The organism is Pseudoxanthomonas sp. SGT-18, assembly GCF_003931645.1.
Taxonomy (GTDB): Bacteria; Pseudomonadota; Gammaproteobacteria; order Xanthomonadales; family Xanthomonadaceae; genus Pseudoxanthomonas.
This window is the reverse complement of sequence record NZ_RRYJ01000002.1, coordinates 219,666-274,666: the sequence shown is the minus strand read 5'-3', so window position 1 is coordinate 274,666 and position 55,001 is coordinate 219,666. Positions and strand designations below refer to the sequence as shown.

At 71.8% G+C, this 55,001-nt stretch carries 52 protein-coding genes (2 of these 52 cut by a window edge); 22 read left to right on the top strand and 30 right to left on the bottom strand.

The annotated features are described in order from the left end of the window. On the bottom strand, positions 1-1,104 hold the 5' portion of the coding sequence (locus EIM47_RS04305; protein ID WP_125076240.1) for an MBL fold metallo-hydrolase. The gene continues 270 nt to the left of window position 1, outside the view; only the first 1,104 of its 1,374 coding nucleotides appear in the window; the start codon lies at positions 1,102-1,104; the stop codon falls past the left edge of the window. A 141-nt stretch (positions 1,105-1,245) separates the two neighbouring features. Between EIM47_RS04305 and EIM47_RS04300 the strand changes: the two genes are divergently transcribed. Further along, a complete protein-coding gene (locus tag EIM47_RS04300; protein WP_125076239.1) occupies positions 1,246-3,324 on the top strand; it encodes a M13-type metalloendopeptidase in 2,079 nt (692 codons plus the stop codon). Between the two features lie 204 nt (positions 3,325-3,528). Here the strand turns inward: EIM47_RS04300 and EIM47_RS04295 are convergent, their stop codons facing one another. The 4 genes from EIM47_RS04295 to EIM47_RS04280 form a co-directional block, all read right to left on the bottom strand. Further along, positions 3,529-4,197 (bottom strand): rhomboid family intramembrane serine protease, encoded by a 669-nt coding sequence (locus tag EIM47_RS04295; protein WP_028914723.1) that lies wholly within the window; start codon positions 4,195-4,197, stop codon positions 3,529-3,531. A 63-nt stretch (positions 4,198-4,260) separates the two neighbouring features. After that, positions 4,261-4,614 carry an MGMT family protein gene (locus tag EIM47_RS04290; protein WP_019398085.1) on the bottom strand — a complete coding sequence of 118 codons (354 nt, stop codon included), beginning with the start codon at positions 4,612-4,614 and terminating at the stop codon, positions 4,261-4,263. Positions 4,615-4,706: 92 nt separating this feature from the next. Further along, on the bottom strand, positions 4,707-5,828 hold the full coding sequence (locus EIM47_RS04285) for an inorganic phosphate transporter (protein WP_125076238.1): 1,122 nt from the start codon (positions 5,826-5,828) through the stop codon (positions 4,707-4,709). Positions 5,829-5,840: 12 nt separating this feature from the next. Continuing rightward, positions 5,841-6,467: a DUF47 family protein gene (locus EIM47_RS04280; RefSeq protein WP_125076237.1), complete on the bottom strand. Its 627-nt coding sequence runs from the start codon at positions 6,465-6,467 to the stop codon at positions 5,841-5,843. 238 nt (positions 6,468-6,705) lie between these two features. Here EIM47_RS04280 and EIM47_RS04275 point away from each other — a divergent pair, with 238 nt between their 5' ends. After that, entirely contained in the window at positions 6,706-8,016 is a 1,311-nt protein-coding gene (locus EIM47_RS04275) for a hemolysin family protein (protein WP_019398088.1), read from the top strand. Beyond that, entirely contained in the window at positions 8,000-8,644 is a 645-nt protein-coding gene (locus tag EIM47_RS04270) for an exopolysaccharide biosynthesis protein (RefSeq protein WP_019398089.1), read from the top strand. Before EIM47_RS04275 ends, EIM47_RS04270 begins: the two co-directional genes overlap by 17 nt. A 6-nt stretch (positions 8,645-8,650) precedes the next feature. Here EIM47_RS04270 and EIM47_RS04265 read toward each other — a convergent pair whose 3' ends face one another. Continuing rightward, complete coding sequence (locus EIM47_RS04265; RefSeq protein ID WP_125076236.1) at positions 8,651-10,771, bottom strand: EAL domain-containing protein; 2,121 nt, start codon at positions 10,769-10,771, stop codon at positions 8,651-8,653. A gap of 205 nt (positions 10,772-10,976) precedes the next feature. Further along, entirely contained in the window at positions 10,977-11,777 is an 801-nt protein-coding gene (locus tag EIM47_RS04260; protein ID WP_019398091.1) for an RNA methyltransferase, read from the bottom strand. A gap of 92 nt (positions 11,778-11,869) precedes the next feature. On the opposite strand from EIM47_RS04260, the gene EIM47_RS04255 reads away from it, so the two are divergent. After that, a complete protein-coding gene (locus EIM47_RS04255) occupies positions 11,870-12,694 on the top strand; it encodes an inositol monophosphatase family protein (RefSeq protein WP_026010409.1) in 825 nt (274 codons plus the stop codon). A 238-nt stretch (positions 12,695-12,932) separates the two neighbouring features. On the opposite strand, the gene secF is transcribed toward EIM47_RS04255, so the two are convergent. From secF to rlmD, 5 genes are all read right to left on the bottom strand, one after another. Next, positions 12,933-13,895, bottom strand: coding sequence for a protein translocase subunit SecF (secF, locus tag EIM47_RS04250; RefSeq protein ID WP_125076235.1), 963 nt, complete (start codon positions 13,893-13,895; stop codon positions 12,933-12,935). 16 nt (positions 13,896-13,911) lie between these two features. After that, the gene (secD, locus tag EIM47_RS04245; RefSeq protein WP_125076234.1) at positions 13,912-15,756 is read right to left on the bottom strand and encodes a protein translocase subunit SecD; all 1,845 of its coding nucleotides are present in this window, start codon (positions 15,754-15,756) and stop codon (positions 13,912-13,914) included. 58 nt (positions 15,757-15,814) lie between these two features. After that, positions 15,815-16,150, bottom strand: a complete 336-nt coding sequence (gene yajC / locus EIM47_RS04240; RefSeq protein ID WP_019398095.1) for a preprotein translocase subunit YajC — start codon at positions 16,148-16,150, stop codon at positions 15,815-15,817. Between the two features lie 154 nt (positions 16,151-16,304). Continuing rightward, the gene (gene tgt, locus EIM47_RS04235; RefSeq protein WP_125076233.1) at positions 16,305-17,423 is read right to left on the bottom strand and encodes a tRNA guanosine(34) transglycosylase Tgt; all 1,119 of its coding nucleotides are present in this window, start codon (positions 17,421-17,423) and stop codon (positions 16,305-16,307) included. Positions 17,424-17,512: 89 nt separating this feature from the next. Then, positions 17,513-18,862: a 23S rRNA (uracil(1939)-C(5))-methyltransferase RlmD gene (gene rlmD / locus EIM47_RS04230; protein ID WP_125076232.1), complete on the bottom strand. Its 1,350-nt coding sequence runs from the start codon at positions 18,860-18,862 to the stop codon at positions 17,513-17,515. A gap of 123 nt (positions 18,863-18,985) precedes the next feature. On the opposite strand from rlmD, the gene EIM47_RS04225 reads away from it, so the two are divergent. Beyond that, complete coding sequence (locus tag EIM47_RS04225; protein WP_240626156.1) at positions 18,986-19,660, top strand: response regulator; 675 nt, start codon at positions 18,986-18,988, stop codon at positions 19,658-19,660. Between the two features lie 51 nt (positions 19,661-19,711). Here the strand turns inward: EIM47_RS04225 and creD are convergent, their stop codons facing one another. The 3 genes from creD to creB all read right to left on the bottom strand — a co-directional run bounded on the left by creD (position 19,712) and on the right by creB (position 23,291). After that, complete coding sequence (gene creD, locus EIM47_RS04220) at positions 19,712-21,070, bottom strand: cell envelope integrity protein CreD (RefSeq protein WP_125076230.1); 1,359 nt, start codon at positions 21,068-21,070, stop codon at positions 19,712-19,714. Positions 21,071-21,164: 94 nt separating this feature from the next. Then, positions 21,165-22,604 (bottom strand): two-component system sensor histidine kinase CreC, encoded by a 1,440-nt coding sequence (gene creC / locus EIM47_RS04215; protein WP_125076229.1) that lies wholly within the window; start codon positions 22,602-22,604, stop codon positions 21,165-21,167. Beyond that, positions 22,605-23,291, bottom strand: coding sequence for a two-component system response regulator CreB (gene creB / locus EIM47_RS04210; protein ID WP_028914899.1), 687 nt, complete (start codon positions 23,289-23,291; stop codon positions 22,605-22,607). 45 nt (positions 23,292-23,336) lie between these two features. Here creB and rlmJ point away from each other — a divergent pair, with 45 nt between their 5' ends. Further along, a complete protein-coding gene (gene rlmJ / locus EIM47_RS04205) occupies positions 23,337-24,197 on the top strand; it encodes a 23S rRNA (adenine(2030)-N(6))-methyltransferase RlmJ (protein WP_037034459.1) in 861 nt (286 codons plus the stop codon). Positions 24,198-24,203: 6 nt separating this feature from the next. Here the strand turns inward: rlmJ and EIM47_RS04200 are convergent, their stop codons facing one another. Next, positions 24,204-25,124, bottom strand: coding sequence for a cation diffusion facilitator family transporter (locus EIM47_RS04200; protein ID WP_028914735.1), 921 nt, complete (start codon positions 25,122-25,124; stop codon positions 24,204-24,206). An 85-nt stretch (positions 25,125-25,209) separates the two neighbouring features. Between EIM47_RS04200 and EIM47_RS04195 the strand changes: the two genes are divergently transcribed. The 3 genes from EIM47_RS04195 (at position 25,210) to EIM47_RS04185 (ending at position 29,967) form a co-directional block, all read left to right on the top strand. Next, entirely contained in the window at positions 25,210-25,755 is a 546-nt protein-coding gene (locus tag EIM47_RS04195) for a GNAT family N-acetyltransferase (RefSeq protein ID WP_026010494.1), read from the top strand. A 71-nt stretch (positions 25,756-25,826) separates the two neighbouring features. Then, positions 25,827-29,327 (top strand): transcription-repair coupling factor, encoded by a 3,501-nt coding sequence (gene mfd / locus EIM47_RS04190; protein ID WP_125076228.1) that lies wholly within the window; start codon positions 25,827-25,829, stop codon positions 29,325-29,327. A 31-nt stretch (positions 29,328-29,358) separates the two neighbouring features. Continuing rightward, complete coding sequence (locus EIM47_RS04185) at positions 29,359-29,967, top strand: HD domain-containing phosphohydrolase (protein WP_125076227.1); 609 nt, start codon at positions 29,359-29,361, stop codon at positions 29,965-29,967. A gap of 10 nt (positions 29,968-29,977) precedes the next feature. On the opposite strand, the gene EIM47_RS04180 is transcribed toward EIM47_RS04185, so the two are convergent. Further along, positions 29,978-31,543: a phospholipase D family protein gene (locus tag EIM47_RS04180; RefSeq protein WP_125076226.1), complete on the bottom strand. Its 1,566-nt coding sequence runs from the start codon at positions 31,541-31,543 to the stop codon at positions 29,978-29,980. Positions 31,544-31,625: 82 nt separating this feature from the next. Continuing rightward, on the bottom strand, positions 31,626-32,564 hold the full coding sequence (locus tag EIM47_RS04175; RefSeq protein ID WP_125076225.1) for a LysR substrate-binding domain-containing protein: 939 nt from the start codon (positions 32,562-32,564) through the stop codon (positions 31,626-31,628). A 95-nt stretch (positions 32,565-32,659) separates the two neighbouring features. Between EIM47_RS04175 and EIM47_RS04170 the strand changes: the two genes are divergently transcribed. The 6 genes from EIM47_RS04170 (at position 32,660) to EIM47_RS04150 (ending at position 36,359) form a co-directional block, all read left to right on the top strand. After that, entirely contained in the window at positions 32,660-33,916 is a 1,257-nt protein-coding gene (locus EIM47_RS04170) for an MFS transporter (RefSeq protein WP_233603080.1), read from the top strand. After that, entirely contained in the window at positions 33,913-34,044 is a 132-nt protein-coding gene (locus tag EIM47_RS16085; protein WP_019398467.1) for a hypothetical protein, read from the top strand. The genes EIM47_RS04170 and EIM47_RS16085 overlap by 4 nt, the downstream gene beginning before the upstream one ends. 26 nt (positions 34,045-34,070) lie before the next feature. Next, on the top strand, positions 34,071-34,580 hold the full coding sequence (locus EIM47_RS04165) for a GNAT family N-acetyltransferase (RefSeq protein ID WP_164514540.1): 510 nt from the start codon (positions 34,071-34,073) through the stop codon (positions 34,578-34,580). Next, the gene (locus tag EIM47_RS04160) at positions 34,577-35,329 is read left to right on the top strand and encodes an SDR family oxidoreductase (RefSeq protein ID WP_019398465.1); all 753 of its coding nucleotides are present in this window, start codon (positions 34,577-34,579) and stop codon (positions 35,327-35,329) included. Before EIM47_RS04165 ends, EIM47_RS04160 begins: the two co-directional genes overlap by 4 nt. 98 nt (positions 35,330-35,427) lie before the next feature. After that, on the top strand, positions 35,428-35,808 hold the full coding sequence (locus tag EIM47_RS04155) for a tautomerase family protein (RefSeq protein WP_028914741.1): 381 nt from the start codon (positions 35,428-35,430) through the stop codon (positions 35,806-35,808). Positions 35,809-35,861: 53 nt separating this feature from the next. Next, complete coding sequence (locus EIM47_RS04150) at positions 35,862-36,359, top strand: arsinothricin resistance N-acetyltransferase ArsN1 family B (RefSeq protein WP_028914742.1); 498 nt, start codon at positions 35,862-35,864, stop codon at positions 36,357-36,359. Here EIM47_RS04150 and EIM47_RS04145 read toward each other — a convergent pair. From EIM47_RS04145 to gpmA, 6 genes are all read right to left on the bottom strand, one after another. Next, positions 36,301-36,675, bottom strand: a complete 375-nt coding sequence (locus tag EIM47_RS04145) for a DUF3325 domain-containing protein (RefSeq protein ID WP_125076223.1) — start codon at positions 36,673-36,675, stop codon at positions 36,301-36,303. The two genes, EIM47_RS04150 and EIM47_RS04145, sit on opposite strands and share 59 nt — an antisense overlap. Continuing rightward, positions 36,668-38,356 carry a PepSY-associated TM helix domain-containing protein gene (locus tag EIM47_RS04140; RefSeq protein WP_125076222.1) on the bottom strand — a complete coding sequence of 563 codons (1,689 nt, stop codon included), beginning with the start codon at positions 38,354-38,356 and terminating at the stop codon, positions 36,668-36,670. Before EIM47_RS04140 ends, EIM47_RS04145 begins: the two co-directional genes overlap by 8 nt. A 12-nt stretch (positions 38,357-38,368) precedes the next feature. Further along, positions 38,369-38,680 (bottom strand): hypothetical protein, encoded by a 312-nt coding sequence (locus EIM47_RS04135; RefSeq protein ID WP_028914744.1) that lies wholly within the window; start codon positions 38,678-38,680, stop codon positions 38,369-38,371. 25 nt (positions 38,681-38,705) lie between these two features. Further along, a complete protein-coding gene (locus tag EIM47_RS04130) occupies positions 38,706-40,811 on the bottom strand; it encodes a TonB-dependent siderophore receptor (RefSeq protein WP_240626154.1) in 2,106 nt (701 codons plus the stop codon). A 365-nt stretch (positions 40,812-41,176) separates the two neighbouring features. Continuing rightward, positions 41,177-41,563 carry a Na+:solute symporter gene (locus tag EIM47_RS04125; protein WP_125076221.1) on the bottom strand — a complete coding sequence of 129 codons (387 nt, stop codon included), beginning with the start codon at positions 41,561-41,563 and terminating at the stop codon, positions 41,177-41,179. 55 nt (positions 41,564-41,618) lie between these two features. Beyond that, a complete protein-coding gene (gpmA, locus tag EIM47_RS04120) occupies positions 41,619-42,368 on the bottom strand; it encodes a 2,3-diphosphoglycerate-dependent phosphoglycerate mutase (protein WP_028914747.1) in 750 nt (249 codons plus the stop codon). A gap of 212 nt (positions 42,369-42,580) precedes the next feature. On the opposite strand from gpmA, the gene EIM47_RS04115 reads away from it, so the two are divergent. Together EIM47_RS04115 and phaZ are read left to right on the top strand one after the other, a co-directional pair. Further along, entirely contained in the window at positions 42,581-43,444 is an 864-nt protein-coding gene (locus EIM47_RS04115) for a pirin family protein (protein ID WP_019398457.1), read from the top strand. A 98-nt stretch (positions 43,445-43,542) separates the two neighbouring features. Beyond that, positions 43,543-44,790: a polyhydroxyalkanoate depolymerase gene (gene phaZ, locus EIM47_RS04110; protein WP_019398456.1), complete on the top strand. Its 1,248-nt coding sequence runs from the start codon at positions 43,543-43,545 to the stop codon at positions 44,788-44,790. Between the two features lie 80 nt (positions 44,791-44,870). On the opposite strand, the gene EIM47_RS04105 is transcribed toward phaZ, so the two are convergent. The 3 genes from EIM47_RS04105 to EIM47_RS04095 all read right to left on the bottom strand — a co-directional run bounded on the left by EIM47_RS04105 (position 44,871) and on the right by EIM47_RS04095 (position 47,250). After that, a complete protein-coding gene (locus EIM47_RS04105) occupies positions 44,871-45,599 on the bottom strand; it encodes a hypothetical protein (protein ID WP_125076220.1) in 729 nt (242 codons plus the stop codon). Between the two features lie 366 nt (positions 45,600-45,965). Beyond that, a complete protein-coding gene (locus EIM47_RS04100) occupies positions 45,966-46,889 on the bottom strand; it encodes a sensor domain-containing protein (RefSeq protein WP_125076219.1) in 924 nt (307 codons plus the stop codon). A 4-nt stretch (positions 46,890-46,893) separates the two neighbouring features. Further along, positions 46,894-47,250 (bottom strand): PadR family transcriptional regulator, encoded by a 357-nt coding sequence (locus EIM47_RS04095; RefSeq protein WP_019398453.1) that lies wholly within the window; start codon positions 47,248-47,250, stop codon positions 46,894-46,896. A gap of 150 nt (positions 47,251-47,400) precedes the next feature. On the opposite strand from EIM47_RS04095, the gene EIM47_RS04090 reads away from it, so the two are divergent. Next, a complete protein-coding gene (locus EIM47_RS04090) occupies positions 47,401-48,309 on the top strand; it encodes a peptidylprolyl isomerase (RefSeq protein WP_125076218.1) in 909 nt (302 codons plus the stop codon). 3 nt (positions 48,310-48,312) lie between these two features. Here EIM47_RS04090 and EIM47_RS04085 read toward each other — a convergent pair whose 3' ends face one another. Then, on the bottom strand, positions 48,313-49,215 hold the full coding sequence (locus EIM47_RS04085) for a DMT family transporter (protein ID WP_125076217.1): 903 nt from the start codon (positions 49,213-49,215) through the stop codon (positions 48,313-48,315). Between the two features lie 205 nt (positions 49,216-49,420). On the opposite strand from EIM47_RS04085, the gene EIM47_RS04080 reads away from it, so the two are divergent. Together EIM47_RS04080 and EIM47_RS04075 are read left to right on the top strand one after the other, a co-directional pair. Continuing rightward, a complete protein-coding gene (locus EIM47_RS04080) occupies positions 49,421-50,386 on the top strand; it encodes a LysR substrate-binding domain-containing protein (RefSeq protein WP_125076216.1) in 966 nt (321 codons plus the stop codon). A gap of 45 nt (positions 50,387-50,431) precedes the next feature. Continuing rightward, a complete protein-coding gene (locus tag EIM47_RS04075; RefSeq protein ID WP_019398449.1) occupies positions 50,432-50,725 on the top strand; it encodes a hypothetical protein in 294 nt (97 codons plus the stop codon). A gap of 12 nt (positions 50,726-50,737) precedes the next feature. On the opposite strand, the gene EIM47_RS04070 is transcribed toward EIM47_RS04075, so the two are convergent. Then, positions 50,738-51,085, bottom strand: coding sequence for a GFA family protein (locus EIM47_RS04070; RefSeq protein ID WP_019398448.1), 348 nt, complete (start codon positions 51,083-51,085; stop codon positions 50,738-50,740). Positions 51,086-51,196: 111 nt separating this feature from the next. Between EIM47_RS04070 and EIM47_RS04065 the strand changes: the two genes are divergently transcribed. Continuing rightward, entirely contained in the window at positions 51,197-52,990 is a 1,794-nt protein-coding gene (locus EIM47_RS04065) for a DUF885 domain-containing protein (RefSeq protein WP_164514546.1), read from the top strand. Between the two features lie 184 nt (positions 52,991-53,174). On the opposite strand, the gene EIM47_RS04060 is transcribed toward EIM47_RS04065, so the two are convergent. Further along, entirely contained in the window at positions 53,175-54,800 is a 1,626-nt protein-coding gene (locus tag EIM47_RS04060) for a serine hydrolase (protein WP_125076214.1), read from the bottom strand. A gap of 141 nt (positions 54,801-54,941) precedes the next feature. Between EIM47_RS04060 and EIM47_RS04055 the strand changes: the two genes are divergently transcribed. Further along, positions 54,942-55,001: the start of a DUF72 domain-containing protein gene (locus tag EIM47_RS04055; protein ID WP_125076213.1), read on the top strand. The gene runs 777 nt beyond the window's last position; 60 of the gene's 837 nt are visible here — the first part of the coding sequence; its start codon is at positions 54,942-54,944; its stop codon lies beyond the right edge, outside the window.

Here is a 55,001-nt window from a genome sequence, read left to right as displayed (position 1 = left end):
CGTGCCCTCGGCCTGGTAGCCGACGAACACCACGTGGGTGTCGCGCCGCTCCAGGCGGTGGCGCAGGTGGTGCTGGATGCGGCCGCCATTGGCCATGCCCGACCCGGCGATCACGATCGCGCCGGAGGCGATCGCGTTGATCCCCATCGAGGCCTGGGTGGTCTCGGTGTAGTACAGGTTGGGCAGCCGGAACGGCGAGGGCCGCTGCCGCCAGACCTGGCTGGCCTGCTCGTCGAACAGCGCCTGGTGGCGGTCGTACACGGCCACCACCTTCCCCGCCATCGGGCTGTCCAGGAAGATGCGCCAGCGCTCCAGCTTCCACTCCTGCCAGTAGCGCGCGAACCAGTACAGCAGCTCCTGGCTGCGGCCCACGGCGAAGGCCGGGATCAGCACCGTGCCGCGCTCGCGCCAGGCGTGCTCGAACACCTCGCCCAGCTCCTGCACGGTGGCGCTGCGCTCGCGGTGGTTGCGGTCGCCGTAGGTGGACTCCATCACCACCAGGTCGGCCTCGGCGATGGCCTCCGGGTCGCGCAGGATCGGCGTGCCCTTCGGCCCCAGGTCGCCGGAGAACACCAGCTTGCGGCCGTCGCCCCACAGCTCGACGATGCTCGAGCCGAGGATGTGCCCGGCGTCGCGCAGGGCCAGCTCCACCCCCGGCAGGATCGCGGTGCGCGCGCCATAGTCCAGCGGCCGCAGCAGGTCCAGGACCCGGGCCACGTCGGCCGCGGTGAACAGCGGCGCCTGGGCCGGCTCGCCCGGTGCACGCCGGCGGTTGGCGCGCTCGGCCTCGGAGGCGGCCAGCGAGGCGGCGTCCTCCAGCATCACCGGCAGCAGGTCGGCGGTGGCCCGTTGCAGCCAGACCGGCCCGTGGTAGCCGCGCGCCACCAGCAGCGGCAACCGGCCGATGTGGTCGATGTGGGCGTGGCTGAGGACCACCGCGTCCAGCCCGGCCGGGTCGAACGGGAACGGGGCGGCGTTGCCCGCCTCCAGCTCGCGTCCGCCCTGCAGCATCCCGCAGTCCAGCAGGATCCGCCGGCCGGCGGCCTCGACCAGGTGCATGGAGCCGGTCACTCCGCCGGCCGCGCCATGGAACTCGATTTCCATCCGCCCTCCTCCCGGGTCCCGGCCCATTGTGCATGACCTCCGGCAGTGCCACCGGCAGTAGACGCTGGCGTACAGTCCGTGCCACTGCCCCCCAGGGGGCCATTGCACGCCCATACGGGCCGGAGACCCCAAACCGTGAACATGCGCAAGACCCAAGCCCTGCTGCTGCCGCTGGCGATCGCCACGGCGCTGGCTGCCTGCTCCAAGAAGGACGAGTCCGCCCCCGCCGCGGAAGCGCCTGCCCTGACCCTGGACGAGAGCCGGCTGCCGCCGGTCAACCGCTTCCAGGTGGCCGACCTGGACGAGACCAAGCAGGCCTGCCACGACTTCGCCGGCTACGCCAACGGCAAGTGGCTGGACGCCAATCCGGTCCCGGGCGACCGCACCAGCTGGGGCGCGTTCGAGATGCTCGACGAGCGCTCCACCGCGATCCAGCAGCAGCTGGCCGAGCAGGCCGGCGCCGACGCTTCGGCCACCGGCGTGACGAAGATCGTCGGCGACCTGTGGGCCACCGGCATGGACGAGGCGAAGATCAACGCCCAGGGCATCCAGCCGCTGGCCGCCGAGCTGGCCGCGATCGACGCGCTGGCCGACAAGGACGCGATCGCCGAGTACCTGCGCAGCCGCGCCGCCAAGGGCGGCAACTTCCTGTTCGGATTCGGCCCGGAGGCCGACTTCCAGAACCCGGACATGAACATCGCCTACGTGTCGCAGGGCGGCCTGGGCCTGCCGGACAGCAAGTACTACACCGACGCCGACAAGCAGGACATCCGCGACAAGTACGTGGCCCACATCGCCCGCATCCTCGAGCTGTCGGGCGTGGACGCGGCCGCGGCGCAGGAGCAGGCCAAGCAGGTGATGGCGTTCGAGACCCGCCTGGCCAAGGCGTCCAAGTCGCGCGAGGACCTGACCCGCGACGTGTCCCTGTTCTACAACCCGGTCAGCCTGGCCGACGCCGATGCGCTGACCCCGAACTTCCCGTGGTCGAAGTTCTTCGAGTCCCAGGGCGTGGCCGCGCCGGAGATGTTCTCGCTGGCGATCCCGGACTTCCACAAGGAGGTCGACAAGGCCCTGGCCGACACCGACGCGGCCGTGTGGAAGGCCTACCTGCGCTTCCACACCGTCGACGGCGCCGCGCCGTACCTGAGCGACGAGTTCGTGCAGGAGAACTTCAACTTCTACTCGGCCACCCTGCGCGGCCAGAAGGAAATGAAGCCGCGCTGGAAGCGCGTGCTGGCCACGATCAACGGCCAGGCCGGCGAGGCCCTGGGCCAGATGTACGTGCAGGTCGCCTTCCCGCCCGAGTCCAAGGCCAAGATGGAGGCCCTGGTCGCCAACCTCGGCGAGGCCCTGAAGGCGCGCATCCAGAACCTGGAGTGGATGAGCGAGGAGACCAAGGCCAAGGCCCTGGACAAGCAGGCCGCGTTCACCACCAAGATCGGCTACCCGGACAAGTGGCGTTCCTGGGACGGCCTGGAGACCGGCCGCGACAGCTACATCGGCAACGTGCTGGCCGCCCGCGAGTTCAACTACCGCTGGGAGCTGGGCAAGATCGGCAAGCCGGTCGACAAGTCCGAGTGGGGCATGCCGCCGCAGATGGTCAACGCCTACTACAACCCGCTGTCGAACGAGATCGCGTTCCCGGCCGCCATCCTGCAGCCGCCGTTCTTCGATCCGGAAGCCACCGACGAGATGAACTACGGCGGCATCGGCGCGGTGATCGGCCACGAGATGACCCACGGTTACGACGACCAGGGCAGCCGCTTCGGGCCGACCGGCAAGTTCGAGAACTGGTGGACCGAGGCCGACGCCAAGGGCTTCGCCGCGCGCACCGCCAAGCTGATCGAGCAGTTCAACGGCTACACCACCGCCGACGGCCAGAAGGTCAACGGCCGCCTGACCCTGGGCGAGAACATCGCCGACCTGGGCGGCCTGGCCACGGCCTACGACGCGATGAAGAAGGCCACCGAGGGCCAGCCGGACCCGATGACCGACGGCCTGACCCGCGACCAGCGCTTCTTCCTCAACTGGGCCACGGTGTGGCGCCGCAACTTCACCCCGGAAGAGCTGAAGCAGCGCATCGCCACCGACGAGCACGCCCCGTCGCAGTTCCGCGCCATCGGCGCGCCCTCGAACCTGCCGGCGTTCGCCGCGGCGTTCAAGTGCGAGGCCGGCGCGCCCATGGCCCGCCAGGGCGATGCCCGGGTCGTGATCTGGTAAGCGCACGCGCAAGGCAAGCGCACGCGGGGCCCGGCATTGCCGGGCACCGTTCTTTTTGCGCCGGCGGCGGGCACCCCGGGCCGTCCCCGGCATCGCCGCGGGGACCGTGCCCTCCCCGCCCCGGGCCGGCACCGCTTCGGTCCGGCCGCGCAAACAGGAAAGGCGCGGTTGCCCGCGCCTTTCACCTTTCCTTCCCGCCCGCGCCTACTTCACCCGGCGCAGGTGGCTGGGACCTCGCGGCGGGCGCCGCCCGCCAAACGGCGGCTGGCCGCGCCAGTAGCGGATCACCAGCCAGCCGAACAACATGCCGCCCAGGTGGGCGAAGTGGGCCACGCCCGGCTGCCAGCCGGTGAAGCCCAGCACCAGCTCGATCGCGCCGAACACGATAACGAAGGTGCGCGCCTTCATCGGGATCGGCGGGAACAGCAGCATCACCCGCTGGCTGGGGAACAGCATGCCGTAGGCCAGCAGCAGGCCGAACACGCCGCCGGAGGCGCCCAGGGTGGGATACGGCGGGCCGCCGGCGGAGACCGTCCACCAGCCCACCAGCAGCTGGCACAGGCCGGCGCCGGCGACGCAGATGAGGTAGTAGGCCAGGAACCGGCGCGGGCCCCAGGTCAGCTCCAGCGGGGAGCCGAACATGTACAGCGCCAGCATGTTGAACAGCAGGTGGCCGAAGCTGCCGTGCAGGAAGCCGTAGCTGAGCAGCTGCCAGGGCTGGAAATTCTGCGCGGGCGAGAACGGATCGAAGCCTTGCGGCGGCCACAGCATGAAGGTCGAGAAGGTGGCGTTGCCCAGCATCAGCTGCAGCAGGAACACCACCACGTTGGCGATCAGCATGGCCTGGGTGACGGGGGGCAGTCGCGCGAACATCCGCGGCTCCATGGAAGGGGAAGCCCATCATAACGGCCCCGCGCACCGGGCCGGGCCCCGCGCTCAGCGCGGCGGCGGCCCCCACACCATGGCGTCCAGGTCGCCGTGCGCGCCGGCCATCAGCTCGCGGCGCACGCGCCCGTCCACCACCGCCACGCCCTCGGCGCGCAGCCGCTGGCACTGCTCGCGGTAGCCGGCCGAGCCTTCGGGGAAGGCGATGCGGCCGTCGGCGCGCAGCACCCGGTGCCAGGGCAGCGTGCGGTCGGTGTTCTGCGACAACACCCGTGCCGCCAGGCGGGCGCGTCCGGGCAGGCCCGCGCGCCGCGCCACCTCGCCGTACCCGGCCACCTGCCCGCGCGGGATGGCGCGCACGGCGGCGAGGATGCGGGCGGCGGCGTCCTGGGTGGCGTCGGGCATGGGCCCAGCTTAGCCAGCACCGCCGCGCCGTAAAAGCGAAGGCCGCCTTGCGGCGGCCTTTGCTTTGCAGCGGCGTGGCGGCAGGCAGGCGCTCAGGCCCAGCCGAGCGCCTTCATCCCGCGCAGGAACAGCCAGGCCAGGCCGCCGGCGGCGGGGATGGTCATGATCCAGGCCCAGACGATGCGCTCGATCACGCCGATCTTCAGCGCGCGCGGGTTCTTGGCGAAGCCCACGCCCATGATCGCGGTGGAGATGCTGTGGGTGGTGGACACCGGCATGCCGAAGTGCGCGGCCAGGGTCAGCACCGTGGCCGAACTGGTCTCGGCGGCGAAGCCGTGGATCGGGTGCAGCCTGACCATCTTGTGGCCCAGCGTCTTGATGATGCGCCAGCCACCGGACGCGGTGCCGGCAGCCATCACCAGGGCACAGGTCAGCACGATCCAGGTGGCGATGTGGGTGCTGTCGTTGTCACCCGGGTGCAGGAAGGCCAGCCACGACGGCAGGTTGTCCAGGGTGCCGGCGGCTTCGGCGCCCATCAGGGTCAGGGCGATGATGCCCATGGTCTTCTGCGCGTCGTTGTGGCCGTGGGCGAAGCCCATGTAGGCGGCCGAGGCGATCTGGGCCTTGCCGAAGAAGGCGTTGACCCAGCGCGGGCGCGCCAGCCGGCGCAGCACGCCGCCGGCGCGGGCCATGGCGGCGATGATCGCCCACAGCAGGACCATCACGCCCACGCCCATGACGAAGCCGGCCAGCGGCGAGGTGACCATCGGCAGGAACACCTTCCACAGCAGGCCCTTGTTCTTGGCCCAGTTGCCGAGGTCCTGCGACCAGATCAGCGCGTCCCAGTTGTTGCCGGCGGCGGCCAGGCCGGCGCCGCACAGGCCGCCGATCAGGGCGTGCGAGGACGAGGACGGCAGGCCGAACCACCAGGTGATCAGGTTCCAGCCGATGCCGCCCAGCAGCGCGCACAGGATCACCTGCGAGCTGGCCTCGACCACGTCGGTGTTGAGGATGCCGGTGGCGATGGTCGCCGCCACCGCGGTCCCCATCAGCGCCCCGACCAGGTTCATCACCGCCGCCAGCGACACGGCCGCGCCCGGCGACAGCACCTTGGTCGCCACCACCGTGGCGATGGAGTTGGCGGTGTCGTGGAAGCCGTTGATGAACTCGAAGACGAGCGCGGCCAGGATCACCACCAGCACGAGGGTCAGCATGGCAGCGGCCCGTCAGCTGTTCTTGAGCGTGATCTGGTAGACCACCACGCCGGCCTCGCGGCAACGGTCGATGGCCTTCTCCAGGATCTCGAAGAATTCCTTCAGCAGGAACATCTGCAGGTGGTCCAGGCGCCCGGAGTAGATGTCGCGGTACAGCTCCAGCATCAGCCGGTCGGCCTCGTTCTCGATCGACCGCAGCTTCTCGTTGAGCACGGTCATCTTGTCCAGGTTCATGTGGCGCAGGCCATGGACCATCTCCACCACCACGTCCGCGGCCTGCTCCAGCATCGCCGCGCGCGGCGCGAAGTCGATGTGGGCCAGGTGCTGGGTCGCCAGCGAGTAGCGGTCCGCGAACTTCTCCACCTGCTTGGGGATCTTGTACAGCGCCGAGCCCAGGGCCTCGATGTCCTCGCGCTCCAGCGGGGTCATGAAGCTGTCCACCAGGGCCTGGCTGATCTTCTCCGAGGCGGTGCGCTCGCGCTGGCGGGCCAGCTTGAACGCATCCAGCGCCGGCTGCCGGTCGGCGGCCTTCATCATCTGGTACAGGGCCTTGGTGCTGTCGTGGGCCGCGATGGCCGCCTCGTCCAGCAGGGTGAAGAACTGCTTGCCGGAGCCGAAAATGGTCTGGAGTGAGAACATCGAAGACTGTCCTCCGCCTCGGGACGGGCGGCGATCCGGGAAATTATGACAGCCCGCGCCGGAGCCCGGTACTGCCGCAGCGCAACATGCCCCGGCGGGAGGCTCCCGCGCCTCTGTTATCATCGCCCCCGCGCCCCGCGGGCGCAGCTTATGGACGACGACCCTAGCCCCCACTTCCGCCGCGCCCTGACGGCGCTGCACGACCAGCCCTCCCATGCACGCCGCGGGGTCCGCCGCCGTGGCTGAGCTGCTGATCGTTTTCGCCCTGATCCTGCTGAACGGCTTCTTCGCGATGTCGGAGATGTCGGTCATGACCTCGCGCAAGAGCCGCCTGAAGCAGCTGGCCCAGGCCAGCAAGCGCGCGGCGCGCGCCCTGGCGCTGTCGGAGAAGCCGGAGAACTTCCTGTCCACGGTGCAGATCGGGATCACCCTGATCGGCATCCTCACCGGCCTGTTCGGCGGCGAGGCCATCGGCCTGGCCATCGGCGACTGGCTGGACGACGTGTTCCCGGCCCTGGGCCAGTACGCGGCCGGCATCGGCAAGCTGCTGGCGGTGGCCCTGATCACCTACTTCACGCTGATCTTCGGCGAACTGGTGCCCAAGCGCCTGGCGATCACCGCCCCTGAGCGGATCGCCGGGTTCGTGGCCATGCCCATGGGCTGGCTGGCGAAGGCCGCCTTCCCGTTCGTGTGGCTGCTGTCGCAGAGCACCCGCCTGGTGCTGCGCGCCGTCGGCCTGGGCAAGGACCAGGTCAGCACCATCTCCGAGGAGGAGATCCGCATGCTGGTGGCCGAGAGCCACGAGCAGGGCGTGATCGACGCCTACGAGCGCGACATGATGAACCGGGTCATGCGCCTGGGCGACCGCACCGCCGACAGCCTGATGACCCCGCGCAACCGCATCGCCTGGCTGGACGCCAACGCGCCGCTGGAGGAGAACCTGGCGGTCATGCGCGAACACCGCTTCTCGCGCTATCCGGTCTACCGCGGCAGCGACGCGGACGTGGCCGGCGTGCTGGAGGTCAAGTCGCTGCTGCACACCGGCGGCGGCATCGAGGGCGGGCTGTTCGACCACCTCAGGGACACGCTGTTCGTGTCAGAGTCCACCCATGCGATGAAGCTGCTGGAGATCTTCCGCGAGGAACAGCAATCGATGGCGCTGGTGGTGGACGAGTACGGCGAGATCCAGGGCCTGGTCACGGTCAACGACCTGATGGGCGCGATCATCGGCCGCCTGCAGGCGGTCGAGCACAACGACGGCGAGGCCCTGGTGGTCGCGCGCGACGACGGCTCGCTGCTGGTCGGCGGCGCCCTGCCCACCGACGACCTGCGCGAGCTGATGGACGGCGCCGCCCTGCCCGACGCCGAGGACGGCGACTACCACACCCTGGCCGGCATGTGCATCGCCCACTTCGGCCGCATCCCGCACGTGGGCGAGCACTTCGACTGGGCCGGCTGGCGCATCGAGGTGGTGGACCTGGACGGCGCCCGCGTGGACAAACTGCTGCTGACCCGCCTGCCGGCGGAGGAAGATGGCCAGCCCGCCTGACCAGGGCGGCACCACCCCGCGCAGCGGGCTTACCCGCGTGCTCGACGCGTTCGCGCACGGCGACCCGGAGGAGCTGCTGAGCCTGGACCGCCTGCTCGGCGGGCTGGGCCGCAGTGCATTCGGGATGTTCCTGTTCGTGGCCATCCTGCCCGGCTTCATCCCCATCCCCGGCGCCGGCGGGGTCGTCTCCGGACCGCTGGTGATGCTGATCGGGCTGCAGCTGGTGGCCGGCCTGGCGCGGCCATGGCTTCCCCGCTTCGTCGGCCGCCGCGGTCCGCGGCGGCATACCCTCAACCGCTTCCGCGCGCGGATCGCGCCATGGCTGGCGCGGCTGGAGCACCTGGTGCGGCCGCGCCTGCAGGGCCTGGCCGGCAACCGCGCCGCCAACGTCCTGACCGGGCTCCTGCTGCTGGTGCTGGGCCTGCTGCTGGCGCTGCCGATCCCGATGACCAACTACATCTTCGCCGGCCTGCTGCTGCTGTTCGCCCTGGCCCTGCTGGAACGCGACGGCGCCCTGCTGCTGGGCCTGTGGCTGGTCTCGGCCGCCACCATCGCCGGCATGGCCCTGGTCTCGGGCGAGCTGGCGCAGCTGCTGGGCGAATGGATCGGGCGCCTGCGCCGCGCCTGAGCCGGCTCAGGCGTCCCGCGCCGCCAGCCGCGCGGCCAGCTCCTCGGCGCCCAGCGGGTGGCTGAGCCAGTAGCCCTGGACCAGGTCGCAGCCCAGGCCGGCCAGCAGGTCCAGCTGCGCCTGCTTCTCCACGCCCTCGGCCACCACGGTGATGCCCAGCGAGTGGGCCATGGCGACGATCGCGCTGGTCAGGGCCAGGTCGTCCGGGTCGCGCTGCATGTCGGCGATGAAGCTGCGGTCGATCTTGAGCCCGTCCACCGGCACCCGGCGCAGGTGGCTGAGGCCGGAGAAGCCGGTGCCGAAGTCGTCCAGCCAGACCTTCACGCCGGTGGCGTGCAGCCGGGTCAGCAGCGCCCCGGCCTGCAGCTCGTCGCTGATCAGCGCGGTCTCGGTCAGCTCCAGGTGCAGGCACCCGGCCGGCAACCCGGACTCGGCCAGGCACTGGGCCACGATCCCCGGCAGCTCGCCGTGGCGCAGCTGGCGCGGCGACACGTTGACCGAGACGAACGGCGGCTCGCCGCCGCACTCGCGCGCCCAGCGCGCCGCGTCGATGCAGGCCTGGCGCAGCACGCGCGGGCCGAGCTGGTCGATCAGTCCGCTCTGCTCGGCCACGTCGATGAACGCCGCCGGCGAGATCGTGCCCAGTTCCGGGTGCTGCCAGCGCAGCAGCGCCTCGGCGCCGACGATCCGGCCATCGCTGGTGCGGCCGATCGGCTGGTAGACCACGCTGACCTCGCCGCGCTCCCAGGCGCCGCGCAGTTCCTGCTCCATGTGCGCGCGGCGCTCGACGGCGTGGTCCATGGCCCGGCTGTAGAAGCGGAAGCCGTTCTTGCCGGCGCTCTTGGCCTGGTACATGGCGATGTCGCCGTTCTTCATCAGGCCGCTGGCGCCGGTGGCGTCCTCGGGGAACAGGGTGATGCCGATCGAGGTGCCCAGGAACACCTGGCGGCCCTCGATCTGCAGCGGGTCGCGCAGTTCGGCCACCAGCACCCCGGCCAGGCGGGTGGCCAGCGGCCGCACGTCCTCGCCCTCGACCAGGATCACGAATTCGTCGCCGCCGAAGCGCGCCAGCCGCGCGTCCGGGCCGCCGTGGCGGCGGACCGCCTCGCGGATGCGGGTGGCGAACTGCAGCAGGGCCTCGTCGCCGGCCTCGTGGCCGAGGGTGTCGTTGACCCGCTTGAAGTCGTCGATGTCGGCGAACAGCAGCGCCAGCTGGCGGCCGGAGCCGTGCAGCTGCTCCAGGCGCTGTTCCAGGTCCTCGCGGAAGGCCAGGCGGTTGGTCAGGCCGGTCAGCGGATCGGTATAGGCGATCTGGCGCACGTCGCGGTCGTGGCGTGCCACGCTCTCGCTCATGCGGTTGAACGCGCGCTCCAGCTCGCCCAGTTCGTCGTTGCGGGCACTGGCGCGCACCTGGACGTTGTAGTCGCCGGCCTCGATCCGGCGCGCCGAGGCGGCCAGGTCGCGGATCGGCCGCACCAGCACCCGCTGCACGTACCAGGCCATGCCCAGCACCACGGCCAGCAGCAGGCCCAGCAGCAGCGCCACCCAGGCGTTCTGGCGCCGCGCCAGCTCGTCGGCGCGCTCGCGCAGGCGTTGCAGGTTCTGCTCCTCGAAGCGGTGCGCGACCTCCAGCGCCAGGCCCACCCGGACCTGGCCGATGCGGCGGCCGTCGCGGCGGACCGGCGCGATCGCCTCGAGCACGTCCTCGTCCTGGCGCACCACCACCTCGGCCACCGGCGGGGCTCCGGCCGGCGGCTCGATCACCCGGAACGGCCCCTCGTCGGCGCGCCCGGCTTCCTGCACCACCCGCCCGTGCGCGTCGGCCACCTGCAGGTACCGGACCAGGCCGTCCTGGCGCTGCTCGCGCAGCAGCGCGGCGATCGCCTCGGTGTCGCCCTCCTGCAGCGGCCGGGCCAGGCTGGTGGCCAGCTGCTGCGCCAGGGTACGGGCGCGCGCATGCAGGTGCGCGTCGATCAGCTCGTGGATCGCCGCACGGCTGAGCTCCTCCGACTCCTGGCGCATGGCCTGCTGCCGCTGCAGGACCAGGCCGAGCAGCACCAGGACCACCACCAGCAGCAGCGACATCGAGGCCAGGAACCTGGCCTGCAGGCCCATGCGCAGCTTCATTCGCCCTCCGTGCAGGCCAGCCGGCGCCGGGACGGCGCGGCCTTGGCAGGGCAAGGATCGGCCCGGAGGAAGGCCACCGCAACGGCCATCGCCCGGCCGTACCTCGACGCACCCGGCAGCGCCCGCGGCGCCACCAGGACCGGATTGCGCATGCTCGACAAGCGTGAATCCCCCCTGTGACCGGCAAAGCCTAGCCGAAAGCCGCTCAGGGCGACAGCGGCCCCTTGCCCGCCGCGCCGGCCAGCCGCGCCATGCGCTGGGCATCGGCCAGCACCCCGCGCAGCAGCCGCACCTCGTGCGCGGTCAGGCCGGTGCGCACGAACAGCCGGCGCAGCTTGCGCATGGCCGAATCCGGGGAGCGCCCCTTGTGGAAGTCGATCTCGTCCAGGGTCTGCGCCAGCTGCGCGAAGAAGCCTTCCAGCTGCTCATGGGTGGCCGGCTGCGCGTCCGGCGGCAACGGCTCGGCCGGAGCCGGATCGGCGGCCAGCACCGCCAGCCGCACCTCGTAGGCCAGCACCTGCACCGCCGCGGCCAGGTTGAGCGAGCTGAACGCCGGATCGGACGGGATGTGCACCGAGGCGTGGCACAGCTGCAGCTCCTCGTTGGTCAGGCCGGTGCGCTCGCGCCCGAACACGATCGCCACCGGCCCCTCGGCGGTGGCCTGCAGCGCCCGCTGCGCGGCCGCGTCCGGCTCCAGCTGCTCCAGCTGCACCCGGCGGCTGCGCGCGGTGCAGCCCAGCACCATGCGGCAGTCGGCCACCGCCTCGGCCAGGGTGGCGTATACCGGGGCGCGGTCGAGCACGTCCTCGGCGCCGGCGGAACGGCGGTAGGCGGTGTCGTCCAGCGGCTTTTCCGGGCTGACCAGGACCAGCCTGGACAGGCCCATGGTCTTCATCGCGCGCGCGGCGGCGCCGATGTTGCCCGGGTGCTGGGTGCCGACCAGGACGATGCGGATGGCGCCGGCGGCCCCGGCGGCGGATTGTGGGGCGATGGGGGATTCGGACATGGCGCAGATGGTAAACTGCGCGGCCGGCCTCGCGTGCCGGAACGCTCTTTTAATTCGCCCAACCCCCACAGCCTTTACCGGGAGCCTTCGCCATGCTCAAACCCGCCGTCAACGTCATGGTCAAGGCCGCGCGCCTGGGCGGCAACGTCCTGCTGCGCAACATCAACCGCCTCGACGCCCTGAACGTGGTCCAGAAGCAGCGCATGGACTACGCCAGCGAGGTCGACGCCGAAGCCGAGAAGGTCATCGTGAAGGAGCTGCGCCGTGCCTACCCGGACTACGGCGTGCTGGGCGAGGAAGGCGGCCACCAGCCAGGCCGCCAGTCGCGCTTCCAGTGGGTGATCGACCCGCTGGACGGCACCAGCAACTACCTGCGCGGCTTCCCGCACTACTGCGTCTCCATCGCCCTGGTCGACAACGGCGAGCCGATCGACGCGGTGATCTTCGACCCGCTGCGCAACGAGCTGTTCGCCGCCAGCCGCGGTGCCGGCGCGGTGCTCAACGACAAGAAGATCCGGGTGGCCGAGCGCAAGGACCTGTCCGGGACCGTGATCGGCACCGGCTTCCCGCCGCGCGAGCGCGCCCGCGCCAGCGCCCAGCTCAAGTGCGTGGACGCACTGCTGGCCCACGCCGAGGACGTGCGCCGCACCGGTTCGGCCGCCCTCGACCTGGCCTACGTGGCCTGCGGCCGCCTGGACGCCTACTTCGAGGCCGGGGTGAAGGCCTGGGACATCGCCGCCGGCGTGCTGCTGGTGCGCGAGGCCGGTGGCCGGGTGTGCGACTTCCGCGGCGGCAACGCCGCGCGCATGGACGAGCGCGGCCCGGACGGCCGCCAGATCATCGCCGGCAACGTGAAGGTCGCCGACGAGCTGCAGAAGCTGGTGGTCAACACCGGCTACGCCGCCGCGTTCAACTGAGATCCGTCTGGAAAAGCCGCCTGCCCTCCGGGGTAGGCGGCTTTTTTCGTGCCTGGTGCCTGCCCGCCCCCTCTGCAACAGGGAGGGGCTGGGGTGGGTGCGGGATGGCAACCGTGCCGCGGGTGCAAACCGTGCCTGGCACCCTACCCTCTCTCCCCTCCCCACGCGGGGAAGGGTTGGGGAGGCAAAAGAAAAGCCGCCCAGGGGCGGCTTTTCCAATGCTGCAGGCGGCGCCTGCTTACGGACGGCGCGCCAGCTCCGCCTCGTCCCTGGCCTTGGGCAGCAGGTCCTGCTTGGTGACCTTGAGGAAGCCCAGGGTCAGCAGCGGGCAGGCCAGGAAGATGGAGGACAGGGTGCCGACCACGGCGCCGATCATCTGGGTCAGGGCCAGGCCCTCCAGCGAGCCGCCGCCGTACAGGTACAGCGCCAGCACCGACAGGAAGAACACCAGCGAGGTGATGATGGTGCGCGACAGGGTCTGGTTGATCGAGCGGTTGAAGATCTCGTGCGGCTCCGCGCGCATGGAACGGAAGTTCTCGCGCACGCGGTCGAACACCACGATGGTGTCGTTGATCGAGAAGCCCATCACCGAGAGCAGGCCGGCCAGCACGGTCAGGTCGAAGTCGCGGCCGCTCCAGGCGAAGTAGCCGGCCACCACAACCACGTCGAACAGCGTGGTCAGGGTGGCCGAGACCGCGAACTTCCATTCGAAGCGGAAGCCGATGTAGATCAGGAAGCCCACCACCACGAACAGTGCAGCGTACAGGCCGTTCATGGCCAGCTCGCGGCCCACCTGCGGGCCCACGAACTCGGTGCGCATCAGGGCGGCCGGATTCTCCGCGGTGGAGACCGCGGCCAGCACCTCCTGCGCGGTGCGGTTGTTGGCGTCGGTCGTGGTCTGGCCATCGCGCGGCTGCAGCCGCACCAGCACGTCGGTGCCGCTGCCGAAGCTCTGCACCTGCGCGCCCTCGTAGCCGGCGCCGGCCAGGCGCTCGCGCACCTGGTCGACCGGGGTGGACTGGGCGAAGCGCACCTCGACCACGGTGCCGCCGGTGAAGTCCAGGGCGTAGTTGAAGCCCTTGGCGATGCCGGCCAGGGCGGCCACGAACATCAGCACGGCGGCGACCATCGCCACCCAGCGCATCTTCATGAAGTCGATGCGCGGCTCGTGCGGGATAAAAGTCAGCGGGAAGATCTTCATGTCCGGTTTCCTTCCCTCAGACGGCCAGGGACTTGAGCTTCTTGCGGCGGGCGTACAGCAGCACCGCCAGGGAGCGCGACACGGTGATCGCGGTGAACATCGAGGCGAAGATGCCGATCACCATGGTCACGGCGAAGCCCTTCAGCGGGCCGGTTCCGAAGGCGTACAGCGCGATGCCGGCGAGGATGCCGGTGAGGTTGGCATCGAAGATGGTGCCGGAGGCCTTCTCGTAGCCGTTGGCGATCGCCGCCTTGGGCGGCACGCCGGCGCGCAGCTCCTCGCGGATGCGCTCGTTGATCAGCACGTTGGCGTCCACCGACAGGCCGATCGACAGCGCCAGGCCGGCGAAGCCCGGCAGGGTCATGGTGGCGCCGAACAGCGACATCACCGCGACCACGATCAGCAGGTTGAACAGCAGCGCGATGCCGGTCAGCACGCCGAACATGCGGTAGTACACGGCGAAGAACACCAGGGTGAACAGGAACGCGTACAGCACCGCGGTGACGCCGCGCTGCACGTTCTCCTTGCCCAGGCTGGGGCCGACGATCTTCTCCTCGACGAAGTCCATCGGCGCGGCCAGCGAGCCGGCGCGCAGCAGCTTGGCCAGGTCGTCGGCCTCGGCCTTCTCCAGGCCGGTGGTCTGGAAGTTCTTGCCGAACACGCCGTTGATGTTGGCCACGGAGATCACTTCCTCCTTGACCCGGAAGCTGCGCACTTCCTGGCCGTTGACCATCTTCACCTGCGGGATGCGCTCGGTGTAGACCACCGCCATCGGCTTGCCGACGTTGGCGCTGGTGAACTCGAACATGCGGTCGCCGCCGACGTTGTTGAGGGTCACGCTGACCGCCGGCAGGCCGTTCTGGTCGACCGTGCTCTGCGCGGCCACCATCTGGTCGCCGGTCACGATCACGCGCTTGCTCAGCAGCACCGGCGAACCGTCGCGGCGGTAGTAGACCTTGGCTTCCGGCGGCACCCGGCCGGTGCGCACCGCGTCGATCGCGCTGCCCTCGACCACCGCGCGGTACTCCAGGGTCGCGGTGGCGCCGATCATGCGCTTGGCCTCGGCGGTGTCCTGCACGCCGGGCAGCTGCACCACGATGCGCTCCTCGCCCTGGCGCTGGATGATCGGCTCGGCCACGCCCAGTTCGTTGACGCGGTTGCGCAGGGTGGTGATGTTCTGCTCGATCGCCGAGCCGGCGATCTGCTGCAGCTCGGTTTCCGGGATCCGCACCAGCAGGCGGTTGCCGCCCTGCACCTCGACCGACATCGCCGGCAGCGCCTGCGCCAGCACGGTGCGGGCCTGGGCCGGGTCGGCGCCGCTGGCCAGGGCCACGGCGATGGTGTTGTCGGGGCGGCGGTCGACCGCGGTGTAGCGGATGCGGCGGTCGCGCAGGGTCACCCGCACGTCCTCGGTGTAGGCGTCCAGGCGCTTGTCCAGCGCCGCCTTCTGGTCGACCTGCAGCACGAAGTGCACGCCGCCCTGCAGGTCCAGGCCCAGCACCATCGGCTTGGCGCCGATGCGCTCCAGCCAGTCCGGCACGTTGGAGGCCAGGTTCAGGGCGACGGTGTAGTTCTCGCCCAGGCTGCCGCGCAGTGCGTCGGCGGCCAGGGTCTGCGCCTCGGCGTCGTCCAGGCGCACCAGCAGGTTGTCGCCCTCGACCGCGACCGACTTGGGCGTCACGCCGGCGGACGACAGCGCGCCGGCGACGCGCTCGGACAGCGCCTGGTCCAGGGCGGCGCCGCGGTTGCCGGTGATCTGCACGGCGTAGTCGCTCTGGTACACGTTGGGCAGCGCGTACAGCACGCTGAGCGCCAGCACGGCCAGGATGACCAGGTATTTCCAGCGGGGAAACTCGAGCATTGCGGGACCCCGCGCGGCCCCGCCCCGCGGGACCACGCTCAGTGGTGGAACGGACGGATCAGGCGGACTTCAGGGTGCCCTTGGGCAGCACGTTGCCGATGGCGGCCTTCTGCACGCGGATGCGGACGTTGTCGGCGATCTCGACGGTGACGAAGTTCTCCCCGATCTCGGTGACCACGCCGGCGATGCCGCTGTTGGTCAGCACCTCGTCGCCGCGCTGCAGCTTGCCGAGCATGGCCTGGTGCTCCTTCTGCCGCTTCATCTGCGGGCGGATCATCAGGAAGTACATGATCGCGATCAGGATGATCGGGAACAGCAGCATGCCGAAGCCGCCCTGCGGCGCGGGGGCCGCGGCGATGATGGCGGTCGGGCTGAGGGTGGCGAGAAGGCTCATCGGTGGTTCCTGTCAAGGCTGAAAATAGCCGTGGATTATGCCATAGGGGCGCCCCGCCCCCATTGCAACGAAACTGGGACCCTTCCGGGGCGCCTCCGGTTCCCGCCGGGCCGACCAGCGGCACCCTGCCCCCGCCCGGCGCCGCCGGACCGGCTCAGCCGCCGGTGCGCGCGGCGTAGAAGTCGCGGCGGAACGCCTCGAACCGGCCCTGCTCGATGGCCGCGCGCATGTCGGCCATCAGCTTCTGGTAGTACCAGAGGTTGTGCAGGGTGCCGAGCATCGGCCCCAGCATCTCGTTGCAGCGGTCCAGGTGGCGCAGGTAGGCGCGGCTGTAGCCGCCGCTGCAGGCCACGCAGCCACAGCCCGGCTCGATCGGGTCCATGTCCCGCTCGTAGCGGGCGTTGCGGATGCGCACCGTGCCGAAGGAGGTGAAGTAGTGGCCGTTGCGCGCATTGCGGGTGGGCATGACGCAGTCGAACATGTCCACGCCGCGGGCCACGCCCTCGACCAGGTCCTCCGGGCGGCCCACGCCCATCAGGTAGCGCGGGCGGTCGGCCGGCAGCCGCGGGTGCAGGTGCTCGAGCATGGCATTGCGCTCGGCCTCCGGCTCGCCGACGGCCAGGCCGCCGATGGCGTAGCCGTCGAAGCCGATCGCCTGCAGGCCGTCCAGCGAGCGGCTGCGCAGGTCGTGGTAGACGCTGCCCTGGACGATGCCGAACAGCGCGGCGTCGTTGCCCAGCCCGTCGTGGGCGTCGCGCGAGCGCCGGGCCCAGCGCAGGCTCAGCTCCATCGAGCGCCGGGCCACGTCTTCGGTGGCCGGGTACGGGGTGCACTCGTCGAAGATCATGACGATGTCCGAGTCGAGCACCTTCTGGATCTTCATGCTCTCCTCCGGCCCCAGGAACACCCGGGCGCCGTCGGTCGGCGAGGCGAAGGTCACGCCCTGTTCGGTGATCTTGCGGCGGTGGGCCAGGGAGAACACCTGGAAGCCGCCGGAGTCGGTCAGGATCGGTCCGTCCCAGCGGGCGAAACCGTGCAGGCCGCCGTGGTCGCCGATCACGTCCAGGCCCGGGCGCAGGTACAGGTGGAAGGTGTTGCCGAGGATGATCTGCGCGCCCAGCGCCTTCACCTGGTCCGGCAGGATGCCCTTGACCGAGCCATAGGTGCCCACCGGCATGAACGCCGGCGTCTCCACCGTGCCGCGCGGGAAGGTCAGGCGGCCGCGGCGGGCGGCGCCATCGGTGGTCTGGAGCTGGAACTGCAGTCGGGACATGGGCTCGGTCGGACTTCGGGGCCGCGTATTGTCGCCGATCGCCCCGCAGGGCGCCCGGCCGGCGGCGGGCTGGCCTGGCGCTGGACGCCTCAGCGCTGGAACAGGGCGATGCTTTCGACGTGGGCGGTATGCGGGAACATGTCCATCACCCCGGCCGACACGAGTTTGTAGCCGCGCTCGTGCACCAGGAAGCCGGCGTCGCGCGCCAGCGATCCGGGATGGCAGCTCACATAGACGATGCGGTTGATGTCCTGCAGCGGCAGTTGCTTTAGCACCTCCTCGGCGCCGGAGCGCGGCGGATCCAGCAGCAGGCGGTCGAAGCCCTGGCGCATCCACGGCGTGCCGCGCTGGTCCTGGGTCAGGTCGGCGGCGAAGAACCGGGCGTTGGCCAGCCCGTTGCGCTCGGCATTGGCGCGGGCGCGGGCCACCAGGCCGGGGTCGCCCTCCACGCCCACCACCTCGCGCACCTGGCGCGCCAGCGGCAGGGTGAAGTTGCCCAGCCCGCAGAACAGGTCCAGCACCCGGTGGTCGGGCGAGGTATCCAGCATCTCCAGGGCGCGGGCGATCATCTTCTCGTTGAGCCGGGCATTGACCTGGATGAAGTCCAGCGACTGGAACGCCAGCTCCACGTTCCACTGCGGCAGGCGGAAGGACAGCTCCGGCGCCGGCTCCTCCAGCGGATGCACGCTGTCGAGGCCCTTGGGCTGCAGGAAGATGCTGAAGCCGTGCTCGCGGCCGAACGCGGCCAGCGCGGCGCGATCGGCCTCGCCCAGCGGCACCAGGTGGCGCACGGTCAGGGCGATGGCGTCGTCGCCGGCGATGAACTCGATCTGCGGGATGCTCTCGCGCGCCTGCAGGCCGTCGACCAGGGCCGACAGCGCGGCCACCTTCATCCCGATCTGCGGGATGGTGGTATGGCACTCGCGCAGGTCGGCGACGAAGCGCGGGTCCTGCTCGCGGAAGCCGACCAGGGTCTTGTCCTTCTTGTTGACCCGGCGCACCGAGAACCGGCCCTTGCGCCGGTAGCCCCAGCTGCCGGCGGTCAGCGGCGGCAGCACCTCGCCCGGCTGGACCTTGCCGATCCGCTCCAGGTTCTCCAGCAGCACGTGCTGCTTGGCCAGGATCTGCTTGTCCTCGTCCAGGTGCTGCAGCACGCAGCCGCCGCAGGTGCCGAAATGCGGGCAACGCGGCAGCACGCGGTCCGGCGACGCCTCCAGCACTTCCAGGGTGCGGGCCTCGTCGAAACGGCGGCTGCGGGCGGTCAGCTCGACCACCACCGTCTCGCCCGGCAGCGCGCCGGCGACGAACACGGTCTTGCCGTCCTCGCGGCGGGCGACGCCGCGGCCGTCGTGGCTGAGGTCGAGGATGCGGGTCTGGAACGGGGTACGGTCGAATCGGGCCACGTGGCGGAGGCTTCGGGGCGGCAAGGGGGCGGGCATTATCCCGGAATGCGCCTGCGGCGTGTCCCAAATCTGAACGGATGCCCTTGCGGGGCGGCGCCCCTGCGCTAGGATGCACCCAGCCGACAGGGAGTCAGCCACATGGGAGCGCGAAAACCCTCCGTGCCCGCCACCCCGCGGGTCCTGCTGGTCGAGGACGACAGCATCAGCCAGGCCTATTTCCAGGCCGTGCTCGAATCCCTCCCCGCCACCGTGGAACTGGTGGCCACCCAGCAACAGGCACTGGCGCACGGCACCGCCATGCGCCACGACCTCTGGCTCATCGACCTGACCCTGCCCGACGGCTCCGGCATCGAGCTGCTGCGGCAGCTGCAGGCGCACTGGCCGGAGCCGCCGCCGGCGCTGGCCCACACCGCCCATTCCGACCCGGCCGCCCACGCCCCGGCGCTGGAGGCCGGCTTCCGCGAGGTCCTGGTCAAGCCGATGCCCGGCGCCCAGCTGCTGCAGGCCGTGCGTGCCGCGCTGGCCACCGCCGGCAGCCTGCCGGACTGGGACAACGCCGCGGCCGCCGCCGCACTCAACCACGACACCGAGAACATCCGGGTGCTGCGCCGCATGTTCCTGGACGAGCTGCCGGGCGCGTGCGAAGAGGTGCTGGCCAGCGCCCGCCGCGGCGACATCGGCGCGGTGCGCGCGCGCCTGCACCGGCTGCAGGCCGGCTGCGGCCTGGTCGGCGCGCGCCGCCTGGGCGCGGCGGTCGAGTCGCTGCGCCGCGCCCCGGATTCGCCGCGCGCGCTGGAGCACTTCGACCACGTCGCCCGCGACCTGCTGCGCTGAACGCAGCCGGCCCCGGATGGCCAGGCCACCCGGGGCCGCGCCGGCGCCCCGTCAGCCCAGGCTCGCCGAACGCTCGTACCAGTCGATGCGGCGGGTGACCAGCATCACCAGGGCGAGCACGCCGAACAGCAGCAGCGAGCCCATCAGCAGCGCGTGGTCCTCGGCCGCCAGCAGGCTGTAGAGCATCCCGTACAGCCCGGACAGCAGCCCGGCGAACACGCCGGCGCGCCACCAGCTGCGCAGCACCCCGGACACGTAGGCGAACTGCAGGCCGATGCAGGCCGCGGCGGAGGCCAGGTAGGCCAGACCGAACGCGACGTGCTCGGACAGGGCCAGCAACAGCAGGAAGAACACCGCCAGGGCCAGGCCCACCATCAGGTACTGCAGCGGGTGGATGCGCAGCCCCCGCACCAGCTCCAGCAGGGCGAAGCCGACGAAGGTCAGGACCACGAACAGCACCCCGTACTTGGTGGCGCGGTCCACCCGGGTGTGGGCGTCGACCGGATCGACCAGGGCCACCTCCAGGCTGTCCCAGTCCGCCGGCGCGCCGGGGCGCGACGCGGCCTGGCCAGTCGCCGGATCGGCCACCGCGGCCAGCACCTGGGCGCGCGCCGCGCTGGCCAGCGAGGACACGCTCCAGCTGGCGCTGAATCCCTCCGCGCCGACCTCGCGCTGGCTGGGCAGGAAGCGCCCGCCGAACGCGGGATGCGGCCAGGCCGACCGCAGCCGGACTTCGTTGCTGTCGGCGACCGGCACGATCGCCAGCGACTGGGTGCCGGCCAGCTCCATGCGCAGCCGCGCGCGTGAGGGCTCCAGCCGCCTCGCATCGGCGGCCGGCGGCACCAGGCGCGCATGCACGCCGTCCAGGCGGCCGCCCAGGTCGGCGGTGCCGGCGCTCAGCCGCGCCGCGGCGCCATCGACCTCCAGTACCGGGGTGCCGACCAGCCCGCGCACGTCGCCCAGGCCGAATGCCAGGTACGGGGTGCCGTAGCGGCGCCCGTCCACGCGCGGCAGGGCCAGCGGCTCGAACGTCGCCTCCAGCTCGGCCTGCCAGCGGAACACGCGCACGTCGTACAGGCCGACCCGGCGCGCCTCCGGCAGCAGCACGCCGCCGGCGTGCAGCGTGGCCGGCGCCTGCACCAGGTAGCCGGACACGGTTTCCTCGCGCAGTTCCAGGCGGCCATCGGCGCCGGCCGCGTTCACCCGCCGGGTCGCGGTCCACGGCACCACCCTGAGGGGTCCGGCCAGCCGCTGCGGCCCGGCCATGCCCTCGGCCACCCGCTGCACCGCCTCGGCGCGGTGCGCCTGGCGGTCCTGGACCAGCCCCCGGATCATCGCCAGCGGCACCAGCAGCAACAGCACCAGGGCGCCGACGGTGAGGAACCGCAACAACAGCTTGAATGAAGTCATCGGAATGCTCCGCGGTGGACTGCGGCGCATCCTCGGCGACGTGCGTGGCGGAGCGATGGGGCGTGTTTGAAGCCAGGGTGAAGTCGGCGCCGGCCTAGCCGCGCGGCAGGGCCAGGCCGGCCTCGGCGCCGCCGCCGGCGCGGTTGCCCAGCCAGGCCCTGCCGCCGTGCAGGCGCGCGACCTCGCGCACGAACGGCAGGCCCAGGCCGGAACTGCGCGGCTGGCCATCGGGCCGCGGCAGGGAATAGAAGCGCTCGAACACCCGCTCCAGGGCGTAGTCCGGCACGCCCGGTCCGCGGTCGAGCACGCGCAGCACCGCCTGGCCGCCCTCCTCCGCCAGCGCCAGCACCAGCATGCTGCCGCGCGGAGCGAAGGCCAGGGCGTTGTCCAGCAGGTTGCCCAGCGCCTGGCGCAGCAGGAAGGGATCGCCGGCGACGCGCGGCGGCTGCGCTGGCAGTTCCAGGCACAGGTCCACGCCCGCCGCGGCCAGGCGCGGCTCGCCCGCCGCCGCGACCGCGGCGGCCAGCTCCGCCAGGTCCACCGGCTCGCGCCGCTGCAGCCAGCCATGCTGCTCGACCTCGGCCAGGGCCAGCAGCTTGTCGATGGTCTCGGTCAGCCGCCCCTGCTGCTGCAGGATGTTGCGGGCAAAGCGCTGGCGCTCGGCCTCCGGCAGCGGTTCCTGCAGCAGCTCGGCAGCGCCGCGGATCGCCGCCAGCGGGCTCTTCATCTCGTGGGTCAGCGACTGCACGTACTGCTCCACGTAGGCCTTGCCCTCCAGCTTGCGGCGCATGTCCTCCAGCGCCCGCGCCAGGTCGCCGAGCTCGTCGCGGCCCGGTGGCGGTGGTGCGGCCGGCTCGCCGGCGGCCACCGCGCGCGCATAGCGGGCCAGGCGGCCGATGCGGCGCGACAGCCAGGCGGTGACCAGCACCGCGACCAGCGCCGACAGCCCGACCAGCCATGCCCCCTGGTGCAGCATGCGCCGCTGCCCGGCCTCGATGAACGGCTCCAGGCTGCGGTTCGGGCGGGCCACGGTCAGCACGCCGATCAGCCGTCCCGGATCGTCGGGGTCGTGCACCGGCGCGGCCACGTGCATCACCGTGTGGGCGTGGTCGCCGGGCGCCTCGGGGCTGGAGCGCGCGCCGTACTCGCCGCGCAGGGTGCGGTAGACGTCGTTCCAGCGCGAGTTGTCGCGGCCCAGGTCGCGCCCGCGCGAGTCGTACACGACGATGCCGCGGGCATCGGTCACGGTCACCCGCAGGTCGATGCCGCGCTTGGGCACGTCCCAGATGCGCGCGCCCGGGTCGCGCCTGGCCGCCTCGGCCAGCTGCCGGGCGAAGTCGCCCTCGGCGATGCGCCCGGCCTTGAGGTCGGCGGCGGCCATCACCGCCAGCGCGTTGGCGGTGTCGACCAGGGTGGATTCCATGGCCTGGCGCACGCCGGGCTTGACCTCGTCCACGAACACCCGCAGCACGAAGAACGCGGCCAGGCCCACGATCAGGAAGAAGCCGAGGAACAGGCGCAGGCCCAGGCGCATTCAGGCCTCGATCGCGTAGCCGAGGCCGCGGTGGGTGCGGATCGGGTCCGGCTCCACGCCGGCGGCGCGCAGCTTGGCGCGCAGGGTCTTGACATGGGTGTCCACGGTGCGGTCGCCGCTGGCGGCGGCGCTGTCCCAGGCCCGGTCCATCAGCTGGGCGCGGCTGAGGATGGCGCCGGGACGCTGCAGCAGGGCCTCCAGCAGGGCGTATTCGTAGCGGGTCAGGTCCAGCGGCCGGCCGCGGTAGTGGATGCGGTGCCCGGCGCGGTCCACGGCGAAGTCGCCGCGTTCCAGCCAGGCTGCGTCCGCGCCCGCGGCGGGGTGCCGGCGCAGGCGCGCGCGCACCCGCGCCACCATCTCCCGCGGCGAGAACGGCTTGGCCACGTAGTCGTCGCCGCCCAGTTCCAGGCCCAGCACCCGGTCGATCTCCTCGCCACGCGCGGTGAGGAAGATCACCGGCACGCCGCTGAACGCGCGCACCTGGCGGCACACATCGAAGCCGCCGATGTCCGGCAGGCCCACGTCCAGCACCAGCACGTCGACCCCGCCGGCGCGCACCCGCTCCACCGCCTGCCCCCCGAGCAGGCAGTGCTCGGCCTGCAGGCCCTCGCTGCGCAGGGCATAGAGCAGCGTGTCGGCGATCGCCGGTTCGTCGTCGACGATGAGGATCAGCGGCGCGGATGGCATCGGCCAAGCATAGTCGCGCCCCATGGCGGCGGCTATGCTGCGCGCATGAATTACCGCCACGCCTTCCATGCCGGCAACCATGCCGACGTGCTCAAGCACGTCGTCCTGCTGGCGCACCTGGACGCCCTGCTGCGCAAGGACGGTCCGTTCTTCGTGCTCGACACGCATGCCGGCCGCGGCCGCTACCTGCTGCAGGGCGAGGCCGCCGGCCGCACCGGCGAGGCGGCCGGCGGCATCCTCGCCCTGGCCGGGCGCGGCGAAGCGCCGCCGGCGGTCGAGCGCTACCTGCGCGCGGTGGCGGCGATCAACCCGGTCGACGCCCTGCTCGCCTACCCCGGCTCGCCGCTGCTGGCCGCGCAGGCCATGCGCGAACAGGACCGCCTGGCCGCCTGCGAACTGCAGCCGGAGGAAGCAGCGGAACTGAAGGCGCTGTTCGCCCACGACAGGCGCGTGGCGGTGCACGCGCGCGACGGCTACGACGCGGTGCGCGCCCTGCTGCCGCCGCGGGTGGACGGAGTGCGCTACGCGCGCGGACTGGTGCTGGTCGACCCGCCGTACGAGGCCCAGGAAGCCGAATACCCGAAGGTGGTGGCGGCGGTACGCGAGGTCCTGCAGCGCTGGCCGCAGGCGGGCGTGGCGATCTGGTACCCGGTCAAGCAGCGGCGCTCGCTGCAGCCGTTCTTCCGCAAGCTGGCCGGGCTGCCGGCGCGCTCGGTGCTGCTGGCCGAGCTGCTGGTGCGCCCGGACGACTCGCCGCTGCGCCTCAACGGCAGCGGCATGGCGCTCATCAACCCGCCGTGGAAGCTGGACGAGGCCATCGCCCCGGCCCTGCCGTTCCTGCAGCGCCACCTTGGCGAGGCCGGCGCCTCGACCAGGCTGGAGTGGCTCCGGCGCGACGAGGGCTGAGCGCGCTCAGGCGGCCGGGCGGTCCTCGCCCTCCGGTTCGAAGAAGCTCCAGCGCACCACCGGGAACCGCGCCTTGAGCGCGCGCTCGACGGTGTCGATGTCCTCGAGCATGGCCGGGCCATCGTGGGAACGGCGCATGCGCGCATGGGTGGAGACCAGCACGTCGTGGCCCTGCTGCAGGGTGATCACGTGCAGCACCTCGGCGATCTCCGGGCGCGCCGCCAGGAACTCGGCGACCTGCGCCTGCAGGAAGGGATCGACGCTCTGCCCGATCAGCATGGCCTTGACCTCGATCGCCACCAGCACCGCGACCACGATCAGCAGCAGGCCGATGGCGATGGTGCCCAGCGCGTCCCACAGCGGGTTGCCGGTGAGCACCGCCAGGCCAACCGCCACCAGGGCCAGGACCAGGCCGGTCAGCGCCGCCAGGTCCTCGCCGAAGATCACCACGAGTTCGGCCTGGCGGCTCTCGCGGAACCAGCCCCACAGCGAGCGGCCGCCGCGCGCCTTGTCCACCTCGCGCAGGCAGGCGCGCATGGAAATGCCCTCGGCGACGATGGCGAACACCAGCACCCCGGCGGCCCACCACCACTGCTCCAGCGGCTCGGGATGCTGCAGCTTGTGCACGCCCTCGTACACCGAGAACATGCCGCCGACGCTGAACAGCATCACCGCCACCAGGAAGGACCAGAAGTAGATGGCGCGCCCGTAGCCCAGCGGGTACTCCGGGCTCACCGGACGCTTCGACTGGCGCAGCCCCAGCAGCAGCAGGAGCTGGTTGCCGCAGTCGGCGAAGGAGTGCACGGTCTCGGCGAGCATCGCCCCGGAGCCGGTGACGAAGGCGGCCACGCCCTTGGCCAGCGCGATCGCCAGGTTGGCGCCCAGCGCGAAGAAGATCGCGCGCGTGGAATCTCCATTGCCGGCCATGCCTGTCCTCCGTCGCGGGGCCGGCGGAGTCTAGCAAGGCCCCCCCGGCTCCCCGCGTGCAGCCCGATGTGGGAATATCGGACCCATGCCACGCAACCGGCTTCCCCCCTGGCACGAGGAATTCGTGCTGCCCAACCGCAGGGCCATCCTGATCCGTCCGATCCGCCCGGAAGACGCCGCGCCGCTGCACGCCGCGTTCGGGCTGCTGGGGCCGGAGGAGATCCGGGTCCGCTTCGCCGGCGGCGAAGGCGGGCTGGACCTGGACGAGGCCGGCCGCCTGGCCCGCCCCGATCCACGCCAGGAGCTGCTGCTGGTCGGCGCCGAGCCCTACCCGCCCGGCGAGGCGATGATCGCCGGGCTCGGCCGCGCGCGCCGGGTGCCCGGCACCCGCCAGGCCGAATGCACGATCCTGCTGGCCCGCTACGTGGCCGGCCTGGGCCTGGGCCGGCACCTGCTGCAGAAGCTGGTGAAGTGGGGCCGCGGCCGCGCCGTTGACCGCCTGTTCGGCGACATTCCCGCAAGCAACGTGCCGATGCTGGAGCTGGCGGAATCGCTGGGCTTCCGCCCGGAGCCGGAGGCGCAAGTCCCGGCCGGGCTGGTGCGGGTGGTGCTGGACCTGGCGCGCCGCTGAGCGCCGCGCGCGGACGCACCCGGTCGGGTGCGCACGGGCCGCCCGCGCCCGCCCGGTACAATGGACGGCTCATGTCGTCGTCGAACCGAGCCGTGTCTCCCATTCCCCCGCTTCCCCGGCGTGGCCAGGCCCGCGCCTGGTGGAACGCGCCTGCCTCGCCCTCCGCGCTGGCCTGGCACCTGGTGCGCGCCGCCCGCGCCCATCCCGGTCCGCTGCTGTTCGTGGCCCGCGACACCCTGTCCGCGCACCAGGTCGAGGCCGACCTGCTGACCCTGCTGGGCGCCGGGGCCGACCTGCCGGTGGTGCCGTTCCCGGACTGGGAGACCCTGCCCTACGACCGTTTCAGCCCGCATCCGGACATCATCAGCCAGCGCCTGGCCGCGCTGCAGCGCCTGCCGCGGCTGGAGCGCGGGATCGTGGTGGTGCCGGTGCAGACCCTGCTGCAGCGGCTGCCGCCGCTGCGCTACATCGCCGGCAGCAGCTTCGACCTGAAGACCGGCCAGCGCCTGGACCTGGACGCGGAGAAGCGCCGGCTGGAATCGGCCGGCTACCGCAACGTGCCGCAGGTGCTGGACCCGGGCGACTTCGCCGTGCGCGGCGGCCTGCTCGACGTTTACCCGATGGGCGCCGAGGCGCCGCTGCGGATCGAGCTGCTGGACGACGAGATCGACTCGATCCGCCGCTTCGACCCGGAGAGTCAGCGCTCGCTGGAGAAGATCGAGGCGGTGCACATGCTGCCCGGGCGCGAGACGCCGATGGACGAGGCCAGCCTGGCGCGGGTGATGGACGCCCTGCGCGAGCGCTTCGACGTCGATACCCGGCGCAGCGCGCTGTACCAGGACCTCAAGGCCGGCATTGCCCCGGCTGGCATCGAGTACTACCTGCCGCTGTTCTTCGCCCCCAGCCGCGATGGTTCCGGATCGACCGCGACGCTGTTCGACTACCTGCCGGTGAGCGTGCTGCCGGTGCTGGCCGACGGCGCCAGCGCCTGCGCCGACGCGTTCTGGCAGCAGGCCGGCAACCGCTACGAGCAGCGCCGGCACGACGTCGAGCACCCGGTGCTGCCGCCGGCCGAGCTGTACCTGCCGCCGGACGCGCTGCGCGAGCAGCTCAACCGCGGCATCCGCATCGAGGTGTGCGGCCCGCAACACACCCACGCCGCCGACGCCGCCGCCCTCGGCGACCAGCCGGCGCCGGCGCTGCCGATCGCCGGGCCCGACCAGCCGCGCGCCGGCGAGGCCCTGCGCAGCTTCCTGTCCAGCTACCCGGGCCGGGTGCTGGTGGCCGCCGACTCGCCCGGCCGCCGCGAGGCCCTGCTGGAAGTGCTGCAGGCCGCCGGGCTGCAGCCGAAGACCGTGGCCGGCTTCCCCGCCTTCCTCGAGGGCGACGAGCGCTTCGCCCTGGCGGTGGCGCCGCTGGAAGACGGCTTCGCCCTGGACGAGCCACGGCTGGTGGTGCTCACCGAGCGCCAGCTGTTCCCCGAGCGCGCCACCCAGCCGCGGCGCGCGCGCCGCGCCGGGCGCGAGCCGGAGGCGATCATCCGCGACCTGGGCGAGCTGAGCGAGGGCGCGCCCATCGTCCACGAGGACCACGGCGTCGGCCGTTACCGCGGCCTGGTGGCGATGGACATCGGTGGCATGCCCGGCGAGTTCCTGGACATCGAGTACGCCAAGGGCGACCGCCTGTACGTGCCGGTCACCCAGCTGCACCTGGTCAGCCGCTACTCCGGCGCCTCGCCGGAGACCGCACCGCTGCACTCGCTGGGCGGCGAGCAGTGGACCCGGGCCAAGCGCAAGGCCCAGGAGAAGGTCCGCGACGTGGCCGCCGAGCTGCTGGAGATCCAGGCCCGGCGCAAGGCCCGCGCCGGCCTGGCGCTGGACATCGACCGCGCCATGTACGAGGGCTTCGCCGCCGGCTTCCCGTTCGAGGAGACCCCGGACCAGCACGCGGCGATCGAGGCGGTGCTGCGCGACCTGCAGTCCAGCCAGCCGATGGACCGCGTGGTCTGCGGCGACGTGGGCTTCGGCAAGACCGAGGTCGCGGTGCGCGCGGCCTTCGCCGCGGCCAGCGCCGGGCGCCAGGTGGCGGTGCTGGTGCCCACCACCCTGCTGGCCGAGCAGCACTACCGCAACTTCCGCGACCGCTTCGCCGACTGGCCGCTCAAGGTCGAGGTGCTGTCGCGCTTCAAGTCGAAGAAGGAAATCGAGGCGGAGCTGGAGAAGGTCGCGCGCGGCGAGATCGACGTGATCGTCGGCACCCACCGCCTGCTGCAGCCGGACGTGAAGTTCAGGGACCTGGGCCTGGTCATCGTCGACGAGGAACAGCGCTTCGGCGTGCGCCAGAAGGAGGCGCTGAAGGCGTTGCGCGCCAACGTGCACCTGCTGACCCTGACCGCCACCCCGATCCCGCGCACGCTCAACATGGCCATGGCGGGGCTGCGCGACCTCAGCATCATCGCTACCCCGCCGCCGAACCGGCTGGCGGTGCAGACCTTCGTCGTGCCCTGGGACGACAACCAGCTGCGCGAGGCGTTCCAGCGCGAGCTGTCGCGCGGCGGCCAGCTGTACTTCCTGCACAACGACGTCGAAAGCATCGGCCGCATGCAGCGCCAGCTGCAGGAACTGGTGCCGGAGGCGCGCATCGGCGTGGCCCACGGGCAGATGCCCGAGCGCGAGCTGGAGCGGGTGATGCTCGACTTCCAGAAGCAGCGCTTCAACGTGCTGCTGGCGACCACGATCATCGAGTCGGGCATCGACATCCCCAACGCCAACACCATCATCATCAACCGCGCCGACCGCTTCGGCCTGGCCCAGCTGCACCAGCTGCGCGGCCGCGTCGGCCGCTCGCACCACCGCGCCTATGCCTACCTGCTGGTGCCGCCGGACCGCCGCGCCATGACCCCGGACGCGGAGAAGCGGCTGGAGGCGATCGCCTCGATGGACGAGCTGGGCGCCGGCTTCACCCTGGCCACCCACGACCTGGAGATCCGCGGCGCTGGCGAGCTGCTGGGCGAGGACCAGAGCGGGCAGATGGCCGAGGTCGGCTTCAGCCTGTACACCGAGCTGCTGGAGCGGGCCGTGCGCAGCATCCGCCAGGGCAAGCTGCCGGACCTGGACGCCGGCGAGGAAACCCGCGGCGCCGAGGTCGTGCTCAACGTGCCGGCGCTGATCCCGGAGGACTACCTGCCGGACGTGCACACCCGCCTGACCCTGTACAAGCGCATTTCCAGCGCCGGCGACGGCGAGGCCCTGCGCGAACTGCAGGTGGAGATGATCGACCGCTTCGGCCTGCTGCCGGAGGCGGTCAAGAACATGTTCGCCATCGCCGAGCTGAAGCGGCAGTGCGACGCCCTGGGCATCCGCAAGCTGGAGCTGGGCGAGAACGGCGGCCGCATCGTGTTCGAGGCCAAGCCGAAGGTCGATCCGATGTCGGTGATCCGCATGATCCAGCAGCAGCCGAAGCTGTACGCGATGGACGGCCCGGACAAGCTCAAGGTGCGGCTGCCGCTGCCGGAACCCGCCGACCGCTTCAACGCCGCGCGCGGACTGCTCACCGCCCTTTCCCCCAGCTGAGCGCCCGCCACCGCTCCTCCCCCGCCCCCACATGCCCGACCCCATCCCCGCGCCGGCGCTGCCGCTTGGCCGCGCCAGCGCTTCGCTCCGTGCGCTGGCCCTGGCCCTCGAGCAGCGCGACGCCTACACCGACGGCCACTGCGACCGCGTCTGCCGCCTGGCGGCGCTGCTTGGCCAGCGCTTCGACCTGGACCGCGAGCGCCTGGCCCACCTGGCCCTGGCCGCGCGCTTCCACGACATCGGCAAGATCGGCGTGCGCGACGACGTGCTGCTGTATCCGGGCCGGCTCGACGCGGCGCGGCGGCAACGCATGCGCCTGCATCCGGAACTGGGCGAGCGCCTGTTCCGCGCCACCGAGCGCGACGACGCCGCGCAGGTGGCGCACCTGATCCGCCACCACCACGAGGCCTACGACGGCAGCGGCTATCCGGACGGCCTGGCCGGCGAGGCGATCCCGCTGGAGGCGCGGATCCTGGCCGCGGCCGACGGCTACGACGCGATGACGTCCGACCGCCCGTACCGGCCGGCCCTGCCGGCGCGCGCGGCGCTGGAAGCGCTGGCCGCCGAGCGTGGCCGGCGCATCGACCCGGAGGTCTACCGCCAGCTCGAGGCGGTGCTGCGCCGCGATCCGGACGCCTGAGGCGCCGGCCTCAGAGCTGCGATTCCACCGGCAGCCAGCCGATCACGCGCGCGGCGGCGCGTTGCCAGGCCTTTGCCTCCGGCTCGCGTTCCCAGGTGGCCGGCGGCTGCGCCGCGTCGTCGTGCCAGCGCAGGCGGCCGTCCTCCAGGGCCAGGCGGTAGGCGGTCTGCGCCGAGGTCTTCTTCGCGTACAGCGCCTCCAGCTCGGCCGCCGCGCCGGGATGGTCGAACATCAGCCCCATCTCGGTGTTGAGCTTGATCGAGCGCGGGTCGAGGTTGAACGAGCCGATGAAGCCGTGGCTGCCGTCGACCACGTAGGCCTTGGTGTGCAGGCTGGCGCCGCTGGAGCCGAACAGGCTGGTGTCGACCGCGCCATGCGGCTTGAGCTCATACAGCGCGATCCCGGCGCGCAGCAACGGCACCCGGTAGCCGGCGTAGCCGCCGTGCACCGCCAGCACGTCGTTGGCCGCCAGCGAGTTGGTGAGGATGCTCACCTCCACCCCGCGCCCGCGCATGCCGGAAAGCCACTCCAGGCCGGCGTGGCCCGGGACGAAGTACGGCGAGATCAGCTTCAGCTCGCGGCGCGCGGTGCTCACCCGCGCGACCAGCACCGGGGTCATCCAGTCCGGCCGTTGCGGCGCGCCTTCGGCCTTCTGCGGCGGATCGGAGACGATCATGGCGTTGTCGGTCCAGTGCATCGACTGGCGCTGGAGCAGTTCGCGCACCCGGTCGGAGGTGCGCAGGCGTTCCAGGTACGGGCCGGCACGGTCGGACTCCAGGCCCGCGTCGAGGCTGGCGCGCACCTTGTCCAGCGCATCCGGCGCGACCTCCACCAGCGCCGCCAGCGGGATCGCGCTGGCGCTGTTCCAGAAGGCGTCGAACACCTCCTCGGCCTGGCAGGCGGCGACGCCGATCACGGCCACGTCGGTATCCATGAAGTTCACGTCGGCGGCGGCGTCGAAGTATTCGTCGCCGATGTTGCGCCCGCCCACCACCGCGATGCGGCCGTCGGCCAGCCAGATCTTGTTGTGCATGCGCCGGTTGAGGCTGACGAAGCGCAGCAGCAGCTCCACGCCGCGCGCCAGCGTGCCCTCGCGGGCCCGGGTCGGGTTGAACAGCCGGACCTCGATCAGGGGGTGGCTGTCCAGCGCCGCCAGCACCGAGTGGCTGCCATGCACGTTCATGTCGTCCAGCAGCAGGCGCACGCGCACCCCGCGGTCGGCCGCGCGCAGCACTTCGTTGTGCAGCATGTTGCCGGTGAAGTCGTCGTGCCAGATGTAGTACTGCAGGTCCAGGCTGCGCCCGGCCGAACGCGCGGTCATCGCGCGCACGGCAAAGGCGTCGAGGTTGTCGCCCAGGATCACCATGCCGGTCTGGCCCGGGCGCGCATCGGTGAGCGGCACCACCGCGCGGTCGATCGCGGTCTGCGCGTCGGCCAGCGGCAGGGCCATGACCACCTCGCCGCGCGCGCGCTCGGCGAAGCGGCCGTAGGCGTACAGCGACAGCAGCGAGGCCATGGCGAACACGGCCAGGCCGAGCGCGAGCCACTTGAGGACCTTCTTCGCCTTCGCCTTCATCGCGCCCTCGCCGGTGTGGATCGGCGGATTGTAGGCACGGACCCGCGAGGACGCCGCATGCGGGCGCGCCGCCGTGTCCGGCCTACTCGGCCAGCAGCCGATGCAGCGGCGCGGTCGCCTCCTGGCCTGCCTCGTCCTCGATCCAGGCAGCCACCGCCGCCACTTCCGGGCGCAACTCGGCCTCGGCCTGCAGCAGCCAGTAGCCATGCCCGGAAGACGCCGGCGCCGGCAGCTGGTCCAGCACCACCAGCCGCCCCTCCTCCAGCAAGGGCCGCACCAGTTCGCGCCGGCCCAGGGCGATGCCCTGCCCGGCCAGCGCGGCCTGGATCACCAGGTCGTACTGGTTGAAGTGCAGGATCGCGCGCGGGCGTGCCTGGCCCCAGCCGATGGAGGCCAGCCAGGGCAGCCACTGGATCCAGGGATAGCCGGGCTTCTCGAACTCCAGCAGGGTCAGCCCGGCCAGCGCTTCCGGGCCCTCCAGCGCGCCCACTCGCAGCGCCGGACTGGCGACCGGGACCACGGTCTCATGGAACAGCAGGCGTGCCCCGGGCGGCGCGCGTTCGGCGCTGGTGTAGCGGATCGCCAGGTCGACCCCGTCGTTGCGCAGGTCGACCACGCGGTTGTGCGCCGACACCCGCACGTCCACGCCGGGATGCCGGGCCTGGAACCGGCTCAGGCGCGGCAGCAGCCACAGCCCGGTGAAGCCGATGGTGGCGCTGACCGTGACCGGCCGGCTGCGGGCGCGCTCGCGCACCGCGCCCAGCGCGTCCTGCAGCTGCTGCAGGGCGGCGTCGGCGCTGCGGAACAGGCGTTCCCCCTCGGCGGTGAAGGCCAGCGAGCGATGGCCGCGGCGGAACAGCCGGGTCCCCAGCTGCTCCTCCAGCGCCTGCACCTGGCGGCTGACCGCCGACTGGGTCAGGCACAGTTCGCGCGCGGCATCGGTGATGCTCAGCCGCCGTCCGACGGCGACGAAGCCGCGCAGCAGGTCCAGCGAAGGCAAACGGTGCAGGTCCACTCGCATTCCTCCAGCGCATGCGTGCAGTCCGAAATCTCGTTTGAGCCAGACGCTCCGACCACGGTTAATGGCGGAAACCGCAGCTTACACGGATCGCCGCCATGACTTCCCGCATCCCCGAGGATTCCATGACCGCATGCGAACCCGGGCCCGGCCGGGCCCGGGTGTGGATGGTGGTGGCGGCGGCCGGCGTGGTGATGGGCCTGGCCCTGGGCCTGCGCCACGTGCAGGGCCTGTTCCTGTTGCCGGTCACCGGGACCCGCGGCTGGTCGCGGGAACTGTTCGCCCTGGCCCTTGCAGTGCAGAACCTGGTCTGGGGCCTGGCCCAGCCGCTGGCGGGCATGGTCGCCGACCGCCACGGCTCCGGGCGCGTCGTCGCCAGCGGCGTGGTGCTGTACGTGCTCGGGCTGTACGGCATGACCCGCGCCACCAGCGCCGCCGGGTTCGTGCTGGCGGCGGGCGTGGTCACCGGCCTGGCCCTGGCCGGGACCGCGTTCGGCGTGGTCTATGCCGCGGTCAGCCGCCAGGTGCCCGGCGAGCGCCGGGCCTGGGCGGTGGGCATGGCCGGCGCGTTGGGCGGACTGGGCCAGTTCCTGCTGGTGCCGGCGACGCAGGGGCTGATCGAAGGCCTGGGCTGGCAGGGCGCGCTGCTGGCCGGTGCCGCGGCGTTCGCCCTGGTGCTGCCGCTGGCGCGGGTGCTGCGCGAACCGCGCCCGGCCGCCGGTGCGCAGTCCGCTCCCCCGCAGGCGCTGGGCGAAGCCCTGCGCGAGGCCTGCGGCCATCGCGGCTTCTGGCTGCTCAACCTGGGCTTCCTCGCCTGCGGCTTCCAGCTGGCCTTCATCGCCAACCACCTGCCCGCCTACCTGGCCGACCGCGGCCTGGCGCCGGAGGCGGCGGTGGCCGCGCTGGCCACGATCGCGCTGGCGAACGTGGCCGGGATCTACGCCTGCGGCGTGCTCGGCGGCCGCTACCGGCCCAAGTACCTGCTCGCCGGGATCTACCTGGCGCGCAGTGTCGCCATCGCCCTGTTCGTGCTGCTGCCGCCGGGGCCGTGGACGCTCTACCCCTTCGCCGCGGTCATGGGCCTGATGTGGCTGGGCACGGTACCACTGACCAACGGCGTGCTGTCCGGGGTGTTCGGGCTGCGCTACCTCGGCACCCTGTTCGGCCTGGTGTTCATCGGCCACCAGCTGGGCTCGTTCCTGGGCGTGTGGATGGGCGGGCGCGTGTTCGAGGCGACCGGTTCCTACGTCCTGGTGTGGCTGCTGGCCATCGCCCTGGGCGTGCTCGCCGCCGCCCTGCACTGGCCGATCGACGACCGCCCGCTGCTCCGCTCCCCCGCGCCGGCCGCCGCATGAGCCGCCTCCGCGCCGCCGTCGCGCTGCTGGCCGCCGCGGTGGCGTGCGTGCTGCTGTTCGCGGCCTGGCTGCACCCGCGCGTGGTCGCCGCCTGGCTGGGCGCCTGGACCACGGCGCTGTGCGGATGACCCCAACCCCGCTCCATGGAGTTCCGATGCGCATCCACTACGACAACGAACAGCATGCCGCCGACTTCATCCGCCTCAACGAAGCCTGGATCGGCGAGTACTTCCGGCTCGAGGAAGCCGACCGCGCGCTGGCACGCGACCCGATGCGGATCGTGCGCGAGGGCGGCTCGATCCTGACCCTCAGCAACCGCGGCGAGGTCATCGGTGCTTGCGCGCTGCTGCGCGAGGAGGACGGGGTGATGCAGCTGGCGCGCATGGCCGTGGCCGCCGGCGAACGCGGCAAGGGCTGGGGCCGGATCCTGCTGGCCACGGCGCTGCAGCGGGCGCGCCAGCTGGGCGCCAGGCGCGTGCGCCTGTTTTCGAACACGCGCCTGGGGGCCGCCATCCACCTCTACGAGGTCTTCGGCTTCCGCGCGGTGCACCGCGGCCCGCACCCCCGGTACGCCCGCTGCAACATCGTGATGGAATGCGAGCTGCCGCCGGTCGAGGCAGGCGGCACGCCATCCACGGATCCGGCCCCGGAGGTCGAGGCATGAGCCCTTCCCACACGCGTCCGGTGGCGATCGTCACCGGCGGCAGCCGCGGCATCGGCCGCTGCATCGTCGAACGGCTGCATGCCGGCGGCCATGCGGTGCTGTTCACCCATTCGTCCCCGGATGCGGAAGCGGCCGCGCTGCAGGCGGCGCTGGATCCGTCCGCGCGCAGCTGCCGGGCGCTGCGCCTGGACGTCACCGCCGCCGATGCCGCGCCCCGGCTGTTCGATGCCGCCGAGGCACTGGGACCGGTGGCCGCGCTGGTCAACAACGCCGGCGTGACCGGGCGGCTGGGCCCGATCGAGGCGCTGGACGACGCCGACCTGGAACGCATCCTCGCGGTGAACCTGGCCGCGCCGGTGCGCCTGTGCCGCGAGGCCGCGCGGCGCTGGCGCGGGCGCCAGGCACGCTCGGACATCGTCAACATCAGCTCGGTGGCCGCGCGCACCGGCTCCCCCGGCGAATACGTGGCCTATGCCGCCTCCAAGGCCGCGCTGGAAGCGCTCACCGTGGGCCTGGCGCGCGAACTGGCGCCACACCGCATCCACGTCAACGCGGTGGCACCGGGCACCATCGACACCACCATCCACGCGCGCGCCGGCGAACCCGGGCGCGCGGCGCGGGTCGCCGCGCGCATCCCGATGCAGCGTCCCGGCCAGCCGGAGGAAGTCGCCGCGGCGGTGGCCTGGCTGCTGTCCGCGCAGGCGTCCTACGTGACCGGCAGCGTGCTTGCGGTCACCGGCGGCCTGTAGCGCCGGCCCGCCGTTCCGCAACGGAAATATGGCGCCCGGCGCACGTGGGCGCCGGGCGGACATATGCTGCCCCGGCATCCCGCGCAAGGAGCACCGTCATGCCGCTGGTGACCGCCACCGTCCGCAAGCCCAAGAGCGCGGAATTCAAGACCCGCCTGCTCGATGCCGTGCACGCCGCCCTGGTCGCCTCCGGGGTACCGGAGACCGACCGTTTCCAGCGCGTGATCGAGCTGGACGCGGCGGACTTCCGCTACGACCCCAGCTATCCGGACCTGTCCTCGCCACGCGGCGAGGACTTCGTCCTGATAGAGATCCTGTGGTCGGTGGGCCGCAGCGTGAAAGTTAAGAAACGGTTGCTGGCCGACCTGATGGAACGGCTGGCCGCCCAGGGCCTGGATCCGGAGCACGTGATGGTGTGCTTCAAGGAAACCACCTGGGAGAACTGGTCCTTCGCCGGCGGCCGCCTGATCCACGCCTGACCGGCCGCGGGCCGCGGTAGCATCCGCAGGCCCACCCGCGCACCGGAGCCCCCATGCAGATCCGCAGTGCCACGCCCGAGGACGCCGCGGCCATCGCCGCGATCTACAACCCCTACGTCGCCGGCACCTGCATCACCTTCGAGACCGAGCCGGTAGCGACCGCGGAGATGGCCGCGCGCATCTCCGAAACCCTCGATGGCGGCCTGCCATGGCTGGTCGCGGAGGAAGCCGGCACGATCCTCGGCTACGCCCATGCATCGCGCTGGAAGGGGCGTTGCGCGTACCGCTACTCGGTCGAGACGACGGTCTACCTCGACCAGGCCCGCACCGGCCGCGGCATCGGCAAGGCGCTCTACTCGCCCCTGCTTGACGGGCTGCGCAAGGCCGGGCTGCATGCCGCCATCGGCGGCATCGCCCTGCCCAACGAGGCCAGCGTCGCCCTGCACGAACGGCTCGGGTTCCAGAACGTGGCCCGTTTCCGCGAGGTCGGCTTCAAGCAGGACCGCTGGATCGACGTCGGCTACTGGCAGCTGATGCTGCAGGGGTCCTGACCGCCACGCCGATCCACGGCGCCAGCCAGCGCAACCAGCGCGGACGCCAGGCCAGGGCGAACGCCACCGCCAGCGCCGCACCGGCCAGGGCCATCACCCAGACCAGTACCGCTATGCTGGCGTGGTCGGCGGCCAGGGCCAGCAGGAGGCCGACGACGAGCGCCGTGCCGCCAAGCACCCGCAGCAGGCGCGCAGCGCCCGGCGCCAGCGCCCTGCCCCAGGCCTGGCGCGCATGCACGTCCATTGCCAGCGCCAGCCAGCCCATGCCGGCCACGCAGGCCAGCAGGGTCGCGGCATGCAGGAGGGCATCAGGCATGCACCGCCTCCCCCTGCCCGGCCGCAGTCTCACGCAGCGCGGCTGCGGCCGCGGCGGCGCGGGCCTTTCGCCCCAGCCGGACCGCGACGGAACCGGCAATCATCGCGGCCGCCAGCAGCGACAGGTCCACGCCCGCCACCGGCCAGTACCCCTGGCCGAGGGTGCGCAGCAGGTGGTCGCCGGTGGTGATCCAGTTCAGCACCGGTGCGGCCACGGCCAGCAGCGCGATCGCCCAGGCCTGCTCGCGCCAGGCCGGATTGGGCAGTCCGCGCGCCACCGGCGCGCTGCGCCAGGCGGCATGCACCAGCGACGCCAGCCAGGTGCCCCAGAACGCCCACCGCTCCCAGTCGCCGCGCCCGGGCAGGTGCTCCGGCAACACACGGTTGGCCACCAGGATGCCCAGGGTCGCCAGGACCATGCCGGTCACCGCGGCCACCGCCAGTGCGTCGACGATGCGCGCCCCCTGGCTGCCGCGCGCGGCATGCTGGCGCTTGCGCTTCTCCACGAAGAACAGGAAGCCGGTGGCGATGCATGCCGCCCCGCTGAGTCCGCCCAGCACGTACAGCCAGCGCAGCAGCCAGTGGCGGAAATGCTGCAGGTGCAGGCCGGTGAGGAACTCCGCCACCCGCGCCGCCGGCGTGGCCGGCGGATCCTCGCGCAGCAGCTCTCCGGTATCGGCCTTGAAGTGGATGCCCTGCCCGACCAGGGCGATGCGGTCGGTGCCAGCGCGGTACACGCTGACGTAGCCGTTGGCATCGCCCACGTGCTGCAGCACCAGGAAACCGACATCGCCGGCCATGCCCCGCGCCTCCCAGCGTCGCTGCGCCTCGGCCACCATCGCATCCACGTTGGCCAGCCCCGCAGGCACGCCGGAACGGCCGTGCGGCAGGCCCAGTGCGGCGGCCTCGTGCTTCTCGTGCAACTCGTGCAGGTCGTGCAGCTGGGTGTGGCCAACCGGGAAGTAGTAGGTCGAAGCGAAGATCAGCAGTCCGGTGAAGGCGAAGAAGAAGTGGAACGGAAGCGCGACCACGCCGGTGAGGTTGTGCAGGTCCAGCACGCTGCGCAGGCGGGCACGGTCGGGACGGAAGGTGAAGAGTTCGCGGAACAGCCTGCGGTGCATGACCACGCCGCTGACCAGGGCCGCCAGCATCGCCATAGCGGCCAGGCCCACGATCCAGAAACCCAGGTTCTTCCAGTCCACGGTCAGGCTGTAGTGCATCGGGTAGAAGAACCCGCTGCCGATCTTCAGCTGGTCGTCCCGCAGCGCCGAGCCGTCACGCGGATCGATCGTGCCCAGCGCGTACAGCTGCTCGTCCGGGTCCCTGGCGCCAGGCACTTCCCAGCCGGCGTAGATCGCCAACACCGGATCGCGATGCGTGGTGTAGGCGCTCCAGTAGGCGATGCGGTCGAAGCGTTCCGGCATCGGCCCATCCACCCGCGGGCGCATCGCCTCGACCAGGGCCGGGTCCGGCTGCAGGCGCTCGAACGCCGGCCGCAGCACCCGTTCGAACGAGGGCATGGGCTGCGGCTCGAAGCGCGTGGCCGGCAGCGCCCAGCGGTCGATCTCGCGGTCGAACACCGACAGGGCGCCGAAGAAGAACGCGGCCATCAGCACGAAGCCGAGGACCAGGCCGAACCAGGTATGCAGCCATGCCATGGCCTGGCGGAAGTTCTGGAACATGCGTGGTCTCCTTCAGGCCATCGTCGATTGCACGAACGAGCCCAGCGCCGCCAGCAGCGCACCGCCGCCGAGCAGCCCCAGCCAGGCCCAGGCCGGATTGCGGCGCCCGGCCACCACGCCCAGCAGCACCGCCAGCCACAGCAGCAGGCCCAGCGCGCTTGCGACGAACTCGGCGTCGTGGAATTCCATCCCGGCCTTGGACATCAACGCCATGCCGGCGGCGATAAAGCCCCAGGCGAAGACATAGCCGCCCACCACGCCGGCACCGACCCGCGCGGCAAGCTGCAGGCGTGGATGGCGGGAACGGATCGACGTGGCGGACATGGCTGCGTCTCCTGCGGGGCCGGCGTCAGAAACGCCAGTCCAGGCTCAGGGTGTAGTTGCGCGGGGCACCGTAGTAGCCGGCGCCGTAGCGCAGGGTATTGATGTACTTCTCGTCGCCGATGTTGCCGGCGTTGATGCGCACGGTCGCATTGGGCAGGAAGTCCCAGGCCGCGTACGCGTTGAGCACCGCATGGCTGTCCTGGCTCACCGTGCCGTTGAAGATGCGGCCCTGCCAGCGTCCACCGACACCCCAGGAAAAGGCTTCGTAACCGGGCACGCGGCCAGCCAGCAGCAGGTTGGCGCTGCGGCGTGGCACCCAGGGATAGGTGTCGTCGCCATCCAGCCCGTCCAGCTCGAGCGCGGTATAGCCCACCACCACGTCCAGGTGGTCGTTGATGCGGCCGGTGGCTTCCAGCTCCACGCCGCGCGATTCCACGTCCACGCCGGCGTAGATGTAGGAACCCAGGTCGTTGAAGCCCACCGGCGTGGCCAGGTTCTTCTGGTCGGCCCTGAACACGGCCATGGTGGCCAGCAGGCGGTCGTCCAGCCAGCTGGCCTTGACGCCGGCCTCGTAGTTCACGCCCTTGCTGGGGTCGAGGTAGCGGTCGTCCGCATCGACCTGGTCCTGCGGCTGGTACAGGTCCGAGTAGCTGACGTAGCCCAGCACCTTGTCGCTGAAGTCGAAGGTCAGGCCGGCATACGGGCTGGTGTGCCGCGTGGTCTGGTCGAACGGCGCCCCGTACAGGCTGCCGCTGCGGCGGTACTCGGCGAAGTTGGCGCCGAGGACGGCCTTGAAGCGGTCGGTCATGGCGATGCGGGTGGCGCCGAACACGCGCTTGAGGCGCTGGTCCAGCACCGAGTAAAGCGTGCGCTCGCCCCAGGCCGGCTCGGGGATGGCGTCGGTGGGATAAGGGAACGCAGGCAGCGCCCCCCAGCCCGGCGAGGCCGGATCGGCCGGGTACTCCCAGCCATCGGCATCGCTGCGCGACACGCTCGCGCCCAGCACCAGCTCGTGCTCGCGGCCCAGCCACTGGAAGCGGCCGTCCAGCACCAGCGAACCCAGGTGTGCGGTGGACGCGTCCGCCCCTCCCCAGGGATAGCCGTAAAGGCCCAGGCCGGTCTCCGGATCCAGCCCGTCCGCACCTTCGTAGGCATAGAACATGCGGTCGTCGCCGGTGGCGCGCCGGTAGTTGTAGGCGGCCTTCAGCTGCCAGGCGTCGCCGAGGCGGTGTGTGTACTCGACGAAGGCGGTGTGGTTGGTGGTGTTCCACCAGGTCCAGTCCTGGGTGGTGGTGGCGCTGGTCGGCCACTGCGCCTGGGTGCCGTCGTTGTTCGCAAACAGCAGCGCGCCCCACATGATCCCGTCGGACTTCGCGCGCTGGTACGACCAGCCCAGCGCCAGGGTGCCGTTCGCCCCGACCTGGCCGTCGACCACGCCGTAGACGAAGTCGCGCTGGTTGCTGTTGGCGCGCAGCCAGGAATCGCCGTCCTCGTGCGCGGCCACCACGCGGCCGGCCCAGGTGGCGTCGGCGGTGAACGGCGTGGAATAGTCCAGCTCGACGCGGGTGGTGTCCCAGGTGCCGCGGCTGATGCCCACGTTGCCCTGCCGCGCGTTGGTCGGGCGCTTGCGCACGTAGTTGATGGTGCCGGCCGCGTTGCCCACCCCGGTCAGCAGGCCATTGGCGCCGCGGATCACTTCCACCTTCTCGTAGCCGGCGGTATCGAACGCGCCGGTGGCGATGCCCCAGCTGTTGGGCATGCCCACGCCGTCGATCTGGGTGTTGAGGATGTCGAAACCGCGCGAGCTGTAGCTGGTGCGGTTGGTCTCCCACTCGTCCACCTGCACGCCGGTGGCCAGGCGCAGGGCCTCGTTGACGCTATCAGCACCGAACAGGTGCATCTGCTCGGCGGTGACCACGCTGATCGACTGCGGGGTCTCCCTGATCTCCAGGTCGAGGTTGGTGGCGCCGGTACTGGCGCGGCTGGCGCGCTGCGCGACCACCAGGACCGCGTCCAGCTCGGTGGCGGCCGGCTCGCCGCTCTCCCCGGCCAGCACGGACGCGGCGGGCGCGGCCAGCACGACGGCCATCGCCACCCACGCGGCAAGGGTGCGGCGGCGGGGGGCAGGCATCGGGACGGGAAACGACGGGTTGCAGCGAGGACTCACGTGACGGCTCCGGGAAGGACATGGGAGGCCGGTCGCCGGGCCACGGCCCCGCCCGCGCAAGCCAACTGCGATGGCGGCTTCAGGCATGGGCGGCATGGACCAGTGGCATGGCGGTGGCGGCAGCGGAAGCGGAAGCGCCCCGGCCGGCCGCTCATGCGTCCGGTGCCGGGCTGTGCAGCCTGCTGCCTTGGAGTGCCTCGCCTTTCCCCGCGCTGCATCGGCGGGTGCGGGTCCGTGCGGCCGTCCTGGGTGGAGCTGCTGCACGCATTAAATGCGAATCGATCTCATTCCGCAAGCGCCATGACCCTGCCCCGGCAGTACGGCGCGGATCAGGGATCGATGGCGATGCCCAGCCGGCGGCACACCGGCCCGGCCAGGAGCGCACCCAGCACGGCGCTGGGGAAGCCGTACAGCAGTACCGGCACATACGCCATGGACGCCCCGCCCCCGGCATCGGGCCGGATGCAGTCCACGTAACCGGCCCACAGCAGCCATGGCGCGAACAGCGCGCAGGCGCCCACCGCGCGCAGCGGATTGGCGGTGGCCAGCCAGACCAGCGCCGGCAGCAGCGGCGGCAGGACGAAGACGCCCAGGCCGATGGCGAACCGGCGCAGGTCCTGGCCATGGCAGCCGAACCCCAGCACGGCCTGGAGGGCGATCACCACCGTGATCGCGAGGATGCCGGCAAGCCGCGCGCGGGGTCGTCGGATACGCATGGGTCTGCTGCACGAAACGAAACACCCGGCCGGAGCCGGGTGTTTCGATGGTTGCCTACCTGGCCTTGCCCTGGGCGGCGACCGCCGCGGCGGCGCGGGCCGCCGCTTCCGGATCGCCCAGATAGCGGTGCGAGACCACCTTCAGCTCGTCGTCCAGCTCGAACAGCAGCGGGATGCCGGTGGGGATGTTGAGCTCGAGGATCTCTTCCTTCGAGACGTTGTTGAGGTACTTGTACAGCGCGCGCAGCGAGTTGCCGTGCGCGGCCACCAGCACCGTCTTCCCCGACTTCAGCGAGGGCGCGATGGCGTCGTGCCAGTACGGCAGCACCCGGTCCAGGGTGGTGGCCAGCGACTCGGTCGACGGCAGCGCGTTGCGGTCCAGCCCGGCGTAGCGCGGGTCGTTGGCCGGGTGGCCGGCGTCGGACGGATCCATCGCCGGCGGCGGGATGTCGTAGGAGCGGCGCCAGATCTTGACCTGCTCCTCGCCGTGCTTGGCCGCGGTCTCGGCCTTGTCCAGGCCCTGCAGCGCGCCGTAGTGGCGCTCGTTGAGGCGCCAGCTCTTGTGCACCGGGATCCAGTCCTGGTCCAGCTCGCCCAGCGCGATGTTGAGGGTGCGGATGGCGCGCTTGAGCGTGGAGGTATAGGCCACGTCGAAGCGCAGGCCTTCCTCGCGCATCAGGCGGCCGCCGGCCGCGGCCTCGGCCCGGCCCTGCTCGGTGAGGTCGACGTCGACCCAGCCGGTGAAGCGGTTCTCGAGGTTCCACTGGCTCTGGCCGTGGCGCAGCAGGACTAGCTTGCGGGTCACTGTGTGGGGTCTCCGGTTCGGGGGCGAAAGCGAGGCCGATTGTAGCGGCAAGTTGTAGCGGCAAGTCGCCGCCGCAAGCCGCGCCGCATCCGTCCGTCCGGGCGCGTACGGCCACCCCGGCGGCGGCGCGGAAAGCACCGTCGCGGCCACGCGCGCGCAGCGGCGCGCCGGGCATGCAATGCTGCGCCCCGGTCCTTCCCCGGAGCGCCGCCATGACCACCCTCGTCGAACCCCGCGTCCACGATCTCGGCAACGGCTTCCTGGTACGCCGCGCGGTCCCCTCCCTGCAGGCGCGCAGCGTCGGTCCCTTCGTGTTCGTCGACCACATGGGCCCGGTGGTGTTCGACCGCGGCCACGGCCTGGACGTGCGCCCGCATCCGCACATCGGCCTGGCCACGGTGACCTTCCTCTGGGACGGCGCGATCCGCCACCGCGACACCCTCGGCTCGGACCAGGTGATCCGCCCGGGCGACGTCAACTGGATGACCGCCGGCCGCGGCATCGCCCATTCCGAACGCACCCCGGCCGAGGAGCGGGCGACCGGCAGCACGGCCCACGGCATGCAGACCTGGGTGGCCCTGCCGCAGGCGCACGAGGAAGCCGAGCCGGCGTTCTTCCACCACCCTGCGGCCACCCTGCCGCAGCAACGGCGCGAGGGCGCCTGGCTGCGGGTGCTGGCCGGGCGCGCCTACGGCGAGGAATCGCCGGTGCGGGTGTTCGCCGACACCCTCAGCGTGGCCATCGACCTGGAGCCGGACGCCGAAGTGGCGCTGGACACCGGCCATGCCGAGCGCGCGCTCTACATCCTCGAAGGCGAGGCCCAGCTCGACGGCCGCGACATCCCGGCCCGGCACCTGGTGCTGCCCGACCGCGGCACGCGCCCGGTGCTGCGTGCGCGCACCCCGCTGAAGGCCATGCTGCTGGGCGGCGAGCCGCTGGACGGGCGCCGCCACCTGTGGTGGAACTTCGTCTCCAGTTCCAGGGAACGCATCGAGCAGGCCAAGCAGGACTGGCTTGAAGGCCGTTTCGGCCAGATCGACGGCGACCCCGAGTTCATCCCCCTTCCCGCCCGCTGAACGCACGTCTCACGCAGGCTGCGACGCCCACGTCGACCTGCGTCCTCTTCGGTTACGATGGTGCAATGCAACAGCCAGACCCGAAGCGTGGACCCTCCATGCTCTACCAGCTGCATGAACTCAACCGCGCCATGATGGCCCCCTGGGTCCATCTGGCCGAAGCCAATGCCCGCATCTTCTCCGACCCCAACAGCTGGGTGTCGTCGCTGCCGGGGGCCGAGCGCATCGCCGCCAGCAACGAGCTGGTGCACCGCCTGGGCAAGGACTACGAGAAGCCTGCCTGGAACATCCACGAGGTGGAGGTGCAGGGCCGGCAGGTCCCGGTGCTCGAGCAGGAGGCGCTGCGCAAGCCGTTCTGCCGGCTGGTGCGCTTCAAGCGCTACAGCGACGACGCGGCCACCATCGCGGCGATGAAGGACGACCCGGTGGTGCTGGTGGTGGCGCCGCTGTCCGGCCACCACGCCACCCTGCTGCGCGACACCGTCTCCACCCTGCTGCGCGACCACAAGGTCTACGTGACCGACTGGGTCGACGCGCGCATGGTGCCGGTGGAAGCCGGCGCGTTCTGCCTGGACGACTACGTGGCCTACGTGGAGGACTTCATCCGCCACATCGGCGCGCGCGACCTGCACGTGGTCAGCGTGTGCCAGCCGACGGTGCCGGTGCTGGCCGCGGTGTCGCTGATGGCCGCGCGCGGCGAGCCGATCCCGCGCTCGCTGGTGATGATGGGCGGCCCGATCGACGCCCGCCGCAGCCCGACCGCGGTCAACAACCTGGCCACGCGCAATCCGCTGTCCTGGTTCGAGAACAACGTCATCCACACGGTGCCGCCGCCGTACCCGGGCCAGGGCCGCGACGTGTACCCGGGCTTCCTGCAGCACGCCGGCTTCATCGCCATGAACCCCAGCCGCCACTTCATGTCGCACTGGGACTTCTACTCCAACCTGGTCAAGGGCGACCTGCAGGACGCCGAGGCCCACCGCCGCTTCTACGACGAGTACAACGCGGTGCTGGACATGCCCGCCGAGTACTACCTGGACACCATCCGCATCGTGTTCCAGGAGTTCCTGCTGCCGCGCGGGGAATGGGTGATCGGCGGCGAGCGCGTGGATCCGGCGGCGATCAAGGACACCGCGATGTTCACCATCGAGGGCGAGCTGGACGACATCTCCGGCCTCGGCCAGACCGAGGCAGCACACGACCTGTGCAGCGGCATTGCCAAGTCGCACCAGAAGCACCTGATCGTCGAAGGCGCCGGCCACTACGGCATCTTCAGCGGCCGCCGCTGGCGCGAGAAGGTCTATCCGCAGGTGCGCGAGTTCATCGCCAGATACGCACGCGACTGAGCCTTGCCCCATTGGCACAACGGAAAGGCCGCCCCATGGGCGGCCTTTCTTCCTGCAGGACCGGGATGCCGGCTGCGTGCTCACTGCGCGCTGATGTCCTCGGGCGCCAACCGGCGCACCACCTTGCCGGCCTCGTCCAGGAACTCGACCGCGGCGGCGCCGTCGGCGGCCACCCTCAGCAGCAGCCGGACCCTGCCTTCGGCGTCCCTCAGGGACAGCAGGGAGGAGCGCTCGTGGTCCTTGCCCAGGAACACGCGCGCGACATTGGCCGGTCCGCCGGTGAGTTCGACTTGGCGTTTCTGCCTCTCGTCCGGCGGCAAAGCGTTCAGCTCCTCCAGGTTCTCCAACATTGGCTCGGACGATCCATCGGGCTGGTCCAGCACCGTGACTCCCGCCCAGCGGATGCCATCCCGTTCGTACTGACCGAACGTGGCCACCTGGTCCTGCTCGTACTGGTCGAAGGAAAAATGCCCTCCTGCACGGGGCTTTCCATCCGGACCGCGCGAGCCACCAAAGACCAGGCCACCGTTCTCGGTGCCCTCATCGTTGTAGAACAGCATGCCGGCGACCTCGCGCGGATGGCGGTGCTCCTTGCCGCGGAAGATCAGGCCCGGGAAACGCGTCCGGTTCGATACCACCAGGCGCAGCGTGCCGTCCGGCTCGCGCACGTTGATGCGCTGCACGTCGATCTCCTCGAAGCTGGCGCGCTTGCCCGGTGCGGCCGCGCCGGTCAGCAGGAAGGCGCATACGGCCACCGTCAGCGCGCCTGAATAGGCCAGCAGCCAGCGCATCGCGGTTCTCTGCTCCATGTCGTCCTCTCCACAGACGCCGCGGATCACGGCGGGGGCGACGTTACCGCACCGGGTTGCTCCCGGCAGGACCTTGGGGGCCAACCGCCGAAATTGCCGGCCAGACATGCCGGATTGGATCGCGAACGCGGCACGGGTGTGCACATCCATCGCCGGATACGCGCGCGCCCGGGCCTTGCGCCACGGCTCCGGAAAACGGAAAGGCCGCCCCATGGGTGGCCGTTCCCCTTGCCCGGCGCGGAATGTCCAGGCCTGCGGCAGCCGCCCCCCCTGCCTCGCCCCTGGCGCCGAGGCGTCGAGGGCCTCGACCCGCGGCACGGTTTCGGGAAGGACCGGCCGGCGCCATTGGCCGGCCGGGAGGCGGGCTCAGACCACCGGATTGCGCACCAGCAGGTGCTTGGCCAGCCAGCCGTGGCAGCGCCCGACCAGGCGCGCCAGGTGCAGGGTCGCGAACAGCAGCAGCAAGCCGATCGCGAACGCCAGCAGCGCGCCCGCCCAGCTGTCGGCCAGGGCGAAGTACAGGCCGTCCAGGTGGAAGCCGGCGCTATCCCACCAGCCGAACAGGGAGGCCAGCGGCGTCAGCAGCAGCCCCAGGCTCACCGCCAGCAGGGTCACGATGCAGCTGAAGTACGCCGTGCCCAGCGGCAGCATCGCCAGCATGTAGGCCATCGCCGTCCAGGTGCGGCCGTCGGTGAACAGCTCGCCGATGCGGGTCAGCCAGGGCTTGTCGCGCTGGATGTACAGCGGCCGCCGCGGCATGCGCACGCCCAGCAGCACCTCGACGATGCGCCCTTCCACCAGCGACAGCAGCCGCACCGACATCAGGAACAGCAGCAGCAGCGGCACGCCGATGATCAGGATCAGCAGTCCGCCCGAGGTGGAGATGCCGGTGACGACCCAAGTGAAATAGAACACGCCGGTAGCCAGCGACAGCAGCATGTAGAACAGCGCGCCGTAGGTGTACGGGTCGGCGGCCACGCCGAAGAAGCGGCCGACCAGCGAGCGCTGCTTCGGCGGACGCGGCGGGCACAGGGCGCGGTTCACGGTGACCTCGGTCTCGCGGTAGATCTCGGCCACTTCCTCCGGCGCGCCGTAGCTGCCGGCCACCGCGGCAATCACCTCGGCCTCGTCGCGGCCGGCCTGCTCGGCCAGCTCCGAGCGCAGGTATTCCTCCGCGTCGTACAGCGCGTCCTGGACCAGCGCCGGATCCGCGCCGCGAAGCGCCTCGCGCAGCTGCTCCAGGTATTCCGGGATGGTGGTCGGCAGCGGCCGACCCTGCTTGGCGTTCATGCGCTTACTCCTCCAGGACGGAATCGACGGAATCGCGGGTGGCGCGCCAGGCGGCGGCCCATTGCGCCAGGACCTCGCGGCCGGCGCCGGTGATGCGGTAGCAGCGCCGCGGCGGGCCGGCATCGGATGGCTCGACGTGGCTTTCCAGCAGGCCTGCGCCCTCCAGGTTGCGCAGCACCGGGTACAGCGCGCTCTGCTTGCCGCTGAGCACGCCGCCGCCCACCTGCTCCAGGCGCTTGGCGATGAGGTAGCCGTACAGGGGCTCGCTGGCCCGCGCCAGCACCGCCAGCAGGACCAGCGACACGGTGCCGGCGCTGAGCTCCTTCTGGAACTTCTTCAGCTGGGCCTCGATGTCGACCATGGATGGGCTCCTCGCCTGCCTCTGGCAGGCTCCGGAGCAAGGCTATTCTTAACTTCGGTATAGCGGATGTGCCGATAGTCACCCGGGGCCGTACTGGCCCTGGCGGCCGGGGTCGGGCCAGAATCCGGGCTCCATTCCCAGGTGCCGCCCATGACCCTGCGCCCCGTCCTGCTCGCCTGCGCCCTGTGCGCCGCCTTCGCCGCTCCTGCCCCCGCCCAGGCCCAGACCCGCGGCCTCCAGGAGATCCTCGCCGACGCGCCGGCCTCGGCCTGGCGCGACCTGGACCCGGAGCGCACCCTGTACATGGACCTCGAAGCCGGCCGGGTGGTCATCGAGCTGGCGCCTGCGTTCGCCCCGGCGCACGCGCGCAACATCGCCACCCTGGCGCACGGCCATTTCTGGGACGGCACCAGCATCTACCGGGTGCAGGACAACTTCGTCGCCCAGTTCGGTGATGTCGATGGCGAGGACCCGGAGAAGGCGAAGGATCTCGGCCGGGCCGCACGCAAGCTGCCGGCGGAATTCGAGCGCGAGGCGGCGGGACTGGATTTCCACCGCCTGCCCGATGCCGATGGCTGGGCGCCGGAAGTCGGCTTCGTCGACGGCTTCCCCGCCGGCCGCGACCCGCACGAAGGCAAGGCCTGGCTGGCCCACTGCTACGGCATGGTCGGCGCCGGCCGCAACGCCGAGCCGGACAGCAGCATCGGCGCCGAGCTGTACGCGGTGATCGGCCAGTCGCCGCGCCAGCTGGACCGCAACATCACCCTGGTCGGTCGCGTGGTGAAGGGCATCGAGCTGCTCAGCTCGCTGCCGCGCGGACCCGAACCGATGGGCTTCTACGAAGACCCCGCGCAGCGCACGCCGATCCTCTCGGTGCGGCTGGCCAGCGAGGTGCCGGCCGGCGAACGCCTGCGCCTGCAGGCCCTGCGCACCGACAGCGCCGCCTTCGCCGAGCTGGTGGAAGCGCGCCGCAACCGCCGCGACGACTTCTACAAGCGCCCGGCCGGGCACATCGACCTGTGCAACGTGATGCTGCCGGTGCGCGTGGCCGCCGACTGAGGCTCAGCGCGCGCGCTGGCTGATCGCCACGCTGCCCAGGATCAGGGCGCCGGCCAGCAGCATGGCCAGGGTCACCGGCTCGCCCAGGAACACCCAGGCGAACAGCGCGCCGAACAGCGGCACCAGGTAGGTCACGGTGGACGTGCGCGCGGCGCCGATGCGGTGGATCAGGCCGTAGAAATAGATGAAGGCCAGCCCGGTGCACAGCACGCCCAGGCCGATGGCCGAGCCCCAGGCCTGCGCCGAGACCGCACCGGCCGGCCAGTGGGTGGCCGCCAGCGGCAGCAGCAGCAGCGCCGAGCAGCCCAGGGTCACCGCCGCCGAGGCCGCCGGCGGCAGCCCGGCCATGTAGCGCTTCACCAGGTTCAGGCCGACGCCGTACAGCAGCGCCGCGGTGGCGCCGGCGAACACCGCCGGGCCGATGCTCAGACCGGACACCTTGGCCGTGGCCAGCACCACCACGCCGATGAAGCCGGTCAGCAGCGCCACGGCGCGCCGTGCGCCGATCTTCTCGCCGAACACCAGGTACGCCACCAGTGCGGCGAACAGCACGACCATGGCGTTGCAGATCGCGCCGATCGCCGCCGGCGCGCGTTGCGCCGCCCAGGCGAACAGCAGGAACGGCAGCGCCGAGTTCACCACGCCGATGGCCGCCAGCTTCGGCCAGATGCGCAACGGGAACTGCGCCCGCGCCAGCCACAGGAACGGCAGCAGCACCATCGCCCCCAGCGCCAGGCGCAGCTCCACCAGGGCGTAGGGCCCGAACTCCGGCGCGGCCACCCGCATGAACAGGAACGAGCCGCCCCATACCGCGCCCAGCGCAAGCAGTTCCAGCGGGGTGCGCCAGTCGCGGGCGCCGGCCACGGGCGCGGCGCCGGCTTCCAGGCATTGCTTGGTGCCATCCATCGGTATCTCCTCGGGTAACCGGAGCGGCCACGTCGCGCACGCGGCGCGGCGGCCAGGGGGAAGGAATCGTGCGCCGGTGGCTGCCTTGCCGCTCGCCGTTTCCGGACATCGCATCACCGGCGCGATGGCCACAGCTTCGGCGTCGCCGGGCGCGCCGACAAGCGCGTAGTATCGGGGCGAGCCACAAATCTGGTTCGTGCCTCGCATGGTCATCCGTCCTGCCCTGCTGCCCGCGCTGGCGGTGTTCGCCGCCGCCGCGCGCCACCAGAACTTCGCCCACGCCGCCGAGGAACTGCACCTGACCGCCAGCGCGGTCAGCCACCATGTGCGCAAGCTGGAATCGCTGCTGGGCACGACCCTGTTCCAGCGCCACGCCCGCGGCGTCACCCTCACCCCCGAGGGCCGGCAGCTGGCCGACGCCGCCGCCGCGGCACTGGCCGACGTCTCGGCGGTGGCCGGCAACCTGCGGCCGGACGCCGGCACCCGGGTGCTGCGGATCAGCACCCTGCATTCGCTGGTGCACTGCTGGCTGCTGCCACGGTTGTCGCAGTTCTGCGCCGCGCACCCGGAAGTCAGGCTGGAGATCGACACCAGCCCGGCGCTGGCGCGCTTCGACGAGGGCGGCCCCGACCTGGCGGTGCGCTATGGCCCCGGGCACTGGCCCGGGCTGGTGGCGCACCACCTGATGGACGATGCGATGTTCCCGGTGGCTTCGCCGCGCCTGCCGGGCGTGGCCGACATCACCGGGCCGCGCCAGATCGCGTCGCTGCCGTTGATTTCGGACCTGACCCAGCAGGGCTGGCGCGAATGGTTCCGCGCCGCCGGCGTGCGCGGCGTGCGGCTGCCGCCGATGCACAGCTTCAGCGACAGCACGGACGCCATGCGCGCGGCCGCCGAAGGCATTGGCGCGACCCTGGCCCGCCGCCACCTGGCGCTGGGCTGGCTGGAGCGCGGCGACGTGGTGCGGCTGCCCGGACCGACGATGCAGGCGCGGTTCGCGTACTACGCGGTGTATCCGGCGCACCGCCCGCTGGCGCCGGCGGCCTCGAAGTTCGTCGACTGGATCAAGCAGCAGGCCAAGGAGGCGCCATGGGCCGACGCGCCGGGACGGCGGCCGCCCGGCGCGCGCCGGCGCAAGGGCCGGGAGGAGGCCTTCCTCACCCGGCCTTGAAACCGGCGTGGCTAGGCTGCGCGGCATCCATCGGGAGAGTCCGCCATGCCCCAGCTACGCCTCCGCATCATCGGCAACCAGGACGACCTGCGCGCGGTCGCCGACCTGCTGCAAAGCATCGAGGGCGTCGAGCACGTCGAGGAAGTGGCCGACCTGATGCCCCGCCTGGACGACGAGGATTCCAGCTCGGCCGGCCTGTCCGACGACATCGGCCCCGGCGCGCACGACCTGGAGATCGAGGCGCCCAACGATTACACCGCCCGGCGCGTGCGCCAGGCGGTGGAGGAGCTGGCGGTGCGCCTGGGCCTGGTGGTGGAGTTCGAGGCGGAAGAGGAATAGGCCACCGCCGCGCTACACGCTGGCGCCGTCGAAGCGCACCACCTTCAGCGCGTCCAGGTCCACCTCCGGCAGGCAGCGCACGTTGATCGCCACGGTCGCGGTGCCGTCCGGGGCGGTGCCCTCGCCGAACGGCGCGATGCCGCAGGTCGGGCAGAAGTGGTGCTGGATGTGCTTGCGGTTGAACAGGTAGGTGCCCAGCCGCTCGCGCGGGGTGGCCAGCTCGAACGCGCTGGCCGGCACGAACCACAGCAGGCCGCCGCGCCGCCGGCACATCGAGCAGTTGCAGTCGACCACCTGATCGATCTGTCCTTCGACGGTGAACGCGATGCCGCCGCAATGGCAGCTTCCCTGGTACTTCATGGTGTCCTCCCCGTGCGTGGTGGCGCGGCCCAGCCAATGGCAGGGGCATGGGCGGCGCCTTGCCCCTATCCTGCGCCATCCCTCGACACCGGTATAGCCATGCGCCCGAACCTGCGCCCCTGCCTGCTGGCCCTCGCCCTGCTCGCGTCGCTGGCGGCCTGCCAGAAGCCCGAAGCCCCGGAAGCCGCGTCCACCGCCACCGCGCCCAGCCCGGCCGACGCCGCCTTCGCTGACCTGTCCGCGCGCGCGCTCGAGGCCTGGATGCGCTTGTCGCCGGTGGCCGCCACCCAGGCCGGCGACCACCGCCATGACGCCGAGCTGGACGACCTCTCCGCCGAGGGCCGCCGCCAGGCGCTGGAGACCAGCCGCGCCCTGCTGGCCGAACTGGATGCGCTGGACGTGGCCGCGCTGTCCCGCGACAACCAGGTCGACGCCGCGATCCTGCGCAACCGCCTGGAGTACGACATCTGGAGCGCGGAAGTGCTGCAGCCCTGGGCCTGGGACCCGCAGGTCTACGGCGACCTCGCCGGCAGCGCGATCTACGGACTGATGGCGCGCGAGTTCGCGCCGCTGCCCGAACGCCTCAGGTCGGCCACCGCGCGCATGCGCCTGATCCCCGGCCTGCTGGCGCAGGCGCGCGCCAACCTCGATCCGGCGCGGGTGCCGAAGATCCACGCCGAGACCGTGGCCCGGCAGAACTCCGGCCTGCTGGGCCTGGTGGACCTGCTCGTGGTCCCGGCGCTGGACCAGCTGGACGCGGCCGACCGCCGGGCCGCCGAGGAGGCGATCGCCGGCCTGCGCGCGGCCGTGGTCGAGCACCAGGCATGGCTGGACCGGACCCTGGTCCCGAACGCGCGCGGCGACTTCCGCATCGGCGCGGAGCTGTACGACCGCAAGCTGCAGTTCGCCCTGCTGTCCTCGCTGTCGCGCGCGCAGATCCGCCAGCGCGCCGAGGCCGAGCTGGAGCGCGTGCGCGCGGAGATGTACGGCATCGCCCGCACGGTGCTGGCCGACCGCCCGGGTGTCCCCGAACTGCCGGACTCCCCGACCCCGGAACAGCAGCAGGCGGCGATCGAGGCCGCACTGGAGCTGGCCTACGCCGAGCGCCCGGCGCGCGACCGCGTGGTCCCCGACGCCGAGGCGGCACTGGCGCAAGCCACGGCGTTCGTGCGGGAGAAGGACCTGGTGACCCTGCCCGACGCGCCGGTGGAAATCATCGAGATGCCCGAATTCCAGCGCGGCGTGGCGGTGGCCTATTGCGACTCGCCCGGCCCGCTGGACCGCAACCTCAAGACCTTCTACGCGGTCTCGCCGATCCCGGAGGAATGGACCCAGGAACAGGTGGACTCGTTCCTGCGCGAATACAACTCGCGCATGATCCACCTGCTGAGCATCCACGAGGGCACGCCCGGCCACTACCTGGAGGGCTGGCACTCGGCGCGGCATCCCTCCACCCTGCGCGCGGTGCTGCGCTCCGGTCCGTTCGCCGAGGGCTGGGCAGTGTACACCGAGAAGGTGATGGCCGACGCCGGCTACCTTGGCAACGACCCGCTGTTCCGCCTGGTGCAGCTGAAGTTCTACCTGCGCACCATCGCCAACGCGATCCTCGACCAGGGCGTGCACGTGGACGGCTGGAGCCGCGAGCAGGCCATGGACCTGATGGTCCGGAAGACCTTCCAGCAGGAGCGCGAGGCCGCCGGCAAGTGGGTGCGCGCGCAGCTGACCTCGGCGCAGCTGCCGACCTACTTCGTCGGCGCGCAGGAGCACTTCGACATGCGTGCCGCGGCGGAGGCGGAGCTGGGCGAGCGTTTCGACGCGAAGACGTACCACGACCAGGTCCTGTCCCACGGTGCCCCGCCGGTGCGCTTCGTGCGGCAGCTTCTGCTGGGCGAACCGGTGAGGTGACCGGTTCGTGATTCGTGATTCGTGATTGGTGATCCGCGGGAGCCGCCGTCGTCCCGGCATTGGCCGGAGCGACGGGACGCATGCGCAGCCCGGATACGCGGAGCGCGTCCGGGCTGACGCGGCTGCCATGCCAGCCGAAGCCATGGCCGAATGTGCCTGGAGCCGGCACTGCCCTGGCGGGGGCTTACTCCACCGGCTTCAGCACCAGGTCCTGGAAGTCGAAGCTGAAGTCGGTCAGGTCCGAGGCCGCCTCCATCCGCGCCTCGCGCACCTTGCCGTCCGGATCCAGGTGGAAGGTGACGAAGGCATCGCCGTTGAGCGTGCGCTCGCGCCACTTCACCAGGAAGGTGTCGTGCTGCCAGTGCTGCAGCTCGCCTACCAGCAGCGGGCTGCGGGTGAAGCGCATCAGCAGGCGCCCGTTCTCCTGCTTCACCTCGACGTCGCCGTACCAGGCATCGCGGTAGGTCGCGGCGTAGCCGGACAGCGGCAGCGAGGGCTTGGAGCGCTTGTCGCGCGCGGCCACGCGCTTGGCCCAGGCGTCGTCGGCGCGGGCCTTCGACTTTTCCGCCGCCGCGGCATAGGCCGCCACCCAGTCGACCCGTTCGGCCGGCTGCAGGAAGGCGTCGAGCACGTGCAGGGTGACGGCGTTGAACGCGCCGCCGGATTCCTGGTTGGTCAGCACCACCACGCCCAGGTTGCGCCCCGGCACCAGGGTCACCCGCGAGACCATGCCGGGCCAGCCGCCGGTGTGCCACACCAGCTTCTCGCCGCGGTAGGTCGACAGCATCCAGCCCTCGCCGTAGCCGAGGAAGTCCGGCCTGGACGCGGCCAGTTCCGGCACCGCCGGCTCGGGGATGTTGATCGGCGTGTGCAGCGTCCACATCGACTTGTGCCGGCGCTCGGAGAACAGCCGCTGCTCCCGGCCTTCGGCATCGGTGTAGCGGCCGCCGGCCAGCTGCGCGTTCATCCAGCGCGCCATGTCGTGCACGCTGGAGTAGATGCCACCGGCGCCGGCGGCGTTGTGCCAGGTGAGCGGAAAGGTCGGGCGCAGGGTGGTGAAGTCGGCCTTGGCATGGCCGCTGGCGGCGCGGTCGCCGGGACGCAGGGCGTCGGCGTTGAAGCGCGTCCCGGCCATCCCCAGCGGGTCGAAGAAGCGCTGCTGCAGGAACTGCGCGTAGGACTGGCCGGAGACCCGCTCGATCAGCAGGGTGGCCGCGGCGTACAGGATGTTGTCGTAGGCATAGCGCTCGCGGAAGCTGCTTGCCAGCGGCACGTCCTTCAGGCGCGCCACCACTTCCTCGGTGCTGTAGTCGCTGCCCGGCCAGAACAGCAGGTCGCCGGCGCCCAGGCCCAGGCCGCTGCGGTGGGTCAGCAGGTCGCGCACGCGCATCTGCGCGGTGACGTAGGGATCGGCCATGCGGAACTCCGGCAGGTGCTCGACCACCCGGTCTTCCAGCGACAGCTTGCCCTCGTCGGCCAGCATCGCCAGCGAGGCGGCGGTGAAGGCCTTGGTGTTGGAGGCGATGGCGAACAGGGTGTGGGCATCCACCGGATCGGGCTTGCCCAGCTCGCGCACGCCCCAGCCGCCCTCGAACACCACCTGGCCATCCTTGACCACCGCCACGGCGATACCCGGCACCTCGAAGCGCTCGCGCGCCGCTTCCACCCAGGCGCCAAGCCGGGCCGGATCCAGCGCGGCCTGCGCCGGAGCGGTGGTGGCGGCCGGCTCCTGCGCCACGGCCGGTGCCAACGGCACCAGGCCCAGCGCGAGCAGGCAGGACAGGCACAGGGTCGAAGGGCGCAGGGCCATGGGCAGCTCCGGTATGGGTGTGCGCCGATTCTAGGCGCAGCCGCCGTGCGCGCCCGAGTGTCGGAAGTCGGGGCGTGGCCGATGCAGGAACCGCGCGCCGGGTCGGCTACGATCGACATCCGCTCCTCCCCGGCCACCGCCATGTCCGACCTGTTCGATCCCGCCCCCGCCGCTTCCGGCCAGCCGCGCATCCGCGTCGGC

What these genes read in the sequence shown, in the direction of transcription:
- EIM47_RS04170 (WP_233603080.1), top strand. Translation starts at nt 32,660, where the DNA reads ATGACTTCCCGCATCCCCGAGGATTCCATGACCGCATGCGAACCCGGG.
- EIM47_RS04145 (WP_125076223.1), bottom strand. Translation starts at nt 36,675, where the DNA reads ATGCCTGATGCCCTCCTGCATGCCGCGACCCTGCTGGCCTGCGTGGCC.
- tgt (WP_125076233.1), bottom strand. Translation starts at nt 17,423, where the DNA reads ATGTCCCGACTGCAGTTCCAGCTCCAGACCACCGATGGCGCCGCCCGC.
- EIM47_RS04090 (WP_125076218.1), top strand. Translation starts at nt 47,401, where the DNA reads ATGACCCTGCGCCCCGTCCTGCTCGCCTGCGCCCTGTGCGCCGCCTTC.
- EIM47_RS04150 (WP_028914742.1), top strand. Translation starts at nt 35,862, where the DNA reads ATGCAGATCCGCAGTGCCACGCCCGAGGACGCCGCGGCCATCGCCGCG.
- phaZ (WP_019398456.1), top strand. Translation starts at nt 43,543, where the DNA reads ATGCTCTACCAGCTGCATGAACTCAACCGCGCCATGATGGCCCCCTGG.
- yajC (WP_019398095.1), bottom strand. Translation starts at nt 16,150, where the DNA reads ATGAGCCTTCTCGCCACCCTCAGCCCGACCGCCATCATCGCCGCGGCC.
- EIM47_RS04130 (WP_240626154.1), bottom strand. Translation starts at nt 40,811, where the DNA reads ATGCCTGCCCCCCGCCGCCGCACCCTTGCCGCGTGGGTGGCGATGGCC.
- EIM47_RS04260 (WP_019398091.1), bottom strand. Translation starts at nt 11,777, where the DNA reads ATGTCCGAATCCCCCATCGCCCCACAATCCGCCGCCGGGGCCGCCGGC.
- EIM47_RS04105 (WP_125076220.1), bottom strand. Translation starts at nt 45,599, where the DNA reads ATGGAGCAGAGAACCGCGATGCGCTGGCTGCTGGCCTATTCAGGCGCG.
- EIM47_RS04165 (WP_164514540.1), top strand. Translation starts at nt 34,071, where the DNA reads ATGCGCATCCACTACGACAACGAACAGCATGCCGCCGACTTCATCCGC.
- EIM47_RS04255 (WP_026010409.1), top strand. Translation starts at nt 11,870, where the DNA reads ATGCTCAAACCCGCCGTCAACGTCATGGTCAAGGCCGCGCGCCTGGGC.
- EIM47_RS04115 (WP_019398457.1), top strand. Translation starts at nt 42,581, where the DNA reads ATGACCACCCTCGTCGAACCCCGCGTCCACGATCTCGGCAACGGCTTC.
- rlmD (WP_125076232.1), bottom strand. Translation starts at nt 18,862, where the DNA reads ATGCCCGCCCCCTTGCCGCCCCGAAGCCTCCGCCACGTGGCCCGATTC.
- secD (WP_125076234.1), bottom strand. Translation starts at nt 15,756, where the DNA reads ATGCTCGAGTTTCCCCGCTGGAAATACCTGGTCATCCTGGCCGTGCTG.
- EIM47_RS04285 (WP_125076238.1), bottom strand. Translation starts at nt 5,828, where the DNA reads ATGCTGACCCTCGTGCTGGTGGTGATCCTGGCCGCGCTCGTCTTCGAG.
- EIM47_RS04280 (WP_125076237.1), bottom strand. Translation starts at nt 6,467, where the DNA reads ATGTTCTCACTCCAGACCATTTTCGGCTCCGGCAAGCAGTTCTTCACC.
- EIM47_RS04290 (WP_019398085.1), bottom strand. Translation starts at nt 4,614, where the DNA reads ATGCCCGACGCCACCCAGGACGCCGCCGCCCGCATCCTCGCCGCCGTG.
- EIM47_RS04180 (WP_125076226.1), bottom strand. Translation starts at nt 31,543, where the DNA reads ATGAAGGCGAAGGCGAAGAAGGTCCTCAAGTGGCTCGCGCTCGGCCTG.
- EIM47_RS04125 (WP_125076221.1), bottom strand. Translation starts at nt 41,563, where the DNA reads ATGCGTATCCGACGACCCCGCGCGCGGCTTGCCGGCATCCTCGCGATC.
- EIM47_RS04080 (WP_125076216.1), top strand. Translation starts at nt 49,421, where the DNA reads ATGGTCATCCGTCCTGCCCTGCTGCCCGCGCTGGCGGTGTTCGCCGCC.
- EIM47_RS04085 (WP_125076217.1), bottom strand. Translation starts at nt 49,215, where the DNA reads ATGGATGGCACCAAGCAATGCCTGGAAGCCGGCGCCGCGCCCGTGGCC.
- EIM47_RS04075 (WP_019398449.1), top strand. Translation starts at nt 50,432, where the DNA reads ATGCCCCAGCTACGCCTCCGCATCATCGGCAACCAGGACGACCTGCGC.
- EIM47_RS04100 (WP_125076219.1), bottom strand. Translation starts at nt 46,889, where the DNA reads ATGAACGCCAAGCAGGGTCGGCCGCTGCCGACCACCATCCCGGAATAC.
- EIM47_RS04140 (WP_125076222.1), bottom strand. Translation starts at nt 38,356, where the DNA reads ATGTTCCAGAACTTCCGCCAGGCCATGGCATGGCTGCATACCTGGTTC.
- EIM47_RS04185 (WP_125076227.1), top strand. Translation starts at nt 29,359, where the DNA reads ATGCCCGACCCCATCCCCGCGCCGGCGCTGCCGCTTGGCCGCGCCAGC.
- EIM47_RS04095 (WP_019398453.1), bottom strand. Translation starts at nt 47,250, where the DNA reads ATGGTCGACATCGAGGCCCAGCTGAAGAAGTTCCAGAAGGAGCTCAGC.
- EIM47_RS04155 (WP_028914741.1), top strand. Translation starts at nt 35,428, where the DNA reads ATGCCGCTGGTGACCGCCACCGTCCGCAAGCCCAAGAGCGCGGAATTC.
- rlmJ (WP_037034459.1), top strand. Translation starts at nt 23,337, where the DNA reads ATGAATTACCGCCACGCCTTCCATGCCGGCAACCATGCCGACGTGCTC.
- EIM47_RS04070 (WP_019398448.1), bottom strand. Translation starts at nt 51,085, where the DNA reads ATGAAGTACCAGGGAAGCTGCCATTGCGGCGGCATCGCGTTCACCGTC.
- EIM47_RS04270 (WP_019398089.1), top strand. Translation starts at nt 8,000, where the DNA reads ATGGCCAGCCCGCCTGACCAGGGCGGCACCACCCCGCGCAGCGGGCTT.
- EIM47_RS04265 (WP_125076236.1), bottom strand. Translation starts at nt 10,771, where the DNA reads ATGAAGCTGCGCATGGGCCTGCAGGCCAGGTTCCTGGCCTCGATGTCG.
- EIM47_RS04175 (WP_125076225.1), bottom strand. Translation starts at nt 32,564, where the DNA reads ATGCGAGTGGACCTGCACCGTTTGCCTTCGCTGGACCTGCTGCGCGGC.
- EIM47_RS16085 (WP_019398467.1), top strand. Translation starts at nt 33,913, where the DNA reads ATGAGCCGCCTCCGCGCCGCCGTCGCGCTGCTGGCCGCCGCGGTGGCG.
- creC (WP_125076229.1), bottom strand. Translation starts at nt 22,604, where the DNA reads ATGCGCCTGGGCCTGCGCCTGTTCCTCGGCTTCTTCCTGATCGTGGGC.
- creB (WP_028914899.1), bottom strand. Translation starts at nt 23,291, where the DNA reads ATGCCATCCGCGCCGCTGATCCTCATCGTCGACGACGAACCGGCGATC.
- EIM47_RS04060 (WP_125076214.1), bottom strand. Translation starts at nt 54,800, where the DNA reads ATGGCCCTGCGCCCTTCGACCCTGTGCCTGTCCTGCCTGCTCGCGCTG.
- mfd (WP_125076228.1), top strand. Translation starts at nt 25,827, where the DNA reads ATGTCGTCGTCGAACCGAGCCGTGTCTCCCATTCCCCCGCTTCCCCGG.
- EIM47_RS04135 (WP_028914744.1), bottom strand. Translation starts at nt 38,680, where the DNA reads ATGTCCGCCACGTCGATCCGTTCCCGCCATCCACGCCTGCAGCTTGCC.
- EIM47_RS04195 (WP_026010494.1), top strand. Translation starts at nt 25,210, where the DNA reads ATGCCACGCAACCGGCTTCCCCCCTGGCACGAGGAATTCGTGCTGCCC.
- creD (WP_125076230.1), bottom strand. Translation starts at nt 21,070, where the DNA reads ATGACTTCATTCAAGCTGTTGTTGCGGTTCCTCACCGTCGGCGCCCTG.
- secF (WP_125076235.1), bottom strand. Translation starts at nt 13,895, where the DNA reads ATGAAGATCTTCCCGCTGACTTTTATCCCGCACGAGCCGCGCATCGAC.
- EIM47_RS04300 (WP_125076239.1), top strand. Translation starts at nt 1,246, where the DNA reads ATGCGCAAGACCCAAGCCCTGCTGCTGCCGCTGGCGATCGCCACGGCG.
- EIM47_RS04295 (WP_028914723.1), bottom strand. Translation starts at nt 4,197, where the DNA reads ATGTTCGCGCGACTGCCCCCCGTCACCCAGGCCATGCTGATCGCCAAC.
- EIM47_RS04200 (WP_028914735.1), bottom strand. Translation starts at nt 25,124, where the DNA reads ATGGCCGGCAATGGAGATTCCACGCGCGCGATCTTCTTCGCGCTGGGC.
- EIM47_RS04160 (WP_019398465.1), top strand. Translation starts at nt 34,577, where the DNA reads ATGAGCCCTTCCCACACGCGTCCGGTGGCGATCGTCACCGGCGGCAGC.